The 55,209-nt window shown below is 65.1% G+C and carries 57 protein-coding genes (2 of these 57 running past the window's edge); 30 read left to right on the forward strand and 27 right to left on the reverse strand.

Going from position 1 to position 55,209, the window contains the following annotated elements; all coding sequences use genetic code 11:
* A protein-coding gene (locus EB230_RS14295; RefSeq protein ID WP_172372832.1) for a hypothetical protein crosses the window boundary here: on the forward strand, nt 1-261 show its 3' portion. It extends 2,214 nt beyond the left edge of the window; 261 of the gene's 2,475 nt are visible here — the last part of the coding sequence; its start codon lies beyond the left edge, outside the window; it ends in the stop codon at nt 259-261.
* A gap of 163 nt (nt 262-424) precedes the next feature.
* Here EB230_RS14295 and EB230_RS14300 read toward each other — a convergent pair whose 3' ends face one another.
* A complete protein-coding gene (locus tag EB230_RS14300; protein ID WP_172372834.1) occupies nt 425-2,401 on the reverse strand; it encodes an acyltransferase family protein in 1,977 nt (658 codons plus the stop codon).
* A gap of 238 nt (nt 2,402-2,639) precedes the next feature.
* On the opposite strand from EB230_RS14300, the gene EB230_RS32460 reads away from it, so the two are divergent.
* The gene (locus EB230_RS32460) at nt 2,640-2,735 is read left to right on the forward strand and encodes a putative RiPP precursor (protein ID WP_244494069.1); all 96 of its coding nucleotides are present in this window, start codon (nt 2,640-2,642) and stop codon (nt 2,733-2,735) included.
* A gap of 125 nt (nt 2,736-2,860) precedes the next feature.
* Here the strand turns inward: EB230_RS32460 and EB230_RS14305 are convergent, their stop codons facing one another.
* The 4 genes from EB230_RS14305 to EB230_RS14320 form a co-directional block, all read right to left on the reverse strand.
* Nucleotides 2,861-3,163: a hypothetical protein gene (locus EB230_RS14305; protein WP_065005281.1), complete on the reverse strand. Its 303-nt coding sequence runs from the start codon at nt 3,161-3,163 to the stop codon at nt 2,861-2,863.
* Between the two features lie 383 nt (nt 3,164-3,546).
* Nucleotides 3,547-4,224, reverse strand: coding sequence for a GntR family transcriptional regulator (locus tag EB230_RS14310; protein WP_056571095.1), 678 nt, complete (start codon nt 4,222-4,224; stop codon nt 3,547-3,549).
* Nucleotides 4,225-4,393: 169 nt separating this feature from the next.
* Entirely contained in the window at nt 4,394-5,137 is a 744-nt protein-coding gene (locus tag EB230_RS14315) for a helix-turn-helix transcriptional regulator (protein ID WP_172372836.1), read from the reverse strand.
* 193 nt (nt 5,138-5,330) lie between these two features.
* Nucleotides 5,331-5,522 (reverse strand): hypothetical protein, encoded by a 192-nt coding sequence (locus EB230_RS14320; RefSeq protein WP_155772437.1) that lies wholly within the window; start codon nt 5,520-5,522, stop codon nt 5,331-5,333.
* Nucleotides 5,523-5,691: 169 nt separating this feature from the next.
* Here EB230_RS14320 and EB230_RS14325 point away from each other — a divergent pair, with 169 nt between their 5' ends.
* Complete coding sequence (locus EB230_RS14325; RefSeq protein ID WP_056571097.1) at nt 5,692-5,886, forward strand: hypothetical protein; 195 nt, start codon at nt 5,692-5,694, stop codon at nt 5,884-5,886.
* Nucleotides 5,887-5,920: 34 nt separating this feature from the next.
* Here the strand turns inward: EB230_RS14325 and EB230_RS14330 are convergent, their stop codons facing one another.
* Nucleotides 5,921-6,133: a hypothetical protein gene (locus EB230_RS14330; protein WP_172372838.1), complete on the reverse strand. Its 213-nt coding sequence runs from the start codon at nt 6,131-6,133 to the stop codon at nt 5,921-5,923.
* A gap of 143 nt (nt 6,134-6,276) precedes the next feature.
* On the opposite strand from EB230_RS14330, the gene EB230_RS14335 reads away from it, so the two are divergent.
* Complete coding sequence (locus tag EB230_RS14335) at nt 6,277-6,642, forward strand: low affinity iron permease family protein (RefSeq protein ID WP_056571098.1); 366 nt, start codon at nt 6,277-6,279, stop codon at nt 6,640-6,642.
* Between the two features lie 97 nt (nt 6,643-6,739).
* Here the strand turns inward: EB230_RS14335 and EB230_RS14340 are convergent, their stop codons facing one another.
* The 4 genes from EB230_RS14340 to EB230_RS14355 form a co-directional block, all read right to left on the reverse strand.
* A complete protein-coding gene (locus tag EB230_RS14340; protein WP_056572079.1) occupies nt 6,740-7,084 on the reverse strand; it encodes a low affinity iron permease family protein in 345 nt (114 codons plus the stop codon).
* Nucleotides 7,085-7,229: 145 nt separating this feature from the next.
* On the reverse strand, nt 7,230-9,338 hold the full coding sequence (locus tag EB230_RS14345) for a catalase (RefSeq protein WP_056571100.1): 2,109 nt from the start codon (nt 9,336-9,338) through the stop codon (nt 7,230-7,232).
* Nucleotides 9,339-9,489: 151 nt separating this feature from the next.
* Complete coding sequence (locus tag EB230_RS14350) at nt 9,490-9,705, reverse strand: CsbD family protein (RefSeq protein WP_172372840.1); 216 nt, start codon at nt 9,703-9,705, stop codon at nt 9,490-9,492.
* A 374-nt stretch (nt 9,706-10,079) separates the two neighbouring features.
* Complete coding sequence (locus tag EB230_RS14355) at nt 10,080-11,111, reverse strand: hydroxyacid dehydrogenase (RefSeq protein ID WP_056571104.1); 1,032 nt, start codon at nt 11,109-11,111, stop codon at nt 10,080-10,082.
* A 136-nt stretch (nt 11,112-11,247) separates the two neighbouring features.
* Here EB230_RS14355 and EB230_RS14360 point away from each other — a divergent pair, with 136 nt between their 5' ends.
* On the forward strand, nt 11,248-11,463 hold the full coding sequence (locus tag EB230_RS14360) for a LacI family DNA-binding transcriptional regulator (RefSeq protein ID WP_246738958.1): 216 nt from the start codon (nt 11,248-11,250) through the stop codon (nt 11,461-11,463).
* A gap of 273 nt (nt 11,464-11,736) precedes the next feature.
* On the opposite strand, the gene EB230_RS14365 is transcribed toward EB230_RS14360, so the two are convergent.
* Entirely contained in the window at nt 11,737-12,945 is a 1,209-nt protein-coding gene (locus EB230_RS14365) for an NAD(P)/FAD-dependent oxidoreductase (RefSeq protein WP_056571106.1), read from the reverse strand.
* A gap of 89 nt (nt 12,946-13,034) precedes the next feature.
* Nucleotides 13,035-14,558, reverse strand: coding sequence for a formyl transferase (locus EB230_RS14370; RefSeq protein WP_172372842.1), 1,524 nt, complete (start codon nt 14,556-14,558; stop codon nt 13,035-13,037).
* A 284-nt stretch (nt 14,559-14,842) separates the two neighbouring features.
* Here EB230_RS14370 and EB230_RS14375 point away from each other — a divergent pair, with 284 nt between their 5' ends.
* Together EB230_RS14375 and EB230_RS14380 are read left to right on the forward strand one after the other, a co-directional pair.
* Nucleotides 14,843-16,975 (forward strand): Wzz/FepE/Etk N-terminal domain-containing protein, encoded by a 2,133-nt coding sequence (locus EB230_RS14375; RefSeq protein WP_172372844.1) that lies wholly within the window; start codon nt 14,843-14,845, stop codon nt 16,973-16,975.
* A gap of 1 nt (nt 16,976) precedes the next feature.
* Nucleotides 16,977-18,305 carry a VpsF family polysaccharide biosynthesis protein gene (locus tag EB230_RS14380; RefSeq protein ID WP_172372846.1) on the forward strand — a complete coding sequence of 443 codons (1,329 nt, stop codon included), beginning with the start codon at nt 16,977-16,979 and terminating at the stop codon, nt 18,303-18,305.
* 94 nt (nt 18,306-18,399) lie between these two features.
* On the opposite strand, the gene EB230_RS14385 is transcribed toward EB230_RS14380, so the two are convergent.
* Both EB230_RS14385 and EB230_RS14390 read right to left on the reverse strand, forming a co-directional pair.
* Nucleotides 18,400-19,671 carry a cellulase family glycosylhydrolase gene (locus EB230_RS14385; protein ID WP_056571114.1) on the reverse strand — a complete coding sequence of 424 codons (1,272 nt, stop codon included), beginning with the start codon at nt 19,669-19,671 and terminating at the stop codon, nt 18,400-18,402.
* A complete protein-coding gene (locus EB230_RS14390; RefSeq protein ID WP_172372848.1) occupies nt 19,668-20,837 on the reverse strand; it encodes a DUF1972 domain-containing protein in 1,170 nt (389 codons plus the stop codon). The genes EB230_RS14385 and EB230_RS14390 overlap by 4 nt, the downstream gene beginning before the upstream one ends.
* A gap of 416 nt (nt 20,838-21,253) precedes the next feature.
* On the opposite strand from EB230_RS14390, the gene EB230_RS14395 reads away from it, so the two are divergent.
* Genes EB230_RS14395 through EB230_RS14410 form a run of 4 tightly spaced genes read left to right on the forward strand, consistent with a single transcriptional unit; the run spans nt 21,254 to nt 26,209 of the window.
* Entirely contained in the window at nt 21,254-22,423 is a 1,170-nt protein-coding gene (locus EB230_RS14395; protein ID WP_081294904.1) for a glycosyltransferase family 4 protein, read from the forward strand.
* Nucleotides 22,420-23,721, forward strand: a complete 1,302-nt coding sequence (locus tag EB230_RS14400) for a hypothetical protein (RefSeq protein ID WP_065005284.1) — start codon at nt 22,420-22,422, stop codon at nt 23,719-23,721. The genes EB230_RS14395 and EB230_RS14400 overlap by 4 nt, the downstream gene beginning before the upstream one ends.
* Nucleotides 23,722-23,730: 9 nt before the next feature.
* Nucleotides 23,731-24,954, forward strand: coding sequence for a GNAT family N-acetyltransferase (locus tag EB230_RS14405; protein WP_172372849.1), 1,224 nt, complete (start codon nt 23,731-23,733; stop codon nt 24,952-24,954).
* A 31-nt stretch (nt 24,955-24,985) separates the two neighbouring features.
* Complete coding sequence (locus EB230_RS14410) at nt 24,986-26,209, forward strand: GNAT family N-acetyltransferase (protein WP_246738959.1); 1,224 nt, start codon at nt 24,986-24,988, stop codon at nt 26,207-26,209.
* A gap of 63 nt (nt 26,210-26,272) precedes the next feature.
* On the opposite strand, the gene EB230_RS14415 is transcribed toward EB230_RS14410, so the two are convergent.
* The gene (locus tag EB230_RS14415; protein WP_172372850.1) at nt 26,273-26,587 is read right to left on the reverse strand and encodes an EthD family reductase; all 315 of its coding nucleotides are present in this window, start codon (nt 26,585-26,587) and stop codon (nt 26,273-26,275) included.
* Between the two features lie 198 nt (nt 26,588-26,785).
* Between EB230_RS14415 and EB230_RS14420 the strand changes: the two genes are divergently transcribed.
* The 10 genes from EB230_RS14420 (at nt 26,786) to EB230_RS14465 (ending at nt 38,961) form a co-directional block, all read left to right on the forward strand.
* Nucleotides 26,786-27,010, forward strand: a complete 225-nt coding sequence (locus tag EB230_RS14420; RefSeq protein WP_065005287.1) for a hypothetical protein — start codon at nt 26,786-26,788, stop codon at nt 27,008-27,010.
* 70 nt (nt 27,011-27,080) lie between these two features.
* On the forward strand, nt 27,081-29,582 hold the full coding sequence (ligD, locus tag EB230_RS14425; RefSeq protein WP_172372851.1) for a DNA ligase D: 2,502 nt from the start codon (nt 27,081-27,083) through the stop codon (nt 29,580-29,582).
* Between the two features lie 323 nt (nt 29,583-29,905).
* Nucleotides 29,906-30,811 (forward strand): Ku protein, encoded by a 906-nt coding sequence (locus EB230_RS14430; protein WP_172372852.1) that lies wholly within the window; start codon nt 29,906-29,908, stop codon nt 30,809-30,811.
* The gene (locus EB230_RS14435) at nt 30,808-31,926 is read left to right on the forward strand and encodes a tetratricopeptide repeat protein (protein WP_172372853.1); all 1,119 of its coding nucleotides are present in this window, start codon (nt 30,808-30,810) and stop codon (nt 31,924-31,926) included. Before EB230_RS14430 ends, EB230_RS14435 begins: the two co-directional genes overlap by 4 nt.
* A 216-nt stretch (nt 31,927-32,142) precedes the next feature.
* A complete protein-coding gene (locus tag EB230_RS14440; protein WP_065005290.1) occupies nt 32,143-32,781 on the forward strand; it encodes an alpha/beta fold hydrolase in 639 nt (212 codons plus the stop codon).
* A gap of 392 nt (nt 32,782-33,173) precedes the next feature.
* Entirely contained in the window at nt 33,174-33,944 is a 771-nt protein-coding gene (gene xth / locus EB230_RS14445; protein ID WP_056571137.1) for an exodeoxyribonuclease III, read from the forward strand.
* A 741-nt stretch (nt 33,945-34,685) separates the two neighbouring features.
* A complete protein-coding gene (locus EB230_RS32965; protein WP_172372854.1) occupies nt 34,686-36,305 on the forward strand; it encodes a WD40 repeat domain-containing protein in 1,620 nt (539 codons plus the stop codon).
* A 114-nt stretch (nt 36,306-36,419) separates the two neighbouring features.
* Nucleotides 36,420-36,878, forward strand: coding sequence for a mobile mystery protein A (locus tag EB230_RS14455; protein WP_172375078.1), 459 nt, complete (start codon nt 36,420-36,422; stop codon nt 36,876-36,878).
* Complete coding sequence (locus EB230_RS14460; protein WP_056571144.1) at nt 36,875-37,477, forward strand: mobile mystery protein B; 603 nt, start codon at nt 36,875-36,877, stop codon at nt 37,475-37,477. The genes EB230_RS14455 and EB230_RS14460 overlap by 4 nt, the downstream gene beginning before the upstream one ends.
* A gap of 266 nt (nt 37,478-37,743) precedes the next feature.
* Nucleotides 37,744-38,961 (forward strand): amidohydrolase family protein, encoded by a 1,218-nt coding sequence (locus EB230_RS14465; protein WP_172372855.1) that lies wholly within the window; start codon nt 37,744-37,746, stop codon nt 38,959-38,961.
* A gap of 43 nt (nt 38,962-39,004) precedes the next feature.
* Here the strand turns inward: EB230_RS14465 and EB230_RS14470 are convergent, their stop codons facing one another.
* A complete protein-coding gene (locus tag EB230_RS14470) occupies nt 39,005-39,211 on the reverse strand; it encodes a hypothetical protein (protein WP_056571148.1) in 207 nt (68 codons plus the stop codon).
* 943 nt (nt 39,212-40,154) lie between these two features.
* Between EB230_RS14470 and EB230_RS14475 the strand changes: the two genes are divergently transcribed.
* On the forward strand, nt 40,155-40,454 hold the full coding sequence (locus EB230_RS14475) for a DUF1236 domain-containing protein (RefSeq protein ID WP_056572083.1): 300 nt from the start codon (nt 40,155-40,157) through the stop codon (nt 40,452-40,454).
* 100 nt (nt 40,455-40,554) lie between these two features.
* Here the strand turns inward: EB230_RS14475 and yghU are convergent, their stop codons facing one another.
* Nucleotides 40,555-41,421, reverse strand: a complete 867-nt coding sequence (gene yghU / locus EB230_RS14480) for a glutathione-dependent disulfide-bond oxidoreductase (protein ID WP_056571150.1) — start codon at nt 41,419-41,421, stop codon at nt 40,555-40,557.
* 383 nt (nt 41,422-41,804) lie between these two features.
* On the opposite strand from yghU, the gene EB230_RS14485 reads away from it, so the two are divergent.
* Complete coding sequence (locus tag EB230_RS14485; protein ID WP_056572084.1) at nt 41,805-42,710, forward strand: S1C family serine protease; 906 nt, start codon at nt 41,805-41,807, stop codon at nt 42,708-42,710.
* A 16-nt stretch (nt 42,711-42,726) separates the two neighbouring features.
* On the forward strand, nt 42,727-43,716 hold the full coding sequence (locus EB230_RS14490) for a LysR family transcriptional regulator (protein WP_172372857.1): 990 nt from the start codon (nt 42,727-42,729) through the stop codon (nt 43,714-43,716).
* Here EB230_RS14490 and EB230_RS14495 read toward each other — a convergent pair.
* From EB230_RS14495 to EB230_RS14505, 3 genes are all read right to left on the reverse strand, one after another.
* On the reverse strand, nt 43,713-44,441 hold the full coding sequence (locus EB230_RS14495) for an SDR family oxidoreductase (RefSeq protein WP_172372859.1): 729 nt from the start codon (nt 44,439-44,441) through the stop codon (nt 43,713-43,715). The genes EB230_RS14490 and EB230_RS14495 overlap by 4 nt on opposite strands.
* A gap of 125 nt (nt 44,442-44,566) precedes the next feature.
* Nucleotides 44,567-44,722, reverse strand: a complete 156-nt coding sequence (locus EB230_RS14500) for a hypothetical protein (RefSeq protein ID WP_244494071.1) — start codon at nt 44,720-44,722, stop codon at nt 44,567-44,569.
* Between the two features lie 73 nt (nt 44,723-44,795).
* Nucleotides 44,796-45,140: a VOC family protein gene (locus EB230_RS14505; RefSeq protein WP_065005370.1), complete on the reverse strand. Its 345-nt coding sequence runs from the start codon at nt 45,138-45,140 to the stop codon at nt 44,796-44,798.
* Between the two features lie 195 nt (nt 45,141-45,335).
* On the opposite strand from EB230_RS14505, the gene EB230_RS14510 reads away from it, so the two are divergent.
* A complete protein-coding gene (locus EB230_RS14510; RefSeq protein WP_172372861.1) occupies nt 45,336-45,935 on the forward strand; it encodes a YdeI/OmpD-associated family protein in 600 nt (199 codons plus the stop codon).
* A gap of 2 nt (nt 45,936-45,937) precedes the next feature.
* Here EB230_RS14510 and EB230_RS14515 read toward each other — a convergent pair whose 3' ends face one another.
* Nucleotides 45,938-46,567 (reverse strand): glutathione S-transferase family protein, encoded by a 630-nt coding sequence (locus EB230_RS14515; protein ID WP_172372863.1) that lies wholly within the window; start codon nt 46,565-46,567, stop codon nt 45,938-45,940.
* A gap of 177 nt (nt 46,568-46,744) precedes the next feature.
* Here EB230_RS14515 and EB230_RS14520 point away from each other — a divergent pair, with 177 nt between their 5' ends.
* The 3 genes from EB230_RS14520 (at nt 46,745) to EB230_RS14530 (ending at nt 49,388) form a co-directional block, all read left to right on the forward strand.
* Nucleotides 46,745-47,443 (forward strand): SDR family oxidoreductase, encoded by a 699-nt coding sequence (locus EB230_RS14520; protein WP_172372865.1) that lies wholly within the window; start codon nt 46,745-46,747, stop codon nt 47,441-47,443.
* Nucleotides 47,444-47,468: 25 nt separating this feature from the next.
* A complete protein-coding gene (locus tag EB230_RS14525; RefSeq protein WP_172372868.1) occupies nt 47,469-48,098 on the forward strand; it encodes an NADPH-dependent F420 reductase in 630 nt (209 codons plus the stop codon).
* Between the two features lie 186 nt (nt 48,099-48,284).
* On the forward strand, nt 48,285-49,388 hold the full coding sequence (locus EB230_RS14530) for a transporter substrate-binding domain-containing protein (protein WP_246738960.1): 1,104 nt from the start codon (nt 48,285-48,287) through the stop codon (nt 49,386-49,388).
* A gap of 120 nt (nt 49,389-49,508) precedes the next feature.
* On the opposite strand, the gene EB230_RS14535 is transcribed toward EB230_RS14530, so the two are convergent.
* Together EB230_RS14535 and EB230_RS14540 are read right to left on the reverse strand one after the other, a co-directional pair.
* Entirely contained in the window at nt 49,509-49,850 is a 342-nt protein-coding gene (locus tag EB230_RS14535; RefSeq protein WP_172372870.1) for a hypothetical protein, read from the reverse strand.
* A gap of 26 nt (nt 49,851-49,876) precedes the next feature.
* Nucleotides 49,877-50,188, reverse strand: coding sequence for a hypothetical protein (locus EB230_RS14540; protein WP_056571164.1), 312 nt, complete (start codon nt 50,186-50,188; stop codon nt 49,877-49,879).
* Between the two features lie 383 nt (nt 50,189-50,571).
* Here EB230_RS14540 and EB230_RS14545 point away from each other — a divergent pair, with 383 nt between their 5' ends.
* On the forward strand, nt 50,572-52,194 hold the full coding sequence (locus EB230_RS14545; protein ID WP_172372872.1) for an ABC-F family ATP-binding cassette domain-containing protein: 1,623 nt from the start codon (nt 50,572-50,574) through the stop codon (nt 52,192-52,194).
* 72 nt (nt 52,195-52,266) lie between these two features.
* Here EB230_RS14545 and EB230_RS14550 read toward each other — a convergent pair whose 3' ends face one another.
* Nucleotides 52,267-52,707 carry a hypothetical protein gene (locus EB230_RS14550; protein WP_056571168.1) on the reverse strand — a complete coding sequence of 147 codons (441 nt, stop codon included), beginning with the start codon at nt 52,705-52,707 and terminating at the stop codon, nt 52,267-52,269.
* A 242-nt stretch (nt 52,708-52,949) separates the two neighbouring features.
* Between EB230_RS14550 and EB230_RS14555 the strand changes: the two genes are divergently transcribed.
* Complete coding sequence (locus tag EB230_RS14555) at nt 52,950-53,312, forward strand: hypothetical protein (RefSeq protein ID WP_056572092.1); 363 nt, start codon at nt 52,950-52,952, stop codon at nt 53,310-53,312.
* 46 nt (nt 53,313-53,358) lie between these two features.
* Here the strand turns inward: EB230_RS14555 and EB230_RS14560 are convergent, their stop codons facing one another.
* The 3 genes from EB230_RS14560 to EB230_RS14570 all read right to left on the reverse strand — a co-directional run.
* Nucleotides 53,359-54,006 carry a glutathione S-transferase family protein gene (locus EB230_RS14560; RefSeq protein WP_172372874.1) on the reverse strand — a complete coding sequence of 216 codons (648 nt, stop codon included), beginning with the start codon at nt 54,004-54,006 and terminating at the stop codon, nt 53,359-53,361.
* Nucleotides 54,007-54,094: 88 nt separating this feature from the next.
* Nucleotides 54,095-54,811 carry a hypothetical protein gene (locus tag EB230_RS14565; protein ID WP_172372876.1) on the reverse strand — a complete coding sequence of 239 codons (717 nt, stop codon included), beginning with the start codon at nt 54,809-54,811 and terminating at the stop codon, nt 54,095-54,097.
* Nucleotides 54,812-54,879: 68 nt separating this feature from the next.
* On the reverse strand, nt 54,880-55,209 hold the 3' portion of the coding sequence (locus EB230_RS14570; protein ID WP_246738961.1) for an FAD-dependent monooxygenase. Its footprint extends 1,257 nt past the window's final position; only the last 330 of its 1,587 coding nucleotides appear in the window; the start codon falls outside the window, past its right edge; the stop codon is at nt 54,880-54,882.

Raw genomic sequence — 55,209 nt, forward strand, 5'->3', positions numbered from 1 at the left:
CGCAAGGGGCTCAGCGGTGTCGCACGCGACGTCGTGACAGAGAAATACATCCTCGGTATGCGCATCCTTCTGCTTGGGGCCGAGCACGCGATTAAGAGCATGCAGGCGAGCAAGGAAAAGGACGACGGCATCGGAGAATACCTAGACGAATTCCGCCGAGTGGCGGCAAGAGGCGCAGCTTCGACAGTCTTGGCGCTTGCTGAAAATCTGCCAAAGATTGTCGACGCGTCGTCAATCCAGCAGGGCGAAAACGTCGAGTAGCGTTTCTGGGGCCGACTATCGTCTTAGATCTTGAATCTATATTTGGTTGCCGCGCGGCCCCTCATCTGCCTGCCGGCGTTCGCCGTTCGAAAAGCCAAGCAATTGGCTTTTCGTCCGCTTCGCGGGCCAAGTTTTGCCCCCCGGTGAGCGAAGAAGCTAACCCCTAGAACAGCGCCTTCTCCAGCGGTCCTTCCAGCGTCTCGGCGAAGGCCGTCGCCAGGTGATGCCGGTCGCGGAAGGCCAGTTTGCCGCCGATGAAGACGTGGCACTCGGTCGGGCCGCAGAAGCGGTCGGTGAGGTCGACATAGAGCGTGTCGGGCACGCTTTTCACCACGGCGCGCTCTTGCGCGGCGGTGCCGTCATTGGCGGCCTGGGCCCTCGGCGTGTCGCAGCGCGAGGGAGCCTCGCGCCACCACAGCGCGCGGGCCACGCAGGAATCGGCGAAGCTGTCGCCGATCGGCGTGTCGCGGATGACCGCCGTCTCGACGCCGGCCTGGCTGAAGGCCTGCAAGGTGGAGCGCAGGCCGGCCTGCCAGCGCGCGGTTTCCTGCTTGCGGCCGGCGGCGGTCATGTCGCGCGTCAGATTGCCGATCGAGAATTCCGAGATCACCACCAGGCGCGGCTTGCGGCGGATGATTTCCGCTATCGCCTGTTCGCGCCAGGCGTCGCATTCGGTGTAGTCGCGCTTCAGCACCGTGTTGAAAGTGGAGAGCCGCGAGGCGCGGCAGGAGGATTTTAGATAGGTGACCACCTTGGTGTCGTTGCGGCTCGCGGCCTCGACCAGCGGCGTCGACCAGTGATCGGCATGCGAGTCGCCGAACAGCACGACGGTGTGGGCGGCGTCCGCCGGGCCGAACGTGCAGGGTTTGGGCTTCACCGTGTGGAAATCGAGCAGGCAGTTCTTGTCGGTGGCGCGCGCGATGGAGGGCTGTTCGGCGGCCTGTTCGATGCCGCGCTGGGCGGGGTCGATGTTGCGCGTGGCCAGATGCGCGTTGGCATAGGCCACGGCCACGCCCACGCCGGTCAGCGCCAGGGCGGGGGCGAGCGCTCGAGCGCCGGCCATCAGCCCGCCACCGAGGCGCGCCGGGTTCTCGATCAGGTGGTAGGTGAGGAACGCCAGCGCCAGCGCCAGCGCGGCGCAGCCGAGGCGCTGCGGGGTGGTGAGGTCCGGCGCCAGCATCCCGGCATAGACGATGACAGGCCAATGCCAGAGATAGAGCGAATAGGAGAGCGTGCCGATCCATTGCAGGGGCGGCAGCGAAAGCAGGGAAACGGGCGCCAGCGCCTGCCAGCCGGCCGGGCTGGCTGCCGCCGCGTCGCGTTCTTCGCCGGCGCCGCTCAAGAGCACCAGCACCGTGCCGGCCACCGGGAGAATCGCGTACCAGCCGGGGAAGGGCAGGTCTTCGGTCAAGGTGAGATAGGCCGCCGCGATCAGCGCCAGGCCGATCCAGCCCTGCGCCGCGCGCAGCCATGGCCGGCGCTGCCACAAGGCCGCCGGCACCAGCGTCGCCAGGCCGCCAGCGGCGAACTCCCAGGCGCGCAGCGGCGAGAAGTAGAAGGCCCAGGCCGGCGAAAGGCTGGTGAGCCACAGGCAGGCGGCGAAGGAGGCGAGGCCGGCGACGCCGATCACCACCACCGCCATGCGCTTGCCCCGGTGCAGCCAGGCGGCGAAGAGCAGCAGCGCCGGCCAGACGAGATAGAACTGCTCCTCCACCGACAGCGACCAGAAATGGATGAAGGGGTTGCTCAAGGCATCGGCGGCGAAATAGTCGAACGACCAGCGCAGCAGCCACAGATTGATGGTGTAGGCCGAGGCATACATGGCGCCGCGCGAATAGAGCGCCTGCTCCTGCGGCGCGAGGATGAAATAGCCCGCGCCAAGCGTCGCCAGGATGACGAACAGGGCGGCCGGCAGCAGCCGCCGGGCGCGCCGGGCGTAGAAGCGCCAGAGGTCGAGCCGGCCGGTCCTGGTGATCTCGCCCATCAGATGCGTCGTGATCAGCCAACCGGAAATGACGAAGAAGATGTCGACGCCGGCAAAGCCGCCGGGCAGGGCCGTGAGGCCGAAATGATAGGCAACGACGCCGCCGACGGCCAGCGCGCGCAACCCCTGTATGTCTGGACGGAATGATGCCGCCACGAGGCCTCCTTCTTGCCCCCAAGCCCAACAACCCTGCCCAGCGCCCGCCACTCTCGGCCGGGCAGGCCGTTATCGCAATGCAGCAAGTTTTTCGCAGTGCAACATGGCCAGAAAAAGGAGACGGGAGACTCAAGGCGTGCGAAGGCCGCGCGGTCGATCACGGAACCGTGTCTGGCCATTGCTTGACGCGATGCGGCGGCGATGCGATCCCGGCTCGTCACTTGGGCAAGGGGATATCATGATGAAGAAGACCTACGAAAAGCCGGTGCTCGTGAAGCGCGAGCAACTTTCCCGCGTTACCGCGATCGCCGCGCCATCGGGAACGCCCGTCTAAGCCCGGGTGGGCTTCGCCGCTCGCAGGCGGCGAGGCGCACCGTTGTCGGGTACCTCGACTCTTCGGCAGCCCGCCATCACAAAACAGCCCCGCAACGGGGCTGTTTTTCAATGGAGGGCAAGCTATCAGCTGCCGCCGTTCAATTTCACGCTGCTGCAGAATTCCGGATGGGAATTGGCGGGAGTGGCGTTCTTGGCCTCGTCCGCGCAAGCCGTCTTTATCGACGCCTGGTCGCCCGGCGTCAGCGCCTTCCAGGCCTTGACGAAATCGTCATTGCCGCGCAGCGTCTTCATGCTGGAATCCGTGTAGAAGGGCTGCATCTTGGCCGGGTCGTCGAGAGCGGATGTACCAGTGCTGCCGCCCGCGAAAGCAGAGCCGGCGGCCATTGAAAGCGCCATGGCGCCAAGACAGATGATCTTGATATTCATGATAGGATCCTTCCCTGTTGCTTCGTGACCGTCTAAGCAACGATCAATGTCTTAACGGAAGAATTTTGGTAAAGTTCCGGTTTATGGCGCGAGGCGCGCTTGATTTTGCAAACGTATTCTAAAAATCTTGAAATTTTTCCTGATTTTTGCCGTAAGACTGCATAAAAATACTCTTGCCGCATGACGACAGTGCACTGCCGACGCGAAACGCGGGTGCGCTAGAGGGCCGGCCGCAGCAGCATCAGGCCAATTTCAGAATTTCCCGGCCCCGTGATTGTTCCCTGGCGGACGCTGAAAAAAGGCCCCACCGGCAGGGCTGTTGTTCGGGCCGGTCTGTCGCGCTTTTCCAGGGAAGGCTGTTTCACACTTTTCCCGGAATTGCCCTAGCCGGCGTCGCTGCCCGCCGGTGCCGCTTCGATCTCCTGGAGATAGAACGCCTTGCTCGGCTGCAGATGGTCGACGCAGAGCTGCGCCAGCACCCAATTGTCCCTGCGCTTCAGCGCCTCGATCATCATCAAGTGGTGTTGCCGGGAGATGTCGAGTTTTTCCCGGTCGGCCAGCGAGTTGGCCCGCACCGGCAGGCTGAGGCGCATGTAATGTTCGATCGACGAGACGAGATAGGCGTTGCCGCAGGCCGAGAACATGGTGAGGTGGAAACGGTCATTGGTCTCGTGGATGCCCCTGAGGTGGCCTGCGTCGACATGGCCGCTGTAGATGCGGTGGATCTCGGTCAGTTCGGCAATCAGCGCGTCGCTGGCCGGCAGGGGGATCATCAGTGCCGCCTGGCGCTGCAGCATTTCGCGCACTTCATAGATCTGCCGCACCTCCTCGGGTGAGAGCCGGCGCACCATGGCGCCCTTGTTGCGCTCGCGCGTGACGATGCCCAGCCTCTCCAACTGGTAGAGCGCCTGGCGGATCGAGTGGCGCGAAACCGGGAAGCGCGCCAGGAGCACATCCTCGACCAGGCGCGTGCCGGGCGCCAGCCGGCCGAAGATGATGTCCTCCTCCAGCGCGTGCACGGTGTCGGCTTCCTTGCCGCCATAGTCGAAACTGCTGAGCATCGCGAACCCTTGTTGCTCCGGGCCAATTGACCCGGGACAGCACTCTAGAGCATTTCACCGTTTCGCGGAAACGGCGAACCGCTCTAACTCTTTGTTTTGACGCATTTCCCAAGGGCAAGCTCTACGCGCTTGTCCCGGCAAAACCGCTCACACTTTTCCTGGAATTGCTCTAGCCCTCGCGCGCAAGGCTTGCCACGAGCTGGTCGAGGCGCGGGTCGTCGAGGCTGACGACGCCGGACATGCGTAGCGCCTGCCGCAGGCTGATCCCGCGGACCTCCTGGCGCATGATGACCTTTACGCAGAGCGGTCCAGCTCCGGTCAGGACAAAGGCGTTGCCGACCAGAACCGGCTCCGAGTAAGGCGCCCATTGCACGGCCACGATCGACGGTTCGCGTGTCTGGCGGCGGTTGATGCCGGCGAAATAAATCCAGTTCAGCCGCGACACCGCCACGCCATAGTGCCAGCCCGGCACCCGCGCTCCACCCTGGCGATGGCCTTCGGCCCATCGGGTCACGCGCCTGAAGGTCACGCGCTCGGCCTCGCGCCGCACGAAGGTGACCGACCGCATCACAAGGTCGGGGCGGTCCGGAACCGCGAAATAGGTGAAATAGGTGCCGCCGGCGAGGGCGGGGGACGGGCCGCGCACCATGTTCTCGTAAAGCATCCGGTGGATTGGTGACAGGCCCGCGTCCGCTGGCTCGGGCGCTTCCGGCGCACGGTACAATTCATCCTCGTCGATCCGGAAATAGTCACAGATCAGCTTGGCCGTCGCCCGGTTGGGCACGCTCTTGCCCTGTAAATAGCGGTCGAACTGGGTGCGGTTCATGTTCAGCCCGCGGCATACGGCGGCCACCGACGCATGGCTGCTCGACAGCCGTCGGAGATTCTCGGCAAGATTCCTGCGGATTGGCACGACACGCCTCTCGACAGCCGTTCGGACCACTATTCAAGCAATTGCTTATATTTTATCAATCTCTCACACCATGGCGCTGACGCGAATGGGACCTTTGGCCAATAGGCCCTTGCACTGTTCGACGGCTGCGCTGGTCCGGCAACCGTCCAGGGGCATGGGCTCGCGCCGTGCCCTCGGGGATCGCGCGCGGCACCTATGTCTTTGATGCCGCCGCCCGTTCGAGGACGGCAATGCGCCTGTCGGTCTCCGCCTGCGCGACCTGCATCAGCGTATCGATCTCGATGATGGCTTCGATATGGTGCGCATCGATGACCGCCTTTCGCGCGAGGATCAAAAATCCCCTGACGATCCGCAAGGTCTCGACAACGCTGGGTTGGTTTGACACGGGCAGCCCTCCTCACGCTACAACCACCGAGTGGTTGCAACGTTCCCCATGATGAATTGACTCGCCATTGCCGCATGGAGGCGTAAAGTCCCCCGGTCGTCCGCCTTTCACGGCATCCGGACGCTTGGAAGCCAAATCAGGTGCTACCGCCACCAATGCGGAGGCTAAAATGGCTGACAACCATTCAAGCAAGAATATATCCGCCCTGGACTGCGAGATTCTTCGCGGCGCCTTCAGGAAATCGGTCGTGGAAAATCGCATTGCCGAACAGCAATGGCGAATGCACGCCGAGGAGCTGGTGCGCGAATTGACCGGCATTGACGAGATCGACCCGGACGTTCTGGACTGGATTGTGGCCAAGTAGGCTTTGCCGTCCGCCGAAGAGGACCCGCGCGGCGTCAGTCGGCGTCGATGATTTTTTGTGAAGATTTGGGGGCGGCGTTCCTGGGCTTCGAGCCGGCGGATTGGGCCGGAGTTGGTCCGTCGGAAGAGAGCCGCTGTGTCCGCGGCCGAGCAGTCTTGGCCTCACGCGCCCGACGTTTTCCGGCAATGATGGATTGAGATTCGCGGGTGGCGCGTTCAATCCGGTTTGTCCGGCGGCGGTCGGCCAAGGGAATTCTCCTTCGATGCAGCCAGGTGCGCGTCTTGGGAAGAATGTCCCGGAAGGATGGGACGAAAACGAACTCATTGCCCGGAACCGGGGGTCGACGGGGAAGTTGTGGCGAAGTTCCTCCAACCTTTCGAAAGCTCCCGCATGGAAAAAACGTTCAACCGCATGGCCGGCGCGGTCGCCCGGGCCGCCGGCAGACCTTCGGCCTTCGCCCTGTGCCTGGCATCGGTGTTGATCTGGGCGGCGACCGGTCCGGTCTTCCACTATTCCGAGACCTGGCAGCTCATCATCAACACCGGAACCACGATCATCACGTTCCTGATGGTCTTTCTCATCCAGAACACCCAGAACCGGGATGGCGCGGCCATCCAGGCCAAGCTGGACGAACTCATACGGTCCGGTATGGGCAAGAATGACTTTATCGGGATCGAGCATCTCACGGAGCGGGAGGTGGAGGAATTTCGCTCCGCCTGCGAGCGGGCCAAGACGGCAAAGGCGGAAAGGGGCTAGAGCATTTCACCGTTTCACGGAAACGGCGAACTGCTCTAACTCATTGTTTTAACGCAACTCGGACGGAAAACCGTTTCACACTTTTCCTGGAATTGCTCTAGCCTCCTTGAACCTCGCGTGAGGACGCGGCCGAGGCCCTGTTCTCTATGTCTTTCAGCTCTGCGTCGATGGCTGCGGGCGAAGCATGTTCAAGCCCCACCACCTCGTTGCGGGCGGCGTCCAGGGCGACGATTATCTCGTTGAGTTTCGCCTGCATGGCCGAGGTGTCTCGGTAGTTCTGGATCAGGACCACGCCTGTCAGGCACATCGCTGAAATCGATATGATGTAGGTTCCGAGCGTGGCGCTGGTGAGCAGCGCGCAGACAAGGGCGGCGGCCAGCATCACGTAGAAGCCCGGCGGCTTGGAGAAGAACTCGGCGAGGGCATAGAGAGGTTTGTCCACCCAAATCTCCGCCTGAGGATGCAAGGAGCCCGCCATCCCCGTGGAGGCGGCGGGCTCCTTCCCGATCGGCAACCCGCCGATCGGACCAGCTAATGTAATGTCCGAGAAGGAAGCCGGTTCCAGCTGATGTCACCAAAGACCGGCTTCAGCCCAGCTTCACCTTGGGTTCGCGCGCCCACAAGCGCAGGTCGCCGAGACTGGCGACGAAGCCCGCGACGTCCTTGGCCGATGCAAGCGGGATCACCGCCTCGTCCTCGGCTACGCCCGCCTTCTCCAGCAGAGGTGCCGCCGCTTCGACGAAGCCGATGAACTTGCAGTGCGCGAAGGCGTCGGCGACAAAGTCGCGGGCGGTCGATTCCTTCAACAGGTCGGCCATTGCGGGTTTTGCCGGAAGGAGCGCGATGGCGTCGTAAAGAACCGACGGTGCGCCCGCGATCATCTGCTGCGCGTCGATCCAGCCGCCGTCGCTCGCCTTGGCGCCGCCGACCTTCGGCGCGATGATCTCGAACTTGGCGCCGGCCTTGGTCAGCGCCTGCTTCAAGGCATTCAGCAAACCGGCATCCGTTCCCTCGGTCACCAGGATGCCGAGCTTGCGGCCTTCGAAACGGCCGGGGCCGTTCTTGAGGATGCTGAGCGCGTCCGAGGCGGGAAGATCCCCGCGCGTCGGCACCGCCGCGTCGGCGGGCTTCGGCATGGCTTTCAAGCCGAGCGCATCCGCCACCTTGCCGGCCAGGCCGTCATCGATGTTGAGAAGGTGGGAAACGACGCGCTCGCGGATGACAGGCGTCTGCACCTTGCTCAGTTCGAAGGTCAATGCGGCGGCGATATGGCCTTGCTCCACGGGGTCCTGGCTGATGTAGAACTGGCGCGCCTGGCTGTAATGGTCGGCGAAGGTTTCCGACCGCAGCCGTGCCTTCGGTCCGGCTTCGACCTCGGCAAAGGAACGGAAACCCTTTTGCGGGGATTCGCGCGGGCCTTCATCCCATGAGTTGGGCTGGTAGTTGGCGCGCCCGACCGGGTTGCGCATCGCCATGTGGCCGTCCTGCTGGAAATTGTGGAAGGGGCATTTCGGCGCGTTGATCGGGATGTGGGTGAAATTGGTGCTGCCCAGCCGTTTGATCTGCGTGTCGAGATAGGAGAAATTCCGGCCCTGCAACAACGGATCGTTGGAGAAATCGACGCCGGGCGGCACGTTCTGCGTCATGAACGCGACCTGCTCGGTCTCGGCGAAGAAATTGTCGGGCATGCGATCGAGCACCAGGCGGCCGACCGCGATCGGCGGCAGCACCTCCTCGGGAATGAGTTTCGTCGGATCGAGGATGTCGAAGTCGAAACTGTCGGCGAACGCCTGGTCGAAGAGTTGCAGCTGCAGTTCCCATTCCGGGAAATTGCCGGCATGGATGGCGTCCCACAGGTCGCGGCGATGGAAGTCGGGGTCGGCGCCGTTGATCTTGACCGCCTCGTTCCAGGCGACCGACTGGAGGCCGAGCTTCGGCTTCCAGAGGAATTTCACGAAGGTCGATTCGTCCTTGGCGTTGAGCAGCCTGAAGGTGTGGACGCCGAAGCCTTCCATGAAGCGCAGCGAGCGCGGGATGGCGCGGTCGGACATCACCCACATGATCATGTGCATGCTTTCAGGCGTGAGCGAGATGAAGTCCCAGAAATTGTCGTGCGCCGTCTGTGCCTGCGGGAAATCGCTGTTGGGTTCGGCCTTCGCGGCGTGGATCAGGTCGGGAAACTTGATCGCGTCCTGGATGAAGAACACCGGTATGTTGTTGCCGACAATGTCCCAGTTGCCTTCCCGCGTGTAGAGCTTGACGGCGAAGCCGCGCACGTCGCGGGCAAGGTCGGCCGAACCCTTGTTGCCGGCGACCGTGGAGAAGCGCACGAAAGCCGGTGTCTTCTCGCCGGCGCGCTGGAAGATGTCGGCGCGGGTGTATTTGGCCAGGGATTCATAGGTTTCGAAATAACCGTGGGCGCCATAGCCGCGCGCATGGACGACGCGCTCGGGAATGCGCTCGTGATCGAAATGGAATATCTTTTCGCGGAAATGGAAGTCTTCCAGCACCGTCGGGCCACGGGCGCCGATCTTGAGCGAGTTCTGGTCGTCCGAGACCGGCCCGCCTTGCGCGGTGGTCAGCACCGGCGTCGAGCCGGATGCGGTCTGGTGCAGTTCGCCGCCTTCGCCGCGCTGCGGTTTCTGATCGTGAATGGTCGCGGCCGTTCCGGCCGGCCTGGAGGTTTGCTTGGCCATGACTGAAGTCCTCGAGGGGTCAATGCGCGGGCTGCGCTGGTTCCTCAATCTCGGGCAGGGCAATGTGTTCCCCGCCGATTTCAAATGCCGACGTGAAGAAGGCCGCCGGTTGGCGCGGCGGCCTCCAAACGTCCCAAGAGCAAAGAAGCTCTCAGAGATTCTTGTTGATCGCGGCGGCGGTCTTGTTGGTCGCGTCCTTGACGGCGGACTTGGCGTCGCCGACAGCCTTCTGGACCTTGCCCTTGGCTTCCTGTGCCTCGCCTTCGGCGCGCAGGCGATCATTGCCGACGGCCTTGCCGACACCTTCCTTGGCCTTGCCTACAGCCTGATTGGCGAGACCCGCGGCCTTGTCACTGGTGCTTCCCATGGAATGTTCCTTTTTGCGAATTGTCTGCCTGATCGGCGAGGACCAACGTCGCTTTGTCGGGAAGGTTCCGCATGCCGCGGCGAGCGCGGCAAACGAAAAGGCCCGCCACCGACGCGACAGGTGACGGGCCTTCTGGAGTAGACCGGGCGTCCCACCGCCCGGCCATTTGCAAAACCTGTCAGCGGGGCGATCGTTCCATGGTGACGAAAAGCCCGTCTTCCGCGACGCATGCGGGCGGCCTTGATCGCCAGATAAAAGAAACCCCGCCGGCAGGAGCCTGGCGGGGCTTGATTGGAGGAGTAACGGATCGAATGGGAGACGATCCACCTCTGAAACGTAAACGCCGCGCAAAGGTTCCGCTCTCCGCTCTCCCGTCAGTTCCTGTCCACCGGCTTCGAGCGCATCCTCGACACCGTCTCGCGCTCGGCCCGCTTGGAGCGCAGCGGCGGCAGGCCGCGGTCGATCAGGTCCATGTCCTCCAGCACCATGTCGCCCATGCGCTTGAAGGCGATGTCGAGCGCGCCGGCGCGGTGGGCCGAGCGCAGGAAGCCGGGCAGGGTGCGCACGGGATGGTCCGGCGCCAGCGGTTCTTCCGGAAAGACATCGCTGGCGGCGACGATATGGCCGCTTTTCACCGCCGCCATCAGGGCCGGGAAGTCGACCACCCCGGCGCGGCTGAGCAGGATGAAGGCGGCGCCCTTGCGCATTTTGGCAAAGGCATCGGCACCGAGAAAGCCCTGGTTCTCGGAGGTCACCGAGGCGACGACGAAGACGAAGTCACTGCGCGACAGCACCTCGTCGAGCGAGGCCGGCTCGACGCCATTGTCGATCAGGATCGATGGCGGCAGCCAGGGGTCGAAGACCCGGGTGCGGGTACGAAAGCCCGACAGCAGGCGGTTCAGCGCGCGGCCGAGATCGCCGAAGCCGACGATGCCGACATCGGCGCCCGACAAAAGCCGCGCCGTCAAATTGCCGTCGCCGCCCCACAACTCCTTGCCTTGCCGGAAGGCGAGGTCGGCATCGACGATGCCGCGGGCAAGGTTCAGCGCCATGGCAAGGCCAAGCTCGGCCACCGGATCGGCGAAGACGAGGCCGGTGGTGACGACATGGATGCCGCGCGCGAACAGCGTCTCGTAAGGCATGTTGTCGAGGAGGTTGCTCTCGACGTTGAAGACGCAGCGCAGCGCCTGCATGGCGTCCAGCGTTCCGGGCGCGATCGGCGGCTGGCCGACGATGTAGCGGGCCCGCGCCAGCACATCGGCCGGCAGCCCGGCGACGCCATCGGCCGTGGTTTCGACGACGCGGTATTTCGCCCTGAAGCGCGCCAGCTGCGGCGGCGTGAAGATCAGCTCGAGCGTGCGTGGTTCCGGCGCGCTGATCACCAGCGGCAAATCCTTGTTCGACATGATTCCTCCCGGCGCGGCCCGCGCACTCAAGGCAATAATCACCTCGCGTGAACCGATTTACAACTCGGAAAAATCGACTATTCATGCCCTCGGCGGACAAGAAAATGCGCCCGGCCGCGCCTCGGGAGGAGGAGCCATGGCACACAGGCAGGACCAGCCGCGGCGTCCGTCGATCCACGACGTGGCGAGCCGCGCCGGCGTGTCGGCCGCCACTGTCTCCAAGGTCATGGCCGGCGTCACCACGGTAAAGCCCGAGAACGCGCAACGCGTCCTCGATGCCGTCGAGCAATTGGGCTTCCGCCTGGATCCGCTGGCCTCCGAGGGAGATCGTTCAGGCAGTGCGAGGTTGTGAAAGCCTGTCCTGGCATAATTGACACAGCGTGCCGAAGCATTTCTTATGGCGCGGTATCCAACGCGGAGGGCACTATCCGGTGAAGAAATACGAGAAGCCAAGCTGGCAGAAGCGTGAGCGGCTCTCGGCCGTCACGGCCCAGACGAGCCCATCATCAGGTTTGCTCCCGCCGCCCTGAGCGGGCCGGAACGACGCTTTCGCCCGATGGGGCGAGGTGCAAGGCGCGGTCGCTCGATCGCGCCTTTTGCTTTTTGGCGGGACAGGGGAGGTCCCTCACGCCATGCCGGGCGCCCGCCTTGGTCCCAGATGGCGCACCTTGCGGCCGATGATCATCAGCCGGCGCGCCGTGTTGTTGCGCAGGCGCCGCGCGCGCCATTCCAGCCCTGTTTCGGTGGTGATCCGCTTGGCGTAGATGCTCACCCGCATACCTTCCTCATCCGAAGCCACCTTGACCGGGTCGTCATAAAAAGCGCCGATCTTGTCAGCCGCCATGCCTGGCGTTTCCAGCCAGCGCGGAATGTGAACCGAATGGAGCTGATCGACATCGATCATGACCCGCCCGATGCCGACGCCCGGCGTCGGGCATGTCGTCACGAAGGCATCGCCAATGAAGACGACCCCATCGCGGCGATGGCCTTGCGTCGTGGTCAGATTGACCTGTCTGACCTCGACGGGGCTCGCCACTTCGAAGTTGCCGCACTGCGCTGATATTTCGGGCATCAGCTCGCAGAGCATCTTTTGCGGATCGGCGCGGAAATCCCGCGTCCACTGGTCGGCGACGGTGCGATAGACGAACATGTTGGCCCGCATCCTGTCGCCGATGGGAAAAACGGTGAGATAGGCGACGCGGTCGGAGGCCCGCTTGCCATAGCAGGTGACGGCGCGATAGGCGCAGTCACGCGGCGCGACCGCGAGATCGAATCCCATCGAGAGCGAATGCGCCTTCGACAATTCGATGCGCTCGACGCCGATGGCGCGCCGCACCAATTCGCTGTAGCCGGTGGCCACCACCAGCAGGCGGGCATTGATGACGGTACCGTCGGCCAGCACCAGCCGCTGCCGGTCCGGCCCGGTCGAGACCTCGGTTACCTTGCCGACCGTCAGTGGCACCTGTGGCGGCAAGGCGTCGCGCAGGCCGTTGATCAGCGCGCCGTAGGAAAATGCGTATTCCCACTTCTTTTCACGGGCGAAGAACTGGCCGAGGCGGAAGACATCGACGTCGGTAAACGGGGTGACGAGAGGCATGACCATCTTGTCGAGACCGAGCTTCTCGAACAGCCGCATTTGGTTCGCGCCGATCTTCTCGGCCCGGAACTCGTCGTGATGGACGCGGTGCGGATCGATCAGCGCCACCTTGCGGCCGGCGTTTCCCAACAGCGTTGCCAGGGTGGTGCCGGCCATTCCGGCCCCAATGATCGCTACATCGACTTCAGCCGGGGGAGCCTCGGCGAGGGGTATGTCGACGCCCTCTATGCTAGTCATCTTTCGTCTCCACAATCCCTGGTGGAAATATCTTCCGGGCCCATAGCAACCTCAAGCAACCAGCACGGGTGGCTGGTGGTAACCAGTGTTTAGGTTAATGGTGGGCGCCTCTCCTGTTTCCAGCGCGGCGCGATCGCCGAGCCATCGATGAATTCCAGGCCGCCCGCCTCGTTGAGCGTGTGCAGCTTGCGCCCATTCCATAGCGCGCCTGGGGTTAAGATGGTCTCGACAACCTGCTCCATGCCGTTCACATCAAGGTGAGCGACGCGTGCGATGCCGAGGGCCGCGCCGTAGCTCCTGCGGCAATCCTGCACCGGGCGCAGCAGGTCGTTGCCGCGCTTGACCATGCGGCCGGCCGGGCGCGCCGAGGCGATGTCGACCAGTACGGGATTCCTGGGGTGCGGCGCCCACGGCCCGCGAAAGTCCGGCGCCGACCACAGATGGAGCGCATCGGAGAAGGCGCCGCCGCCGTCGCGGACGGTGGCGAACAGCCACCAGCGGCCGCCATGCTCGACCAGCGTGGCGTCGCTGGCGACGATATCGGACAGGAGCGTCGCTTCCTTGACCCAGCCGCCGGGGAAGGCGGTGGCGCGGTAGAGGTCGACCGTGCGGTTGGCGCAGCTTTCCGGCACCATCCAGACCTCGCCGTCGCGCTCGAAGACGAAGGGGTAGGAGAGGTGGTAGGGCAGGTCGAGCACCGGCTCGGGACGTCCGATCGGCCCCGATGGGCCAAACGGCACGGCGGAGATGATGGCCTTGCCGAGGCGGTGGATATAATCCTCGACGAACAGGGTTACCTGTCCCTGATGGAGGATCGGAAACGGATCGGCGTAGAAGCGGCTGCCGTCGTCGGGCAGCACCTGCCAGCCCGTTGCCGGATGGGCGCGCAGGTCGAACAGGTCGCGGCCGTCGGTCTGGCGCCAGCCGACCTTCCAGTGCGGGGCATTGTAGCAGAGGTGATAGATCTTCTGGACAATGCGCCGCGCCAGCGCCTTGCCCGCCCTGATGCCAAGCCTGGTGGTGGAGGGTATCCGTGGCGAGGCGCCGGCCTGCGCCGGCTCAGGCAGGACGGGCACGGTGCGCGCCGTGCCATTCATTGCCGAGGGGGGCATCGCCGCGACGATCAGGCTTGCCGTGCGCGCCAGCATGTCCTGGAACGAGGCAAGCGCGATGCCGCCATATTCGGTGCCCAGGCGTCCTTCGGCGACGGCGGCGCCGTTCTCCTCGATGCGGGCGATGGGCGTGCGGCCGTCGAGGATCAGCGCCAGCAGGGCCGCTTCGCCGGCGGCGCCGTCATAGGTCACGCGCCAGACCCGCGTTCCTTCCAGGTGGACGTCGCCGCAGAGGTCGATCACCAGGTCGGGGGAGGCGGGCGGCTGCGTCCGATAGGGCGCCAAAGCCGAAAGCGGCAGGCGCTTGGCCAGCCCGTCCGCCGGCAGGCCATGGATGGCCGTCTCAAGCTGAAACAGCGCCGTGGCGCCGCCAGGAATGCCGCCCCCGGCCGGCCTGGCGTCGACGGAAACCTCGACAGGGGCCAGCTCGGCCAGACGCCGCAGGAGCAGCAGGTGAAAAGCACGGACGCGCTCGCCGTCCAGGCGCAGGCTCACCCGCATGTCGCACCCCTGGCATTGCGACGTTGCGCATCTGGCCGGTGTTCGAAAATTGGACACGCGAGAGGCCCGGACGGATGGGTTGAAGTGAAGTGTTGCCCCATTTGCGTCCGTCTCCTGCTCGCCCGCGCCCGCGTCACCACGCTCGTGCCTCTGTTAGGCAAACTCCGTGCCAAAAATCAGAAGAGCTCCCAACATAATTAACAGTGTTTTAACAGTTGGAGGAATAGCTAGGCTGAGGCCGCAATTAATCCTTGCAGGCACATGGAGTGTTGTCGGAGCGACCTTTGCAATCATCCCTGCTCTCGTTGCCGCAACAACACGCTCCAGAGGTGACGCAATACGCCCCGGAGCCGGCGCCGACGGCGTCCTATGCATCCTCGACCGTCGAGCTGGGTGACCTGAAGCGCATATTGGTGCGCCGCCGTTTCCTGATCCTCGCCACCGCCGCGCTGCTGACCCTTGTGACGCTGCTCTACGGCCTGTTCACGCCGGCGCTCTACAGTTCGGTGGCCGAGATCATCATCGATCCGCAAGACCTGCAGGTGGTCACCAACGACGTCAATCCGAGCCGCGTTCCGCCCGATGGCGGCATCACCATGGTGGAAAGCCAGGTCAGCGTCGTCCAGTCGACGGGCGTGCTGCTCAGGGCCATCGAGGCAACCAACCTGACCGAGGATCCGGAATTCAACGGGCAGGGCGGGTTGGTGGGCCGTTTGCTTGGCGGCTTGCTGGGTTCGGGGTCGGCCGAAACCGACAGGACCGGAAAGACGCTCGATGCGCTGCGCGGGCGGCTGGCGGTGAAGCGGGCCGACAAGGTGCTGGTCCTTGATGTGATCGTCACCGCCAAGAGCCCCGACAAGGCCGCGAAGCTCGCCAATGCCATCGCGCAGGCCTACCTCGCCGACCAGGCGAGCGCGCGCGCGAAGATGGCCACCGACGCTTCCGATTCCATCACCGCGCGGCTGGACGAACAGCGCAAGCGCGTCCAGCAGGCCGAGAACGCGGTGGAGGCCTACAAATCCGCCCACAACATGGTGATGGCGGCGGGCAACCTGGTCAGCGACCAGGAGCTGACCGAGATCAACACGCAACTTTCCGCCGCGCAGAGCCGTACCGCGACGCTGAAGGCGCAGGTCGACCAGCTGCGCCGGTCCGGCGGCGCGCCGGACGCGACCTCGGAAGCGATGCGTTCGTCGGTGATATCGAGCCTGCGGGCGCAGGAGGCGACGCTTGTCGACCAGGTCTCGCAGCTTGGCACCGAACTCGGGCCGCGCCACCCCTCGATGATCGCCGCGCAGCAGCAGCTGCGCGACACGCGCGCCCTCATCGCGCGCGAACTCGGCCGCATCAGTGCGGCCGCCGAGACCGACTACGAGCGGGCGCTGGCCAACCAGCAGGCGCTGGAAGCCAAGGTCGCCGGCATGAAGAGCAAGTCGCTCGACACCGACCAGGCCTCGGTCAAGCTGCGCGAATTGCAGCGCGACCTCGAGGCGGTGCGCTCGGTCTACGCCACCTATCTGCAGCGGGCGCAGGAAACGCGCGAGCAGATCAATGTCGACAGCACCAATGCGCGCATCATCTCGCAGGCCATGCCTGCCTTGAAGAAGAGCTGGCCGCCGCTGCCGCTGCTGCTTTTCGGTGCCCTCTTCGGCGGGCTGGGGCTGGGCACAGCGCTGGCGCTGATTGCGGAATATTCCTCGCCGACGGTGCTTTCCAGCGCGCAGATGCAGTCGGCTATCGACGCGCCGGTGTTTGGCGTTCTGCCGGCGAAATCGGCGCGCCGCCGCTGGTGGCCTTTCGGCGGCGCTGCCGCCTCGGCCGGGCAGAAGACGGATGCGGTCGCGGGCCTGGCGCTGCGGCGCCTGTTCGCCTCCAGCCGGCGTCCGCCGAACTGGCCGCTGGTGCCGTCCATCCTGCTGACATCGCCGCCCGAGGACGCGGCGCAGCGGGGCAGGGTGGCGCGCCTGCTAGCCAATGCGGCGGCGGCCAGGGGTAGCCGTGTCCTGTTCATCGACACCAACAATGCCAGCGGCGGCAAGAAGGAGCCGCAACCCGGTCTCCTCGACGTTCTGCGCGGCGAATATGCCTTCGATGCGTTGAGCCAGTACACGGCCGGCAGCAATGTCGCGGTGCTGGGCAGGGGCCGGCAAAAGGCCGTCTTTTCCGAGGCGCAGGGCGTCTACTTCACGCAGCAGATGCTGGCGCAGGCGGGCCGCAATTTCGACCTCGTCGTCGTCGACGGCGGCGCGCTGGCCGACAATCTCAACGCCTCGCCTCTGGTCGCCATGGTCGACGAGATCGTGATGGTCGCGACGCTCAACTCGACGCCGATGCGCGATGTCACGACGGCCTCGCAGGCCATTTCCGTCATGGGGCGGCTGCCGACCGGCGCCTTGCTGGTCGACGAGGCGGCCTGACATGGCTGCGATCCGGACCGCCAACCCGGCAGCCGGCTGGGCCGGTCCGGGTCAGGCCCGCGCCGGCAGCTCCGTCGATTGGCTGACCAGCATCGGCCTGGTCACGGTCGTGGCGCTGCTGTTCGCCATCTCCGGCGGCATGCTGTGGCTGGTGGGCTATAATTACGACGGCCTGACCGGCAACCCCGCGACCAAGATCCATCCTTCGACCTACCTGCTGATACTCGTGTTTGCCTGGCGCGCCTGCACCTTCGGCAATCCGGTCGGCTACATGGTTGCCGTCGCCGACCGGCGGCCGGCCAGCGCGCTGATGGCGGTCATGTCGATCGTGCTCCTGGTCGTCGTCATCGCGCGCCAGCGCCCCGGCATGGCCGGCATGATCGACACGTTCGTGGCGCCGGCGCTGCTGGTGATGATGCTGGCCGAGGAAAACGAGAAGACCTTCGCCCGGATGCAGACCGTGGTTCACGCCATCATGACCGTGAACGCGCTGCTGGCCCTGTTCGAGTTCGCCACCAAGACGCTGATCTTTCCCTATCGGCTCGACGGCGAAGCGTTCATGACCGACCTGCGCTCGACGGCGCTTCAGGGCCATCCGCTGTCCAATGCCACGGTGACCTCCATCTATGTGCTGGCGCTGCTGTCCGGTTCGAAATCGCTGTCCATGCCGCTGCGGCTCGGGATGATCGGCCTGCAATGCGCGGCTCTCGTCGCCTTCGGCGGCCGCTCCGCGATGGTGCTGACCATCGTGCTCGGCGGTTGCTACCTGCTCATCCAGGGCCTGCGCGGCTTGCGCACGGGGCGCGTCAACCTGCTTGGCGCGGCCCTCGGCCTCATCCTTGCCGCGCTGGTCCCGGTGGTCATCGCGGTCGCGGCGTCCTACGGCTTTTTCGACGCGCTGCTCGAGCGCTTCGTGTCGGACTCCGGCAGCGCCAATGCCCGCGTCGAGATGTTCGACCTGTTCAATCATCTGGAATTGCGCGACGTGATCGTGGGGCCAGACATCGACCTCATCGAGAGCCTGCGCCGCATCAGCGGCCTCGAGCAGGGCATCGAGAACCCCATCATCCGCACGGTCCTCTACCAGGGCGCCTTCTTCACCTTGCTGTTGTTCGTCGGCTTCGCGCTCTTCATGCATGAAGTGGCGCGCCGCTGCCATGCCGGCATCTGGCTGCTGATGCTGGGCTGGCTGATCCTGCTCAACACCTCAGAGAGCCTGGCGTCGAAGACGACGCTCATGACCAAATTCGTGGTGATCGCTCTGGTGCTGTATCGGCCGGTGCGGGGTGGGGTGCGGCAAAAGGTGCGCGGGCTGAACCCCCGCAGTTAGCGTCAGGCCTCCGCTTTTCGTCATCCCAGGGTCTGCGCCGCGTCGCTTCGCTCCTTGCTCCGCCCTGGGATGACGAAGATCTGGACGGTCGGCGTTATTGCTCCGCCATCCTCAACCCCAGCGCCTCGACCATCGCCGGGTCCAGCGCGCGGGTTTTGTCGTCCATCATGCCCATGCCGTCGAAGAGGTCCCAGAAGGCCCAGGGAAAGCCGGCGGCCTCGGCGCTTTGCCTGACATCGGAAATGTAGCGGGCGCGGTCGGGGTTGGGTGCCGCCACGTAACGCGCGTCGGTGCGCAGTGCGCCGAATTCGCCCATGATGACGCGCTGCGGCGCAATGCCGTTTCTGTCGGCCCAGTCGCGCGCCTGGCTGAGATATTTGTCGATGAACCAGCGGTCGGGCTGGGCGTCGAAATAGACCTTCAGCACGCGCTCGGTCTCCGCGTAGGCCGCCTTCTTGTCCGCTTCGGAGGTTTCGGTATCCGCCGCCATGCGCGCCCGGACGGAGGCCAGCGTCTGTTCGAGCGAGCCCGCCGAGGCCGGCCACGGCACATTGTTCAGCGCGCGGTAGACGGGCTCGCGCATCCACGGCGCGCCCTGGTGGCTGAACAGATAGGGCTCGTAGAAGTGGAAGGTGAACAGGATCGGCTCGAAGGCCGCCAGCGGCGCCGGATCGAGCGCGGCCAGCCCGCTCACCATCGAGCCGCAGCCGCCGGTGACGACCAGCGGCAAGGCCTGGGATGACGATCTCGCCGCCGTCAGCAGGGATGCCTGAACCTGCGACCAGACGTTGGAATCGCAGGACTGCGCCGGTTCGTTGACCGGCTCCAGCGCGACCATTCCGGGTGTGAACCGGTCCAGCATGCCGGCAAGTTCGCCGACCAGCGCCCGATAGGCCGCGAATTCGGGTGCCGCGGTGCTGGAGACCATGCGGTCGGGGTTCCAGTAATGGGTGGCGCCGTTGGCCTGGACGTTGACGACGATGCCGAGACCGGCGTCGATCGTGGCGGCGACGGCGGCGTCCAGCATATCCAGCAATTTGCCGCGCGTGGTGGCGTCGGCGGCCAGGAACGGGCCGGGATCGACGGGCAGGCGGATGAAATCGAGCCCGGTGGCACGTAGCCGGCGGAGGTCGTCTGGGGTTGGCACCGGCCGCTGCGACTGGAAGGGCGGCCAGTCATAGTCGGTGCGCGGGGCGGGGAATTCACGCGTCAGCGCAAACCAGGGCCAGGCGTTGACGCCGCGGCGGAAACGCCATTCGCCGCTGGCGGCAAGCGCGGACGGCGCGGGAAGCTGCGCCATCGCCGCGGGCACCAGCGCCGTCGACAGCGCGGCGCGCAGCAACCGCCGCCGCGACCAGCCCGTCATACGGCGCCGGGCGAGGGGCGGTCGATTGCCGTTGTCCGCTCCGATGTCACCCCAAGAAGCCGGTAGGCTTCATCCTCATAGGCCAGCAGCACATCCTCCCAGCGGAAGGCTTCGCGGGCGCGCGTCCTGGCGGCTTCACCGCAGGCCTTGACCAGCGCGTCATCCTCCATCGCCTGCCGCATCCGCTCGGCGCAGCTTTGCGTATCGGTGAAGTGGACGGCTGCGGCCCCGGCGACCCACCTGTTGTAGGGATTGTCGTGCGCGATCACCATGTTGCCGGCGGCCAGCGCCTCGACCAGCGACGGGTTTGTGCCGCCGACGGTGTGGCCGTGCATGTAGGCGCGCGCGTGATACCTCAGCGACTTCACCGCCGCCTGGTCGTAGATGGCGCCCGGCAGCACCACCGAGGCGTTCGCGGCCTTGCGGATGGCGACATGATAGGGGTTCTGGTCGGAGAGCGTGCCCAGAACCACCAGCTTCATGTCGCGTTTCTGGCTGCAGAAGGCTTCGACGATGGGCAGGATGTTGTTGTCGGGCTCGATGCGCGCGATCGAGATGAGGTATTTTCCAGGTTCGAGCCCGAGCGCGCGTACCGGCGCCTCGGGCGCCGACGTCACCGGGTCGGCGCCATAGGTGATGGTGGCGATGGCGCTGCGCGGCCGGCGCGTCGCCAGGTGATCGGCGATGACAGGATGGTCGGCGACCAGCCGGTGCGAAGCCCAGGCGCCGATCCATTCATTGAGCCAGAACCAGGTGCGCGCCGCTGGTCCCCATTTCGGGCGGCGCCACTCGATGCCGTCCATATTGGTGATGATCTTGCGCCGCATCAGCCTGAGCCAGGTCAGGAAGACCGCGCCATTATAGCCGAGCACCAGGCAGACGCCGGGCCGGCGCGCGGCGTCGAGCACGCACTGCCAGTCGAATTCCAGCGTCGCGCGCGGTCCTTTCGAGGCGACCTGGATGTGGATCAGGTCGATGCCACGCCAGCTGTCGAGGCGCACCCGCTGGTCGACCCGTTCGACCTCGTCCTGGCAGTAGACGCCGACCTTCCAGCCGCGTGCGACCAGGAAAAGGGCCAATTTCTCGGCGAAGGTCTCGAAGCCGCCATGAGCCGCGGGAATGCCGCGCGTTCCCAGGATCAGGATGGAAGGCTGTTCCGGTTTCATGGCTGCTGGTACTTTCAGGTCCGCTCGATCCGTGATGCGAGGCTGTGTCATCTCAGAACCGCAGCCTAGCGATATCCATGCCAGACCGGGTTCCGGCCATCATCGCACCGGGGTTGTAAAATATTTCTTCCAACCGCCGGAGTTGTTTCACTATCGGTCAACTTTCCGCACGTATGTGTATCGAAACGAGGCAATGCCGGGGCCGGCCGGCCCGCAGATGGGTACATTAGCCCGGTATGATCCTTGCTGATGGACTTCTGCGCGCCGGAATCGGCGGAGGGCGTGCAGCATTGGTGTGGTGATCCCGTTCATGACCACACTCGCAACCAGTGAAGTCCAAAGGGGTGTTTCCGGTCGCCGGTACCGTCAGGCGGCGGGATCGTCACACCACCCCTGACAGAAAGATGCATGTGAAGATGCGGATTGCCTGCATCCACCAGGGCTACGAACTCTACGGCTCCGACCGCAGCTTCGCGGAGAGCGTGGCGGCGCTGCGCGCCGCGTTTCCGTCCGCCGACATCGAAGTGGTCCTGCCGCGCGGCGGGCCGATCCTGCGGATCCTGGAACCTCATGCCAGCCGGATCGTCTTCGAACCGCTCTGGGTGCTGAGGCGTCAGGCGATGCTGCGGCTGGCGACCATCGAGATGGCGCGGCTGCCGGTCGCGCTGTGGCGGGCATGGCGGCGCCTGCGCGATTGCGACCTGGTCTACGTCAACACCTCGATCGTCGCCGACTATGCGCTGGCCTCGCGCCTGCTGCCGACGAAGGCCCTGCTGCACATCCACGAGATTCCCGAAGGCGTGCTGCGCCGGATCCTGGTCGGGTTGATGCACTGGAGCCGTGCCGATCTCATCTTCAACTCGCGCGCCACGCGCGCCGCGTTCGGCGATCCCAAATCCGCGCGCTCATACGTCGTCTACAACGGCGTTGCCGGCCCGGCGGCGGCCGAGGCGATGACCTATGACGGCAAGCGCCCGCTGCGGGTGCTGCTGCTTGGCCGCATCAACCGGATCAAGGGCCAGGAAGTGCTTCTGGAGGCGATCGCCTCGATGCCGGCGGAGCTGAAGTCGAGGATCGAGGTGCGGCTGGTCGGCGGCGCTTTCGAAAGCGTCGAGCGCGAGCGCGCCTTGGCCGAACTGGTCGGGACCATGGGGCTGGCCGATCAGGTCAGCACCTTGCCTTTCATCTCCGACCCTTCCGAGCATTACCGCTGGGCCGATATCGTCACCGTGCCGTCGCGGCGCCCGGAATCGCTCGGCCGCGTCGCCATCGAGGCGATGGCCTATGGCCGGCCGCCTCTGGTGTCGGCGATCGGCGGACTGGTCGAGGTGGTCAGCGACGGCGAGACCGGCTGGCATGTTCCGCCTGACAATGCCCCCGCGCTTGCCGCGAAATTGCAGGAGATCGTCCTTGCCCCTGAAGCCTGGCGCGGGTTCGTCGCCGCCGGGCGCAAGCGCTACGAGACGATGTTCAGCGAGCCGGTCGCGGCCGCGGCGATCGCCGCGATCGCCGCCGACAAGCTGAAGACGGCCATGGCAAGGCCGGGCAAGGCGGCAACCACCCGCCAGGCGGAGACGCAGCCGTGAAGTTCCCCGTCCATCTGGTGCGGCGCCTCGTGCTGATGATCGGCGGCGAGGCAATGCAGAGCGGCTTCCACTTCGCCCTCAACCTCGCGCTGCTGCACATGCTGTCGGCGCAAGGCTACGGCCTTTTCGCCCTCGCCATGGTGATGGGCGGCGTCGGCCTGTCCTACATCAGGTCGCTCACCGCCGTCCCCGCCTCGATATGGATGAGCAAGAGCAGCAACAGGGCCGGCGTCGATGCCCATGACGTGGCCTTCGGAACGGCGGCGCTGGTGGTGGCGCTGCTGATGGCCGCCGGCACGGCTATCCTGATGCATCTCCTGGGCGACCCAAGCGGCATTGCCGCCGGCTGCTTCGTCGGCGCCTGGTCGCTGCGCAGCCATATGCGCACGGCATTCTTCACGCGTCGCCAGCAGGTGGTCGTCTCCATCAGCGACGCCGCCTTCACGATCGCCGGCACCGTGCTCACCGGGCTGGCGATCTGGTTCGCCACGGACGTGCTGCAGACCGTGTTCTACGCCCTTGCGGCGGCAAATCTATTTGGCATCTTCGTCCTGGTCCGGCTGGCTGGCCGCAGGGTTCGCGTCAGTTTCCGCATGCCAACGCGCCGGCGCTACACCAGGCTCTGGCGCCAGCTGTGCTGGTCGGCCTTCAGCGCGACCACCACCAACATCCAGGGTCAAAGCCTGGCGCTGCTGGTCGCGGGCATTGCCGGACCGGCCGCCTACGCGCCGCTGGCGGCGGTCCTCGTGCTGTTCGCTCCGCTGCGCATCATCAGCCTTGCCTTCGTGAACATGACGCAGCCGGAACTCGCGAAGCTGATGCAGGCCAACGAAACGCGCCGCGTCTGGGCGCAGGCGAAGATCTGGTCGCTCGTCATGGGGCTCGGCGGCCTGGCCTATGGATGCGCCATCATGTTCGTCCTGCCGATGATAAAATCCCAGGCTCTGCAGGATGCCTCGGTCGGGTTCATCGGGCTTTTCGTGATCGCGAATTTCGTGCCGATCATGCTCTACATCATGCCCCGCATCGTGCTCGAGATCTTCGGCGATTTCCGGATCGTCGCGTTCATCACGATGGGCGGCGCGATCGTCGGGCTGGCGCTGATCGCGATCCTGCTGGCCGTCGCGTCCCCGCCATGGGCGCTGCTGGGCTCGGCGGTCTCCGAGACCTTCGTGCTCGTGGCATCATGGTATTTCGCGCATCACCGCATGTGGAACATCGAGCATCCGGACCAGCAGCGGTATAGCCGACTGGGCTCCTGGCGACGGGCGGTCACATTCGCCGCGGCAAAGCGATAGGAGAAGGATGTGGCAGAACAGGCAGTGCACATTGCCGCGGTGGCCGACTTGCCCGACGGGCAGGCTTCTCATCCCGCCATCGTCGCGGCGAACGACGCCTACACGGCGCGGTTGCACACCAGCCTCGAAGCGGTCAGGCCGCTCTGGCTGCGCTTCCAGACGGATGGCGTCTGCACCGCCCACCAGCATTTCGCGTGGGTGGAGGGGATCGTGGCGCGGCTGATGCCGGCAGGCGCGGAGCCGCTCATCGTCGAAGTGAACAACGCGGTGACGGGCGCGCCCTTGATGTTGGTGCCGCTGATGCTGCGGCCAGCCTTCCACCATCGGGTGATCGAATGGCTGAGCTGTGGCGTCTGCGACTATTCGGCACCGCTGCTGGCCGATGCGAGCGCGTGGACGGCGCAATCCGCGCAGGCCGCGTGGGCGGCGGTGCGTTCCGTGCTGCCGGCGGCAGACCGCGTCAACATCCTGGGAATTCCGCGGCGGATCGGCGGCGTCGCCAACCCGCTGGCGCTGCTTCCGGCAACGCGCGATTCCCTCCAGACCACCTTCGGCCTGGCCATCGACGGCGAGCCGGAAACCGTCCTCAAGCGCCTGTGCAGGCCATCCTTCGTCAAGGAATTCGGCAAGGACTGGCGCCGGCTCGAACGGCTCGGCGGCGTGGAGCTTGTCGAGGCCGGCACGCAGGCCGAGGTCGAGCAGCTCTTCGGCGAACTGATCCGCATGCGGCTCAGCCGCTTTCGCGAGCTTGGCCGGTTCGACTTGCTGACGCAGGAGGCGGTTGTCGATTTCTACCGCAACGCCGCCCTGCAGGGTCTGCCGGACGGATCGGTGCGGCTCTTCGGGCTGCGCGTCGGCGATGCCCTGATAGCCGTCCAATATGCGGTGGTCCATCAAGGGACTGTTCATGCTCTGCTGATAGCTATGGACCAGAGCGTGGTGCCCAATGTCTCGCCGGGCCTCCTGATCATGGGCCGGCTGATAGGCTGGGCGCGCGAGCGGCGGTTCGATTATTTCGACCTGTCGGTCGGCGACCAGAGCTACAAGGAACGCATGGGCGCCAAGGCTTCGGTGCTGGCCGAACTACGCCATGGGTTGACGGTGCGGGGCCGTGTCGCGAGCGCCGCCATCGAACTGCGCAACCGGACCGAGGCCTTCGTGCGTTCCAACCCCCGGCTGCGCAGCGCGGCCCAAGGGATGATGCGGGGTTTGCGGCGTCTTCGCGGAGGATGACGAGGGCGGGCCTGAACGACGGGAGAAGGACGTGGCAGGCCAGGCAATGCGAATAGAAGCGGTAGCGGATGCAGCGGGCCAACCGGCTTCCCCCGATGTCGTCGGTCTGGGCGCCATCGCGCACTATACGGCGTGTCTGCACACCAGCTTCGACAGCGTAAGGCCGCTGTGGCAGCGCCTTGAGGCGACCGGCCTCTGCACCGGCCATCAGGGCCTCGCCTGGGTGGAAGGGATCGCCAAACGGCTGATGCCCGCAAACGCCGAGCTGCTGGTGGTCGAGGTCAGCGACGCCGTCACGGGCGCGCCGGTCATGTTGCTGCCACTGATGCGGCGCCGGGCGCTTGGACACCATGTCATCGAATGGCTGAGCTGCGGCGTGTGCGATTACTCAGCGCCGCTGCTGGCCGATGCGAGACCCTGGACCAGACAAGGTGCCGATGCGGCATGGGCAGCGGTCCGTGCCGTGCTGCCACCGGCGGACCGCATCCACATCGCGGGCATTCCGCGACAGATCCATGGCGTCGCCAATCCGCTGGCGCTGCTTTCGGCGACGCGCGACTCCATCCAGATCGCCTCGGGCCTGGCCATGCATGGCGAGCCGGCGACGCTGATCAAGCGCATCTGCAAACCGTCCTTCGCCAAGAATTTCCACAAGCACTGCCGCCGCTTCGAACAGATGGGCAGGCTCGACCTGGCCGAGGCCGAGACACCGGATATGGTGGAAAAGCAGTTCGCGACGCTGCTGGAACTCAGGCTCAATCGCTTCCGCGAGCTCGGGCGTTTCGACCTGCTGACGCAGGCACCGGTCGTCGAGTTCTATCGCAACGCCGCCCTGCAAGGCCTGTCCGACGGCTCGGTGCGGCTGTTCGGGCTGCGTGTCGGGCAAACCTATCTCGCCGTCATCTACGTGCTGGTCATGAAGGGCACCTTGCATGCGCTCCTGCTCGGGATCGACCACGACGCGGTGCCCAACGCCTCGCCGGGCCTGACGACAATCGGCAAGCTGATGATGTGGGGGGTGACGCAAGGGCTCGGCCATTTCGACCTGTCGGTCGGCAGCCAGGGCTACAAGCAGCATATCGGCGCTTCAAGCTCGGTACTGGCGGAGTTGTGCGAGCCGATCACGCTGCGGGGCAGCGGGGCGACCGCCTATATCAAGCTGCGCAACAGGATCGAGCTTTTCGTGCGCTCCAAGCCGGAACTGTACAAGGCCGTGCAGGGTGTGATGCGCCGGTTGCGGCGATTGAAGACTTGACGAACGGCTCCCGAAGCGGCTTCGGGAGCAGGAATTGATGGCCGTGCGCGATGAGGTGATGGTTCAGAGCGGCTCGGTGTCGAAGAGCAGCATCGTCACCAGATCGTCATCGCTGGCGAATTTTCGCCGGTCCTCCGCGCAGGCCCGGCCGATCTCGCTGGCAAAGGCCGTGCGAATGGCCTCCGGACTGTCGAAATAGAGGATGGCGACCCTGTAGGGCGTCTCGCCCGGAAGGACATTGATGATCGGCGAGCGGCTGATCTCGTAGCGCCGCAGTCCGGGCAATTGCTTGGCCAGCGGCACGTGAATGTCGTGATAATGGCGCTCGAAGGCGACGGGATCGGCGGGGGTTTTGTAGATGACGAGCATCTTGGCCATGGTGGTGCTCCCTGTTTGAGGTGATCGCGCCGCGTCGGCGCCGCACCAATGTCGTTCGCCGGGAGCGGATTTCGACAGGCATGCCGGATTTTCGCAGGACCGGCGGCATGTCTCCGCGCCCGAAATTGACAGGACTGCTTGTCTCCGTCATCCTTGAGCCCAGTCGCCCGATGTGTGAAGGCGACCGAGGGCAGCGTCATGTTCAGTCCCGTAACCAGCCAGAATGCCAAGCGCGCCGCGGTGCGCAAGGCACTCGACGCCCACAAGGTCTATATCACCGCACAGAGCTTTTCGGACGGTGCCTACAAGGCACGGGTGCTGGTCGACGGCGAGGCCTACTGGGTGGATGAGTTCCGGCTGAGCCAACTGCAGCAGGGCCTATCGCCGGCCGAGCTCGAACTGACGCCGGCCACCGACGATTGAGAGCGTGATTTCCATCGGTTCCGGAACGCGGCGGTTGCTCCCGCTCGCCAAACGCCTTGGGCGCTGACCCATGCCGGCTCCCGCCAAACTCAAGACCTATCGCGGCAAGCGCGAATTCTCCAGGACGCCAGAGCCGGCGGGCGGGCTCATTACCGGCGGCGGCAACCGCTTCGTCGTCCACAAGCACCACGCCACGGCGGACCACTATGACCTGCGCCTGCAGGTCGGCGATGTGCTGAAGAGTTGGGCGGTGCCACGCGGGCCTTCGCTCAACCCGGCCGACAAGAGGCTGGCGGTGGAGACCGAGGACCATCCGCTCGAATATATCGATTTCGAGGGCGTCATCCCCGAGGGCGAGTATGGCGGCGGGCCGATGATCGTTTGGGACGCCGGCACATGGGCGCCGATGGACGATGTGGAGAAGAGCCTGAGGACCGGCGCCTTCAAGTTCCGGTTGGCCGGCGACAAGCTCAATGGCGGCTGGATGCTGACGCGCCTGAAGCCCAAGCCCGGCGAGGACGCGGAGAAGAAAAACTGGCTGCTGTTCAAGGAGCGCGACCTTGCCGCCGACACGGCGCTGAACATCCTCGAAGCGCGGCCGGAAAGTGTGAAATCGGGATTGCGCATCGAGGAGCTGGCGGCGGCGGCGAAGCCGGCCGCGAAGTCCGCGCCCAAGCCGGGTTCCCTGAAACCAAGCACGCTGCCTGGCGCCGTCAAGGCACCGGCGCTCAGCCGCATCGAGCCGCAGCTGGCGACGCAGGTGCCAAAGCCGCCGGGCGGCGAAAGCGTTGCCGAGAACACGAACGAGCCCTGGCTGCACGAGATCAAGTTCGACGGTTACCGCACCATGGCGCATGTTTCCGACGGGCAGGTGCGGTTGATCACCCGTGGCGGCATAGACTGGACAAGACGCTATGGCGACCTGCCGCACGCCTTCGCCAAATTGCCGTGCCGCGAGGCGATCATCGATGGCGAGATCGTCGTGCTGGATGGCCGGGGCATCAGCCGCTTCGCGCTGCTGCAGGACGCGCTGGCCGAAGGCGCCGGCAGCAAGCTGCATTTCTATGCCTTCGATCTCCTGCATCTCGACGGCTGGGACCTGACGAAGGTGCCGCTCATCCGGCGCAAGGCGCTGTTGGGCGAGTTGCTCGCCGGTCTCGGCGCCAATTCCGCCATCCAGTTCTCCGACCATGTCGAAGGCTCGGGGCAGGGGCTTTACGACCAGGCGACGGAGCTCGGGCTGGAAGGCGTCGTGTCCAAGCGCGCCAATGCCATCTACCAGAGCGGCCGCACCAAGAGCTGGACCAAATGCAAGGCGCTGCAGAAGGACGATTTCGTCATCGCGGGCTACACGACCTCGCAAGCGGCGGAAGGGCTGGCCGCACTTGGCATGGCCGAGTGGGAGGACGGCGAACTGCACTATCGCGGCAAGGTCGGCACCGGCTTCGACCGCGATACGGCGGAGGATTTGCTGGCCCGGCTGGAGCCGCTGACGTCAGGCGCGTCCGCGCCCGAAGGCGTGCCGCGCGAAATCATGCGCGAGATGCATTGGGTGAAGCCGCTGTTTTCGGCGCGCATCCACTATGCCAACCGCACGGCGGACAATTCGTTGCGCCATGGCGTGTTTCGCGGCCTCAGGGATGTCGGCCTGTCGACGCCGGTCTCGGCCAAGCGCAAGCGGCTGATATCCGAGGCGGACCTCGCCACCATCTGGGTGACCAATCCGGAGCGGCGGCTGTTCGGCAAGACCGGGCCGACCAAGCTCGACATCGCCGTCTATTACGCGCTGGTGGGCGATTTCATGCTGCCGCATATCCTCGGCCGGCCGGTGTCGCTGGTGCGCTGCCCGACCGGCCTGCCCAAGGATTGCTTCTTCCAGCGCCACGCCTTCACCGGCATGCCGCCCTCGGTGGTGACGTTCCAGTCGACCAATTCCGAAGGCGAAACCAAATCCTATCTCTCGGTCGAAGGCGCCAAGGGCTATCTGGCGCTGGCGCAGTTCGGCGTCGTGGAGTTCCACACCTGGGGCACGCACCGCGCCAGTCTCGACAAGCCCGACCAGATCGTCTTCGACCTCGACCCGGGCGAGGGGATTTCGTGGCGCGAGGTGGTGGAGGCGGCCGTCCACATCAAGGGCGAGCTCGAGGGGCTGGGGCTGGTGCCTTTCGCCAAGACGTCCGGCGGCAGCGGCATCCACATCACCGTGCCGGTTACGCCAAGGCAGAACTGGAAGAAACTGCACCAGGCGACCAGCGCGATCGCCACGCATCTGACGGCAACCGCGCCCGACACCTTCACCACCACCATGGGCAAGGAAAACCGCAAGAAGCGCATCTTCATCGACTACCACCGCAACGCGCGCGGCCACACCTCCGCCGCGCCCTATTCGCTGCGCGCCCGCACCAATCTGCCGGCCTCGACGCCGGTGAGCTGGAGCGACCTGGAAGCGATCGATGCTCCGCAGGATCTGAACTATTCGTCGCTGCCGGGCTTGCTGGAGACGTCGGGCGATCCGTGGGCTGAGATCGACGAGTTTGCGCGGGATTTGCCGACACTGCGTTCGTCATCCTAGGGTCTGCGCCGCGTCGCTTCGCTCCTTGCTTCGCCCTAGGATGACGAAGCCTCGAGGCGTTCGGCCAATCACCAGCGCCTAAACCGCCATCGACGCTTCCGACAATTTGAATTATTCTCTCCCCACGACCTGAAAAGACGCAGCGGAAGATTTCGTCAGGGATTTGCCGGTATTGTGCGGGGTCGGTGTAGGATTTCCACGGCGCCAATCGTCTTTCGGACGAAAGCGCTGCGGAGAGCATGATCCCAAAAAGCGGGAACCGGTTTTTGGACAAGATCATGCTCAGTCGAAAATGTCAGTGCATGGCCGCGTAGGAGTGTATCATGGCGCCCAGGGCAAGTTGGAAAGGTTACCTCAAGCTCAGCCTCGTCAGCTGTCCGGTGCGGTTATACCCCGCGACCAGCGCGAGCGAACGCATCTCGTTCAACCAGCTGCACAAGAAGACCCACAACCGCATCAACATGAAGCCCGTCGATCCCGAACTCGGGTTGGTCGAGCGCTCGGATCTGGTCAAGGGTTACGAGTACGAAGACAAGCAGTACATCATCATCGATGATGCCGACCTCGACGCGGTGCGCATCGAATCCAATCACACGATGAACATCGAGGCCTTCGTCGACGAGGGCGAGGTCGACGTCATCTACCAGGACGCGCCCTACTACCTGGCGCCGGATGGGGCGATGGCGGAGGAGACGTTCGCCGTGCTGCGCGAGGCGATGCGCAAATCCGGCAAGCTGGCGATCGCGCGGCTGGTGCTGTCCAGCCGCGAACGGGTGGTGACGATCGGCGCACGCGAGAACGGCATGTTGGTGTGCACCTTGAGAAACCCGAACGAAGTGCGTGGCACGGCTGAATATTTCGGCAACATTCCGGCCGGCAAACCGGACCCGGAAATGCTTGAACTCGCCGAAGCGCTGATCAAGCAGAAGGAAACCACCTTCGATCCGAAGAATTACGAGGACCGCTATGAGATCGCGCTGATGGCGATGATCCGCGAGAAGCTCAAGGGCCACAAGCCGATCATCGCGGCGGCGCCCGAGCGCGGCAATGTCATCAACCTGATGGATGCGCTGAAGGCCAGCCTGTCGCAGTCGAAGCCGCCGGCCAAGTCGAAGAGCAAGGCCGACGAGGCGGCGAAGCCTGCCGCCAAGAAGGCGGCAGCGGGCGGGCTTCCTGAAAATCCGCTGAAGGCCAGTCTGCTGAAGGCGGTCGGCAAGAGCAAGAAATGACGGCACCGGCCGTCGCGGGCGGCGTCTTCGGCACGATCGGCGCGCTGGCGGCGTTTCCGCTCAGGCTCGCCGCCCGTGAGGTCGAGCGCCGGCATGGCCAGCTCAGGCGCGGCATCACCCGGCGCACCACGCATGTCGTGTTCGGCCGTACGCTTCTCGCCAAGGCTGGCCTCACGAAAAACGGCGATGCCGGGATCGAGCGCCGCGTCGCCGCCGAACGTGCGGCAGGGCGCATCCTGATCAGCGAGAACGGCTTCTTGCGCCTGCTCGGCTTGATGATGGCGCCGGAAGCATCGTCGCTGTCCCGGCAGTCGCTGATCGACCAGTCTCGGCTGTCCGGCGCCGACCTCGATCTGCTGTCGCTCTTCGATGCGTTCGAGCACGATGCGGAGCCCTATTCCTTCCGCGACCTGATCCTGGCGCGCAAATATGCCGGGCTGGTGGCCAGCGGCGCGACTTGGGGAGCGATCGCGCGCTCCGTGCACCGCTCCGGCCCGGTGGCTTCGCTCACCGCCAAGTCGCTCGCTGTCGGCTCGCAGCATGGCCGCGCCGACGGGATCTATCTCGAGGGCGGCCAGAGCGAACTCGACGGGCAGTTGCTGTTTGACCTAGGCAGCGCGCCGCAAGGCGACGACACGCTGGAAGACCTGTTCGCCGAGGCAGAAGCGGTGGAGGAGGGGGGCGACCATGAAGGTGCCGCCGCGCTCTACCAGCGTTGCCTCGCCATCGACCCGAATGACGCCATCGCCGCCTTCAACCGCGCCAACTGCCTGCGCGCCGCCGGCCAAGCGGCCGATGCCGCGCATGATTATGCCAGGGCGATAAAACTCGACCCCGCTTTCGTCGAAGCCTGGTTCAACCTCGCCGGACTGATGAGCGAGCAAGGCCGCGACGCCTCGGCGCGACGGCACCTGCAGAAGGCGATCGCTCTCGACAAGGCCTATGCCGACCCGGTGTTCAACCTGGCACGGCTGGAATTCGACGCCGGCAATCTGCCTGAGGCGCGGCGGCTGTGGGTGCGGTACCTGGAACTCGACTCGGAGTCCGAATGGGCGGGGGTGGCGGCCAAGGGCGTGCAGTTCGTGGATATGCAGTTGGCGCGGACGGCGGGTTGAGGGCCTTTCCTTCTCCCCTTGTGGGAGAAGGTGGATCGGCGCGCCAGCGCCGAGACGGATGAGGGGGGCTGGAAGGAATGAGAGGTTGACGAGCTTGTTGTTTGCAGAGGCGTTGATGACCGTGTGCGCCAAGCTGGAACACCCCTCATCCAACCGAGCTTCGCTCGGTCACCTTCTCCCAAAAGGGGAGCAGGGGTCGTCAACGCCGGAGTTTCCATGACCAGCTTCCTCTTCGACGGCTTCGACACCGCCCCCGCCACCATCCTGCTCGCCCACGGCGCCGGCGCATCGATGGATTCGCCCTCCATGACCGCCACCGCCAAGGCCCTGGCCGCCGCGGGCTTCCAGGTGGCGCGCTTCGAATTCCACTATATGGCGGCGCGCCGCTACGGCCAGCGCAAGCCGCCGCCGCGCGCCGAGACGGTGAACCCGGAATACGTCAAGGCGATCGCCGACTTGCGCGCCAGGGGCGTGACCGGGAAGCTGATCATCGGCGGCAAGTCGATGGGCGGGCGCGTCGCTTCCATGGTCGCGGACGAGATGTTCGCCAAGGGCGAGATTTCGGGGCTGGTCTGCCTCGGCTATCCCTTCCATCCGCCTGGTAAACCTGATCAGTTGCGCACGAAGCATCTGATAGGCCTGAAGACGCCGACGCTGATCTTCCAGGGCACGCGCGACGAGTTCGGCACGCGCGACGAGGTGGCCGGTTATGGGCTGTCCGATGCGATCGAGGTGGTGTGGCTGGAAGATGGCGACCATGATCTCAAGCCGCGCAAGAGCATTTCCGGATTTTCGGCGGCGGATCATCTGAAGACGCTGGCGGAGACGGTGAGGGCGTGGGCGGGCAGGCTTTAGGGCGCGTACGCCTCGCACCCTTTTCGACAGTCGGCGCCGCCCCTCATCTGGCTGCCGCCATCTTCTCCCCGTAAACGGGGCGAAGGGCGCTCTCGTCGCCGGTTTTCGCCAATCGCCAACGTTTCAGAAATGGCGTGGCGATGCGGCCAGCCTCTTTCTCCCCGTTTACGGGGAAAAATGCCCGGCAGGGCAATGAGGGGCAGCGCCACCATCTGCAATTGGCGGAGGCCTAGGGCATTTCACCGTTTCACGGAAACGGCGAACTGCTCTAACTCATTGTTTTAACGCAACTCCGGACGGAAAGCCGTTTCACACTTTTCCTGGAATTGCTCTAGGAACCCGTTTCGTCAGCCCCTTGCGACCGTCTTCCGTTTCCTGCTTTCATGCACTGAATGAAAATCGCCACCTTCAACATCAACAACATCAACAGCCGGCTGGAAAACCTTCTGGCGTGGCTGGCGGCCGCAAAACCCGATGTCGTCTGCCTGCAGGAACTCAAGGCGCGCGATATGCAGTTTCCGCGCACCGCGCTCGCCGATGCCGGCTACGGCGCGGTGTGGAAGGGGGAGCCGACCTGGAATGGCGTCGCTATCCTCGCGCGCGGCGCGGAACCGGTGCTGACCCGCGACGCCTTGCCCGGCGACGATACCGACAAACAGAGCCGCTACATCGAGGCAGCGGTGAACGGCATCGTCATCGCCTGCCTCTACGCGCCGAACGGCAATCCGCAGCCGGGGCCGAAATTCCAGTACAAGCTCGCCTGGCACAAGCGCCTGGAAGCGCATGCCGAACAGCTTCTCGACACCGGCCTGCCTGTCGTGCTGGCCGGCGACTACAACATCGTGCCCGAGCCGCGCGACATCTACACCACGCGCTCCTATGACGACAACGCGCTCGTGCAACCGGAGAGCCGGGCAGCGTTCGCTGCCCTCATCGAGCAGGGCTGGGTCGACGCGCTGCGAAAAGTCTATCCGAAGGAGACGCTCTATACTTTCTGGGATTACCGCCGTAACCGCTGGCAGCGCGATGCGGGTTTGCGGCTCGACCACATCCTTTTGTCAAAAACGCTCGCCCGCCGGCTGAAGGGCGCAGGCATCGACCGCGACGTGCGCGGACAGGACGGCGCCAGCGACCATGCGCCTGTCTGGGTGGAGCTGAAGTGAGCGGCCGCGCGACAATCGTCACACGAACAAGCAATGCCAACGCGTAGACCGCTTCAGCGGCCTATCCGTGCTCGCCGTCAATCCAGCCCCAGCGGCGTTGGTCGATCAGGTTCCGAGGCTCAATCTATTAGGACCGGCGGAGCCGAGGCGGTAGCCGTGACCGATTTCAGATTGCCCCTTTTGACCAGGACGGGCCGTTCATAGGTTTTCTTCATGTTTCAAGCTCTCGACAATGGCGATGGCGTAAAATCATTTAAAGCGTCATATCAACACCGTTGACAGCCAGGCCATGCCGGAAAATCCGGCGAAGGCGCGATATTCTTATTGCGGCGAGGGTGTCGAGGGCACCGCAGCGACGATGGATTTCAGATTGCCCTTCTTGACCAATACGGGCCGTTCATAAATCTTCTTCATAACGCAAGCTCTCCACTATATCCCACGAGGACAGTGACACAACGCCGCCTGGTGTCAATATTTCGCCGGGGATAGTCCAACGCGTATCAGTGATGACTGTGGCAAATTAACACCGGTTCTTTTTGTGGCGATTGATCAAGAACACATTTTTGCGCCGCGACGCAGGCGGTCGTGATCAGCTTCGAACTGATCTCTTGATCGAGGTCACTAGCCGATCTTCTTCGGGATTTCAGACGCATCCATCCGTCGCATGCGGGCACCGATGCGTTTTGCGATAGACGGTTGACGCTGGTAGTCTGGCCCGAGAGCCAGGCGAGGGGAAGCGCGATGAACAGATTGGCTGACAGGTTGGCTGCGCTTGTCCTTGCCGCGCTTGCGATCGCCTGCCTGGCGCCGGTCTCTCCGCTGCTCGGCGCTGTTGCCTCGCATGGCTTTTCCGGGCCGGGCGCGGATTTGCCCCGGTTGGCGGCTTTCTCCGTGGCGGCACTTGCCTGCCTGCTCGGCGCGGTGCTGTTCTGGGCCGGTCTGTTGCCGGGGCGGCCGGCGCATCTGGGCGGGACACCGCTGTTCGGCCGCGCGGCCGAGGTGCGGGAGACCGGCAGGCCCGGCCTGCGCAAGATCTTTTTCGCCTTGCCGTTGATCGTGCTGGCGGCGCTGGCCGCCGACCGGTTCGGCCCGTGGCATGATGGCGGCGGCGAGGTTGCCAGCCAGCCGAGCGAACCGCCAAATGAACCGAAGACGGCTGAACCCAAGCCCAGTGAGCCCAAGCCAGATCAACCCAAACTTGCCGAGCCCAAACCCGGCGAACCAAAAGGCCAGGACGTGGCCGCCGCGCCACCGGCAGCGGAGCCGGCACCCGCGCCTGCACCGCAACCAGCTCCGCCGCCGGTAGCCGCCAACCCGCCGCCGGCACCGGTGCCGCCAGCGCCGCCCGTGGCCGTACCGCCACCCGCTCCCGTCGCGCCGGCGCCGCCGGAGGTCGCGGTCATTCCGCCGCCCACAGTGGCGCCGTTGCCGCCACCGCCGCCGGCGGTCCCAACGCAGCCCGACGGCCATCGCGACGCGGTCGTGTGGCTGGCGGTGGCGCCCGACGGCCAATCGATCATGAGCGCCAGCACCGACCATCTGATCAAGCTGTGGGACATTGGCGGCAAGCACCTGATCCGCAACCTCGGCGTCCACAAGGACATGGCGCGCACGGCGCTCTACATGCCCGACGGCGTCAGCGCGCTGACGGGGGGCGACGACGGCGAGATCGTGCTGCGCAAACTCGCCGATGGCGCCGTGCTGCATGTCTTCCAGGCCGGCCAGAATGGCGGCGTCAACAAGCTGGCGATCAGCCCGGACGGCAAGCGCGCCGTCAGCGGACACGATACCGGAAACGTCATCGTCTGGGATCTCGTCGACGATTCGGTGTTGCATGTGCTGACCGGACACGACTGGTCGATCAGCGCGGTGGCCGTCTCGCCCGACGGCAAGCAGGCGCTCAGCGGCAGCATCGACGGCACGCTGAAACTCTGGGACGTCGAAAGCGGCAAGCAGCTGCGCAGCTGGCATGGCCACGAGCAAGGCACCTATGGCGCCGTGTTCACCGCCGACGGGCACCATCTGATCACCGGCAGCGGCGACCTGACGATCAAGGTCTGGGATCTCGACAGCGGCCGCGAGGTGAAGCGCTTCGAGGGCCATGAGGGCACGGTCTACACGCTGGCGCTGTCGGCGGACGGCAAGCGCTTGCTGTCGGGTTCGCTCGACGGCACGGCGCGGCTGTGGGACATGGAAACCGGCAACCAGATCGCGATGTTCGACAGCCAGACCGGCCCGATCTACGCGGTGGCTTTCGCCCCCGACGGCACGGTGCTGACCGGCGGCTACGACCGCACCATCAGGGATTGGCCAGCGGCCGGCGGCGACGGCGTGGTGCTGTTTGCCGGTGCGCCGCAGTGAATGCCGAAAAGCGTCAGCCTCGTTGATATGTCAACACATAAATTGACATTATCGTATTCTTTGTATATGTATATATTTACAGATTGTCCTTTTCTGACAATATATGAGTTTACAATGAGCGTTAAGCAGGCCGTTCGCCGACAATACCAGGCCGTTGTGGATCTCACCCAAGGCGGCAACATCCAGGTCCCTTCGGAGGGCTGGATAAGGACGGTGCGAAAGGCGCTCGGCATGTCCGGTGCCCAACTGGCGAGGCGGATGGGCGTAACCCGCGCCCGTATTGCCCAGGTGGAACAAGCCGAACTGGAAGGCGGCGTCACCCTGAAGTCGATGCAGGCCACGGCCGAGGCGATGGGGTGCCGCTTCGTCTATGCTTTCGTGCCGCCCGAGACCATCGAGAACCTCATCATCGCGCAGGCGCGGAAGAAGGCGCAGGCGATTGTCGCGACGGCGGGCAAACATATGGCGCTGGAAGACCAGACCGTGACCGACGGCCGGACTCGGCAAGAAATGACCCGGCTGATGAACGAGCTGATCCATGAAATGCCGTCCGATTTCTGGCAGGACAAATGATTGCACCGGACTATCCCGACGGCGCGACGCCACTTGATCTCAACGAGCTCGCCGGACTGAAGCACAGGCACATCACCACTCAGGCCGAGCTTGATGAACTGGAGCAGGCCAACATCACCTCCGGCCTGCTGTGGCTTTCCAGGACACGGAGGAAGGACGTGCTCACTCCCGGTTTTGCCGTCGAGCTTCATCGGCGGCTGTTCGGCGACGTGTGGACCTGGGCTGGAACATTCAGGACGACGGGCAAGAACATCGGCGTCGATCCGGTGCAGATCGGGGTGCAGTTGCGTGCGGCGCTGGATGATGCGCTGTACTGGGTGGATCGTGACACCTACGCGCCGCTGGAAGCAGCCATTCGGCTTCACCACCGGATGGTGTTCATTCATCCGTTTGCAAACGGCAATGGGCGCCATGCCCGCATCCTGGCTGATGCCATGCTTGAGAAGCTGTACGGCGTCGGGCCGGTCGACTGGACCGCCGGGGCCGATCTTCTGAAAATGAACGAAAGGCGGGCGGCTTACATCTCGGCATTGAAGGCAGCCGACCGGCACGACATCGGTCCATTGCTGGCTTTTGCCAGGCTGACGGGAAAGCCTTGATGTGACCAAGGGTCTGCCGTGGCCGACGCGGGCGGGGGGGCGCATTGTTGGGGTGTGCTTGGGCGCCCGCGTCAACCAGGGCGGCTCGTACCACCGCGACAGCATCATTGCATATCGCGGGCCCGCCGAAACTTCCGCGAAAGCGGAATAGGCAGGAGCTAGGATCTGATAGCCGGTTCGCCGGGGCTGTTGCGTGAAACAGTTTCTCGACTCTGCCGCATTGACCCGCGGCGGGCGGGCGGCGAGGACTGGCGCTTTCAACAGGAATGGCACCGGTGAGCGAACAGACGATCTTCCGCAACGCGAAACTGGCCGATGGGTCGCTGGCGGATCTCTGCGTTACCGACGGCCGCTTCAACGCCATCGCGCCCGCCGGCAACGCGCCGCTGGCCGGTCCTGCAGCCATCATGGTGGACCTTGGCGGCCAGCTTGTCGTGCCGGCCTTCGTCGAGGGACATATCCATCTCGACACATCGTTCCATGGCGACGCCTGGCGGCCGCATATTCCTTGCACCAACGGTTTCGACGTGCGCGAGCGCGTTGCCTTCCAAGCGCAAAACCTTGCCGCCGCCGCGCCGATGGCCGAGCGCGCCAAGAACCAGCTCGAACTGTGTATCGGACATGGCAGCCTGGCCATGCGCAGCCATGTCATGGTCGATGGCTCGGTCGGGCTCAGCCATGTCGAGACCGTCCTTGCCGTGCGCGAGACATACCGCGACCTCATCGACATCCAGCTCGTCGCCTTCCCGCAAAGCGGCATTCTGTCCTCGCCCGGCACGGCGGAGCTTCTGGACGAGGCGCTGAAGCTCGGCTGCGACCTCATCGGCGGGCTCGACCCCGCCAGTTTCGACCGCGATGTGAAGGGTCATCTCGATGCGGTGTTCGGGCTGGCGCAAAAGCATGGCGCCGGCGTCGATATCCATCTGCATGATGGCGGCACGCTCGGTCTGTTCCAGGTCGAGGAGATCGCGGCGCGGACCAAGGCGCTCGGCATGGCAGGCCATGTCACGGTCAGCCATGCCTATGGCCTTGGCGATATTCCGGCCGACGCGCTGGCGAAGGCCGGCGAGATGCTGGCCGCCGCCGGCGTGGCGATCATGACCAACGCGCCCGGCAACCATGCCTTTCCGCCGGTGGCGGCCCTGCGGCAGGCGGGGGTCACCGTGTTCGGCGGCTCCGACAACATCCGCGATTCCTGGTGGCCCTATGGCGATGGCGACATGCTTTCGCGCGCCAACATGATCGGCTACCGCTCCGGCTTCTACGAGGACCGCGAACTGGCCGACGCCTTCGATGTGGTGACCCATGCCGGCGCCAAGGCGCTCAGGCTGGCGGATTACGGCATCATGGTTGGCGCCAAGGCCGATTTTGTCGCCATGCGGGCGCTGCATGTGCCCGAGGCGGTGGTGGCCGTGCCGAAGGACCGCACGGTCTATCGTCGCGGCAAGGTGGTGGCCGGGGACGGGACGATACTAGCGCGCTGAGGCGGCGTTCCAAGGCGCTGGAACGCTCCGGAGCGCGGATCGGTCAATTAGCCGCTTCGCGATCAGCTTGCTGAAACGATCGCGCCGGCACCGAAGACAGGGCGTGTGAGTCCGAGGACGCATCGCCGAAATAGAGCGCGCCGCCAAGGACGAGGAACACAATCCCCACCACCACCAGCCCGACCATCAACACGGCGATGGCCGTACCGGGGCCGTGGCCTGTCCTGGTGATGATGGACCGATGTGACATCACTCTTCCTCCGAAATGATCAGGTCTGGGCCTTAGGTCTGGGACCTTGCGGCAAACGACGGCGGGGGCGGGATGTTCCCGATGAAGAGTGTCACCGGCCCTTTGCGTTTCCTTGCAGGACCAAGGTCTTAGGTGGCTGCAGCAAAGGTCCGGGAGGCCCTGTTCAGTTCCGGCAATGTCCATTGGACGTTCCGTTATTTTAGCTAAAAGAGATATATTCAGGCGGCCACTCAGGCGGCCATGTTGCCGCCAGATATGCCCGTCCGGCGTGGCCGTGGCCTGGTGTTTCGGCTGCCTGGAAGGCCTACCAGCCCATCCATTCGCGCGTGCGCCAGGCAAGGCCGGCAAAGGGCGCCATCAACGCGATAACGACAAACATCAGCGTGAAGGGATGCTTGGTCACGGGAGGGCGGGGAGCCATGGCGCCATATCCTTGCTGGGATTTCATCGAATGCGTGCACAACGTCGCCGGGGCGTCCTGGTTGCATCGAGGGCAAGGCCATGCCGCCGTGGCTGGAACCGGATGCCGGCGCAGGCGTTTTCCAGATGTGACCGGTGAGGCTGCCACCTCCGCCGGCATCGTCTGAGGCTCGCTCTGCTCCCGGCAGGGCGGGCCTTTTTCGTCGCATCGCGCAACCGCATGCGGAACGACATCGCACGCTTCACGTTAGCTATCGCTAAGGCAATCGCGGAATCGTGCTTACGGAAGAAGCGCTATACGCATCTTTCCGGACCAAGTGTACCTTTGATTGATTTCATTAAATTTGAGAATTAATTTCCAGTTATTGCGTCATAATCCGAGCGATACCGCTCATGCGTAAAATCAACCAAGATTGTCTTTGTTGGGCGTGCCGCATTTATTCCACAAAGCGCGATGGAACCTCATGGTGCCGGCCGAGTTTTCCTTCCGGGTGGCAATTGGACATATACAATGGAGGTTACCATGAAACATTATCTTTCGAGTGCGGCAGCCGCGATCGTCCTGATGGGCGGCATGGGTGTGGCCATGGCGGACACAATCGTCGTCCAACCCGAGCAGGAGACGGTGGTTCGCGAATACGTCAAGAAGCAGCCGCTGGCGTCGGTGAATCTGCTCGGCGTCGAGCTCAAGCTCGGCTCCGCGGTGCCGGACAAGGTCGAGTTGCGCGAGGTGCCGAATGTCAAGTACCGCGTCGCCGTGATCAACGACCAGACTGTCCTGGTCGATCCCGATACGCGTCAGATCGTCGAAGTGCTGCACTGATCCATGGCTCGGCCATAGTGGGTGCGACACCAGTCCAGCCTTGGGAAAAGCCCGCCACGGTTCGTGGCGGGCTTTCTTGTGAAGTGGCCCTTGCCGCCGTCTATTCGGCGGCCAGCTTATCCTGCGTCTTGGTGTCGAAGTCGCCGGCGTCGTGGCGCTCGTGCAGCTGCAGGGCCGGCTCGCCGAAGGCGCGGTTGACCATGCGGCCGCGCTTGACCGCGGGGCGGGCATCGATCGCCTTCGCCCAGCGCTGCACATGGCTGTAGTCCTGCACCGACAGGAACTCGCCGGAATCATTGTACATGCGGCCAAGCGCCAGCCCGCCATACCAGGGCCACACCGCCATGTCGGCGATAGAGTAATCCTTGCCGCCGAGATATTCGGTCTCGGCCAGCCGGCGGTCGAGCACGTCCATCTGCCGCTTCACCTCCATCGAGAAACGGTCGATGGCATATTCGAATTTCTGCGGCGCATAGGCGTAGAAGTGGCCGAAGCCGCCGCCAAGATACGGCGCCGAGCCCATCTGCCAGAACAGCCAGGACAAGACTTCGGCGCGCGCCGGCTGCTCTGTGGGCAGGAATTCGCCGAACTTTTCGGCGAGATAGACCAGGATCGATCCGGATTCGAAGATGCGCACCGGCGTGGCGCCGCTGCGGTCCATCAGAGCCGGGATCTTGGAGTTGGGGTTGACCTCGACAAAGCCGCTGCCGAACTGGTCGCCATCGTTGATCCTGATGAGCCAGGCATCGTATTCGGCGCCCTTGTGGCCAAGCGCCAGCAGCTCCTCCAGCATGACGGTCACCTTGACGCCGTTCGGCGTCGCCAGCGAGTACAGCTGCAGCGGGTGCTTGCCGACGGGCAATTCCTTGTCATGCGTCGGCCCGGCGATCGGCCGGTTGATGCTGGCAAAGGCGCCGCCATTTGCCTTGTTCCAGGTCCATACTTTCGGCGGGGTGTACTCTGTCATGTCGGCCTCGAATGGTGGGGGAGGGAAGAAAGGATTGCGCAGATCCATCTACAGCTAGGGCTGCAGGGCGGGAAGTTCAACTTGCGTTGAACTATTGTCAATGTCAGCGCTGCCCCTCATTGTCCCACCGGACATTTCTCCCCGTACAGTGACGGGGAAAAGACGCTCTCATTGGCTCTTTCGCCAATCACCAATGTCGCAAGAAGAGCGCCGAGGCCAGCGCGGCTTTCCCTTCTCCCCGTCACTATACGGGGAGAAGGTGCCGGCAGGCGGATGAGGGGCGGCGCCGACTTCTACAATTGAACCCTCTACCCTTGCGCGATCTCCCCCAGCGCATACCTATAGACGAAGCCGCCAAGGCATTTGCATCGCAGGACAAAATCATGGCCATCAATCCCAATCCGCGCTCCGTCGTTGCCGTGCGCGCCACCGTTCCGGACGATGCCTTCACGGCCGGCGCGCTGGGCACGCTCAGGGAGGGCAGCGGCGTCGTCATCAGGGATGACGGGCTGGTGCTGACCATCGGCTATCTCATCACCGAGGCCGAGGAGGTCTGGCTGACCGCGCATGACGGCCGTGTCATCCCGGCGCACGCGCTGGCCTATGACCAGGAATCGGGCTTCGGCCTGGTCCAGGCGCTGGCGCCGACCGGCCTGCCGGCCGTGCCGCTGGGCGATGCCGGCAAGGCCAGGATCGGCGACGCGGTGGTGCTTGCCGACGGCATCGGCCGGGCGGTCGAGGCCAAGATCGTCACCAAGCAGGAATTCGCCGGCTATTGGGAGTATCTGCTGGACGAGGCGATCTTCATCGCGCCCGCGCATCCGTCCTGGGGCGGCGCGCCGCTGTTCGGCGCCGATGGCGCACTGCTCGGCATCGGCTCGCTGCGCCTGCAGATGAGCCGCGCCGGCGAGGTCGCCGATATCAACATGGTGGTGCCGATCGATCTGTTGCCGCCGATCCTCGACGATCTGCTGACGCGCGGACAGGTGGCCAGGCCGCCGCGTCCATGGCTTGGCGCCCTGTCGGCCGAAAGCGACGGCAAGGTGGTGGTGATGAGCGTGACCGAGGGCGGCCCGGCGGCAAAAGCCGGCCTGCGCCAGGGCGACGTCATCTCCGAGGTCCGCGACGGCGCCGTCGATGGGCTCGCCGATTTCTATCGCAAGCTATGGGACAGCGGCTCGGCCGGTGCCGAAATCCCGATGCGCGTGGTGCGCGACGGCCGCGAGACCTGGCTGCGCGTCAAATCCGCGGACCGGGGCAGTTTTTTGAAGAAGCCGCAGTTGCAGTAGGCGCGTCGGCCGGGCGATGCATCCAAGACTGCTCAGGACCTTTCTCACGGTGGCGCGCGGCCGCAACATCACGCGCGCGGCCGAGGCGGTTCATCTCGCGCAATCGAGTGTCAGCGACCAGATCCAGACCCTCGAGGCCGAGCTTGGCGCTGCCTTGTTCACGCGCTCGAAGTCGGGCCTGGACCTGACGCCGGCGGGACTGGCGCTGAAGCCGATCGCCGAGGAACTGCTGCGGCTCGACGGCGAGGCGCGCGCGGCGGTGCTGCTGGCCGCCGGGCAGACAAGCGGGGCGCTGACCATCGGCGCGCTGGAAACGATCGCCTCGGCCCGTCTGGCGCCCTGGCTGCCGGGGTTCCAGGCCAGCCATCCCGAGATCACCGTGCGGATGAAGGTGGCCGACAGCGGCACGCTGCGGCACCTGCTGGAGGACGGCGATATCGATGTCGCCTTTTGCTTCGAGCGTCGCGACGGCGGGGGCGCTGCCGCCGATGAACGCCTGGCCAGCCGCACGATCGGGGCCGAACCCCTGGTGCTGGTCGCACCTCCGGGGCAGGCCACCGCGCCATGCGTGCTGCAAGACCTTGCCGCGCTGCGTTTCGTGGCGACGGAGCCTGGGTGCGTCTACCGTCATATGGTCGACACTGCTTTCGCCGAGGCGGGCATGGCGGCGCCGAGGCTTGCCGCCGAAGTCGGCAGCATCGGCGCCATCGTCCGGCTGGTGGCGGCCGGCACCGGCCTGGGCCTCGTTCCACGCCTTGCCGTCAGCGACGCGCTTGCGCGTGGCGATCTTGTCGAACTGCCATGGCCCGGCCGGATGCGGGCGGCGCCGCTGGCGATGATCTGGCGGCGCCGGCGCGTCCAGCCGCCGGCGCTCGGGCAATTGCTCGCCGCGGCGCGCGACATGCTGGCGCCAGAACGCTCCGGGGCTCGTTCAGGTCTTGAATCGGCCGATGGATCCAAGGTCTTGTTTCCAAACAATTCCCTGACGACGGGCGCCGCCAGCTAAACCAGCCGGTGCCCGCCCTCGACATGCAGCGTCGTTCCGGTGGTAAAGCCATTGCCGATCAGGAATACGATGGCGTCGGCGATGTCGTCCGGTCGGCCGACCCTGCCGACGGGCAGCCGCTCGGCCATCGCGGCAAGCGTCTCGGCCTTGCGGTCGCCGGCGACCTGCGCCCAGATCTCGGTATCGACCCAGCCGGGCGAAACGGCGTTGACGCGGATCGGCGCGAGTTCGACGGCAAGCGCCCGCACCAACCCTTCGAGCGCGGCGTTGATCGCGGCGACGACCGAGCCGCGCGCCGCCGGCCGGTAGGCAGCGATGCCGGAAACGAAGCTCATCGAGCCGGCTCCGGCCAGCCGTGGCGCGCCGTGCTTGGCGAGCAGCAATGGGCCATAGACCTTGCTCTCGACCACGCGTTGCGCCGCCTTGAGGTCAAGTTCCGGCAGCAACCTGTAGGCGCCCTGAATGTCGGCCGCCGTGCTGACAATGTGGTCGAGCCCGCCGATGCGCGCGAAGAGATCGGCGACCTGGTCTTCCCGGGCGATGTCGACCACGGACACATCGAGGTTCGTTGGGTTGCCAAGCGCTTCGCGCGCCTGTTGCAGCCTCCGCTCACCACGTCCGGCGATGGTGACCGTCGCACCGGCCTCGACGCAACGCCGGGCCAGCGCCAGGCCCATGCCGGAACCGCCGCCGACGATCAGGATCTTCTGGTTCGAAATGCTCATTTCGCTCTGCCTTTGCTGGATTGGACACAGGCAGGGATTGGCAGTTCGGCGCGGGCCAAGGGAAACGGAAGAAACCGATGGCGCCATCGGAAATGCCGATGATGCCGGGCAGAGGGACGTCTCGTTCAACGCGGGCTGTCCCAGACGGCGAACAGCAGCGCCTTCAACTGGGCGAGGCGCTCCGGCCCGGTGCGCCACTCTTCCTCGATGTCGCGCAATATGTCGACCATCTTCCAGAAAGCGGTGGCCGCCTTCGCCGTCGGAGCGGACGAGATAACCATAGTCTTCGAGGCTGCCGGTTAATCGCCTGCTTGTGCTGGCGAAATGCCGTCCCGCGCGAGCCGTTTGGCTCTCCTACTCGCGTTCCGCGCTCGCGAACACCACCAGGTTCCCGTCTGGATCGCGCATGCGCATGATCCAGAAATGGTCGGCCTCCTCGATCGGGCCGGGTTGGAGGCCGGCCGCCACCAGCCGCTGCCGTTCGGGGGCCAGGGGCAGGACGCCGAGCGTCAACGTCGAGGTGCCGGCCTTGTCCTTGTCCTCGAACAGCTGCAGCTCGGCGCTCTCGGTGAAGTGCCATTCGGCCAGCCCCGGCATCGGCCGGCGCAGCGGCGGCTTGCCGAAGAGCTTTTCGTACCAGCCGATGCTCGCTTCGAGATCGGAACAGCTGACATGGGCGAAAATGGTCTCTATCGCCATCGGGACCTCCATCGGGCGGTTGCACTGAAGCCGCAACGCGGCGATGGATGGGCCGTTCCGTTGCTTCGCGTCGGCGTGCCCCACTGCTGCCTAAAACTGACAGTGGACTGCGCCATGATGCGGGCAATCGCACCATGACGGAGGCAATATGAAAGTGGCGCCAGCGACAATGATACCGAACCGGCGGGCTGGCTGATGGCGCCGGTCAAGGTCGATCCCGCCAAGGTCCGGGAATTCCCCGACGCGGCCAGTTTCCACGCCTGGCTCGGCCAGCACCACGCCACGGAAACCGAAGTGTGGATCAAGATGCACAAGGTCGGCTCGGGGCTGAAGTCGATCACGCCCAAGGAGGCCATCGACGTCGTGCTGTGCTTCGGCTGGATCGACGCCGTGCGCAAGGGGCTGGACGAGAACAGTTTCCTGCAGCGCTGCACGCCGCGCGGCAGGAAGAGCATCTGGAGCAAGATCAACATCGACAATGTCGCGCGGCTGGTCGAGGAGGGCCGCATGACCGGGCATGGGCTGAGCCAGGTCGAGGCCGCCAAGGCCGACGGGCGCTGGGCGCGCGCCTATGGCAGCGGCAAGGAGATGAAAATCCCCGACGATCTGCAAGCGGCAATCGATGCCGAGCCGGCTGCGAAGGCGATGCTGGAAAAACTCAGCGCGCAGAACCGCTTCTCGCTCGCCTTCCGCACCCACAACATGAAGACCGAGGCGGGACGCCGGAAGAAGATTGAGACGTTTGTCGAGATGCTGAAGCGCGGCGAGACGATCCATCCGCAGGGGAAGAAATAGGCTCAGGCGCCCGCGTGCGGATCGATGCCGTAAAGGTGGACGGGGAAGCCGGGACCGATGGCGTCGCGCACGCGGTCGGTCCAGGCGAGGAATGCCGGGTAGTCCGCAAGAGAAAACCCGCAATCCTCCGCGCGGTGGCTGTAGGCATAGATAGCGATGTCGGCGATGGTGAGGTCGTTTCCGGTGAGGAATGGCGTCTCGCCAAGGCCGCGGTTCAGGGCGGCGAGGGTGCGCGCGCCTGCCTCGCGCTTGCCGGCAACCATGGCCTGGTTGCGCTCGAGCCGCCCGGTCAAGGTCCAGAAACGCAGCGAGCCGATGACGGGCTCGACATTGTATTGCTCGAAGAACAGCCACTGCATGATCTTGGCGCGTTGATAGCGATCCGAAGGCAGCAAGGGGGTGCCTTCGGCGAGGTAGGTGAGGATCGCGTTGGATTCGGCGATGGCGCTGCCGTCCTCGAGCTCAAGCACGGGAACCGCGCCGGCCGGGTTGAGCGCCAGGAAAGCATCGGTGTGGCTTTCGCCCTCGAAAATCGAGACGATGCGCGTGTTGTGAGGGATCTTCAGCAGCCCGAGCAGAACCCTGACTTTCCAGCCATTTTGCGATGGCAGATAATCGTGAAGCGTGAGCATGATCGGTCCTCGTGACGGATCGACGATCGCATGGCGCGATGCCGGCCGACACCCGATTCCTGCGCAATCAACTCATGCATCCGGCCGCATAATGACTGCGATCTCCACCATCTAATAAATCAATGCCGGCCATGCCATCTTCCTCGAGACGATCGACAAAGCAGAGGCATCCCCCCGATGAACGGACACCACGGCAAAATCGCCCTCATCACCGGCGCCAATCGCGGCATCGGGCTGGAGACCGGCCGCCAACTGGCGGAACTCGGCTTCACCGTGCTGCTCGGCGTGCGCGATCTCGCCAAGGGCGAGGCGGCGGCGAAAGAGATCGATGGCGATGCGCAGGCGATCGCGCTTGATGTCGCGGCGCCGGAGGCAGCAATGCGGGCCGTCATGGATGTCGAACGCCGCTTCGGCCGGCTCGACGTGCTGATCAACAATGCCGCCATCCACTACGACACCGGCACGCGCGCCTTGCGGCCCGACTGGACCGTGATCCGCGAGGCGTTCGAGACCAATGTCTTCGGCGCCTGGCGGGTGGCGGCCGCCTTCGCGCCGCTGCTTGGGGCGGGCGGTCATGGCCGGCTGGTCAATGTGTCGTCCGAAGGCGGTTCGCTGGCCTCGATGGGGGCAGGGGCGCCGGCCTATTCGACATCGAAGGCGGCGCTCAATGCGCTGACCCGCGTGCTGGCGGCTGAACTGCGTGGCTCCGGCGTGCTGGTCAATGCCATCTGCCCTGGTTGGGTCGCCACCGATATGGGCGGGCCGGGCGGTCGTCCGGTAGCGCAAGGCGCGGCCGGAATCGTCTGGGCCGCGATCCTGCCCGATGATGGCCCGACCGGCGGTTTCTTCCGCGACGGCAAAAGACTGCCGTGGTGAGGGCGATTTCAGACAGGAGGCGACGATGAGAATAGGAATTCTGGGCGCCGGCATGATCGGCGGCACGCTCGGACGGCTGTGGGTCGAGGCCGGACACAGCGTGGCCTTCGGCGTCAGGCATCCCGAACGGCTGCGCAAGATGCTTGGCGAATTCGGCGGCAGCGCCACCGCCGGACCGGTCCTTGACGCCGTCACCGGCGCGGACGCCGTGCTGGCCGCCATTCCGTTTCGGGCATGGCCCGATGTCGCGGCCGAGATCGAGGCGGCACTCGGCGACAAGGTGCTGCTCGACGCCACCGTGCCGGATCCGCCGCGCGACGGCGCCTTCGGCGACGCCGCGCTTGCCCGCGAGGACGGCGTGGCTCTTGCCGTGGCGCCGCTGGTGCCGCGCGCGCGGCTTGTTCGCGTCTTCAGCACCGTCATGTGGACGACGCTGCGATCGCAGGCGCATCGCGCCGGCGACAGGATCGGCATTCCGCTCGCCGGCGATGATGCCGGGGCCGTTGCCACCACGGCGCGGCTGGTGGGCGATGCCGGCTTCGATCCGGTCGTGGCCGGACCGCTGTCGCAGGCCCGCCGCTTCGATCCCGGTACTGTCGTCTTCGACAGCGGCATGAGCGGTCCGCAGGTTCGGGCCGCACTTGGCATTGCCTGATGACGGTTCAACAGGTGAATCGCGAAATCGCGCTAACTGCCTGTTTTTGCTTCAATCGGCGCGGGGCTGCCGTGCCTCGCTTCCTGGTTGGCGCCAACATCGCGGGTGGACGAAGGGCTGCATGACCGCTACCTTTTCGAACGCCGCGACGATCGCGCGGCGGAACCGGTCGCGGAGTCCTTGCCGTTGAGAAGATTTGCTTCGTGGGCGATGACGTTGTTCCTCGTCGCCGCCGTCGCGTGTGCCGCAACCGGCGCCACCGCGCAGACCGATCAGTCCTCGTCCCTGTCCGCCAAGGAGATAGCGGTCGGGATCAAGGCCGCGCCGCCCTTCGCCTTCAAGCTGCAGGACGGCACCTGGTCGGGGTTGAGCATCGATCTCTGGCAGAAAATAGCCGGGCGGCTCAACCTTCGCTTCCGCTATGTCGAAGTGCCAAGCGTGCAGGACCAGATCGACGGCGTCGTCAGCGGCAAGTTCGATGCGGCGATGGCCGCGATCACGGTCACCGCCGACCGCGAAAAGGTCGTCGATTTCACGCAGCCCTTTTTCTCGACCGGGCTCGGCATCGCCACGCCGCTCAACAGCCAGCCCTCCTGGCGGCCGGTGTTGCGCGCGCTGACCTCGTTCGGATTCCTGCAGGCGGTGCTGGGGCTGATCGTCATATCGGTGGTGGTCGGCGTGCTGATCTGGATGTTCGAACGCCGCCACAATGATGATTTCGGCGGCGGCGTCGCCAGGGGCCTGTTTTCCAGCATGTGGTGGTCGACCATCGCCGCGACACAGGCCAGCACCGGCGATTTCGGGCCGCGGACCGTGCCGGGACGCGTGCTCGCCGCGATCTGGATGATGGGCTCTATCATCGCGATCGCGGTGTTCACCGCCGGCGTCACATCGGTGCTGACGGTGACGCAGATGGAAGGCATGGTGCAGGGCGAAAGCGATCTCGCCAAGGTCAGGGTCGGCGCCGTGCGGAATTCGTCGACGGCGTCCTATCTGGATTCGACCCATACCCGTCATCAGGACTTCGCCACGGTCGAGCAGGGCCTCGACACGCTGCGCGCCGGCAAGATCGATGCGCTGGTCCACGACAAGCCGCTGCTTGGCTGGCTGGTCGGGCAGAACTACGCGACCAACCTGCAGGTTCTCGACGCGAGCTTCGACCAGCAGCAATACGCCATCGCGCTGCCGCTCGGCAGCCCGCTGCGCAAACCTCTCGATGTCGCCCTGCTGCAGACGATGGAGAGCGACTGGTGGAAGCAGGCCGTTTTCCAGTATCTGGGCGAGAAATAGCGCATGCAAGGGGCAGCGCGCGCATCCTGACGCGCAAGAAAAAGCCGCCCCCGCTTCATGCGAGTGGCGGCTTTTTCCCGGGAGGAAGTCAGGGGGAAGTCAGGGGGAAGTCAGGGCAGCTCAAGCAGCCTTGGCGTGCTTGTGGCCGTGCTTCTTGTGGGTACGGATGTGGTGATGCTTCCTGGCGGCGTGCCGGTGGCCGTGCTTCTTGCCCGCGTGCCGGTGAGCGTGCTTGCGCACATGCCTGTGGTGCTTCCTGTGGTGCCGGTGACGCTTGTGCGCGGCCGCCTTGACCGGCGTCTTCGCCGCCTCCACGGCAGGAGCGGTCGCGGGGGCGGTCGTCGTCGCCGGAGCAGTCGTCGTCGTGGTGGTCGTGGCCGCCGCGTTGGCGGTGCCGACAACAGGCATTGCCAGACCGAGAGCGATGGCCAGGCCGAGCGCGGAGAGGAGGGGCTTGTTCATGATGGGCTTTCCTTCGAGGGTTGCTGTCACTGGTTGAGGTCGATCGGTGTCACGCCCAGCAGCTTCAAGGCGTTGGCGTAGGTCCGGATGCCTTGCGCCTGCTTGCGCTCGGCGCAGAACCGGTTCGCTTTTTCCTTGAGGGCCGTTGCCTCCGCGATCTCACTCACGCTGGCACCGGGTTCGGCTTTGGTCTGGATGGCTCCGTCGAGTTGGAGGCCGAGCCGGCTGCAATATTCGCTCCGGGTAACCGCCGCCTCCGCGCCCGACGATGCGACCGCGAGCATGGCAAGTGAAATGCCTGAAACGGCACCCATCCATCCGGTCGAACGTCGTTGCATTGTCGGGACCATCCCTTTGCGTTGGTGTGGCGGTCTCTGTCCGGCCGCCGCGAGGATGGTTATCGCAGATGATGTTTTCCTCAGTTTTTCCCGGATGTTGAATCTTGTTTCTGAAGTGTGTCTGACGGGTTTTTCTTTCTCCCCTTGTGGGAGAAGGTGGATCGGCGCGTAGCGCTGAGACGGTTGAGGGGTGGGTGACGGAGTGCCGTCGGCGCCAAGCTGGAGCACCCTCATCCGACCTCGCTTTCGCGAGGCCACCTTCTCCCGCAGGGGGAGAAGGATGAGTGTCGTGCCCGCTGCGGCGGTAGCGCCTCTTCCTTTGACGCGCGCCATCGCGTATGGCCCCGGGAAAATCCTCCAAGTTCCAATTCCCCGGAAACCGCATGATCAGACTTGAAAGCATCAGCAAGCAGAACGGCCGTCAGCTCGTCTTCATCGAGGCGTCGGCCGCGCTGCAGAAGGGCGAGAAGGTCGGCCTTGTCGGGCCGAACGGCGCCGGCAAGACGACCTTGTTTCGGATGATCACCGGCCAGGAGCAGCCCGACGAGGGCCAGGTGCAGGTCGATCGCGGCGTCACCATCGGCTATTTCAGCCAGGATGTCGGCGACATGTCGGGCCACAGCGCTGTCGCCGAAGTGATGAACGGCGCCGGCCCGGTGAGCGAGGTGGCGGCCGAGATGGCGGAACTCGAGGCCGCCATGGCCGATCCCGACCAGGCCGACCGCATGGACGAGATCATCGAGAAATATGGCGAGGCGCAGCATCGCTTCGAGGAACTCGACGGCTATGCGCTCGACGGCCGGGCGCGCGAGGTGCTGGATGGCCTCGGTTTTAGCCAAGAGATGATGGACGGCGATGTCGGCAAGCTCTCCGGCGGCTGGAAGATGCGCGTGGCGCTGGCGCGCATCCTTCTGATGCGGCCCGACGTCATGCTGCTCGACGAGCCGTCCAACCATCTCGACCTGGAAAGCCTGATCTGGCTGGAGCAGTTCCTCAAGGGCTATGACGGCGCGCTGTTGATGACCTCGCACGACCGCGAGTTCATGAACCGCATCGTCAACAAGATCGTCGAGATCGACGCCGGTTCGCTGACAGCCTATTCCGGCAACTATGAATTCTACCAGCAGCAGCGGGCGATCGCCGACAAGCAGCAGCAGGCGCAGTTCGAGCGCCAGCAGGCGATGCTGGCCAAGGAGATCGCCTTCATAGAGCGCTTCAAGGCGCGCGCCTCGCATGCGGCGCAGGTGCAGAGCCGGGTGAAGAAGCTCGACAAGATCGACCGCGTCGAGCCGCCCAAGCGCCGCCAGGTGGTGAATTTCGAATTCCAGCCGGCGCCGCGCTGCGGCGAGGATGTCGTGACCTTGAAGAATGTTCACAAGGCCTATGGCAGCCGCACCATCTATGAGGGGCTCGACTTCCAGGTCCGCCGCCGCGAACGCTGGTGCATCATGGGCGTCAACGGTGCCGGCAAGTCGACGCTGCTCAAGCTGGTGGCCGGCGCTTCCGACCCGGACACCGGGACGGTGGCGCGGGGACCGAGCGTGAAAATGGGCTATTTCGCCCAGCACGCCATGGAGCTGCTTGAGGGCGAACGCACCGTGTTCCAGACGCTGGAAGACAATTTCCCGCAGGCCGGCCAGGCGCCGCTTCGCGCGCTTGCCGGCTGCTTCGGCTTTTCAGGCGACGAGATCGAGAAGAAATGCCGGGTGCTGTCGGGCGGCGAGAAGGCGCGGCTGGTGATGGCGCTGATGCTGTTCGACCCGCCCAACCTCCTGGTGCTGGACGAGCCGACCAACCACCTCGATATCACCACCAAGCAGATGCTGATCGAGGCGCTCTCGCAATATGAAGGCACGATGCTGTTCGTCTCGCACGACCGGCACTTCCTGGCCGCGCTCTCCAACCGCGTGCTGGAACTGACGCCCGAAGGCATCCACACCTATGGCGGCGGCTATACGGAATATGTCGAGCGCACCGGGCAGGAAGCACCGGGCTTGCGAAGCTGACAAAAAGGGCGGCCGTCGAGCCGACGCCGCCCTTGGAACCAGCTTGCTGTTAAAAGGGCGGAATGAGCGCCCTTACCGCAGCGAGATGGCCATGCCGCTGAGATCGGCGTTGACCTGCAGCCCGACCTGCTTGCCGGTGAGTTCGAGCTGGGCGCCCTTGTCATTGGTCATGACGATCACCTGGGCACCCTTGCCGAGCGTGCCGCCGCCACCCGCCGCGCCATAGACCCCCGTCACGTCGCGCGCGCGCCTGATATGGCGCACAGTGCCGTGGAAATAGGTCTTGGAAACGCCGAAGGCGAGGCCGCCCGAGACGCCGCCGATCGAGATCGGATAGGTCTTGCCGTGGAAGGTGAACGTGCCTTCGCCGCCGGAGCCGCCGACGAAGAAGGCGGCCTTGTAGACGGCAAAGCGGATCGTGCCGCTGTCGGCATGCGCGGCGCTGGCGACGCTGGCTGCCGCCGTGGCGATGGCGGCAATTGCGACGGACCGAAATCCGGACGAAATCTTCATGATGAAAGCTCCTTAAAATCGCCGCTTGCCCAACCGGCCGGGCGCGTCAGCGCTGTGTCAAAGTTACAACTGAACAGTCTCGCCGGTCATTTGGTTCCAGGCACGCGGCCCGAATCTGGCCGTGGGAAGATCGACATGAAGCGAGGCCTATGGCAAGCGCTGGGGCGGGACATCGCGTATACGTGATGGCGCGGCCGGAAATGTCCGTGGAAAGCGGAACGGCAACAGCAGAGGCTTCCGGCATGAGACTTGCGATACGCATTGCAATGTCCGCACTGGCCGCGACGGTGGCTGGATGCGCGACTTCTCCCGTCGACTATGGCGCGTCGCTTTCGCCGCGAGACCCGAAATGGGCATCGCCGGGATGCCAGCAGGCCCGCGCGGCGGCCGCGGACTATGCGGTTCGCGAAAAGCAGCACCCGGGCTGGGAATTCGTGGCGCTTGGCCCGTACGGCTTGGGCATCATCGCGGCAACCACGGAGGCCGAGCACAAGCAGCGAAAGCTGTTCGCCCGCAACGTGCACCTGCAATGCTCGAGCCTGCCCTTGCCGAAGGAATTGCAGGGTGATCCGAGCCCGGCGACCGCACAGGCGAAATATCCGTAACCGTGCCTGCCTGGGCAACCGGTCAGGCTGAAGGCGCCGTGGTGTGTCAGCTGGCCGATGGGGCGTTTATCGCAAATTGCGCGGCGAAGGCCCTGGCATAGGCAGGCCGCGCTTCTCCGCGCGCGACATAGGCGGCAAGGTTTTGATATTCGTCCAGAATGCCTGACATTCTGAGGCGCAGCAGCACCGATACCATCAACAGATCGCCGGCGCTGAACGCACCGTCGAGCCAGTCCGCGGCGCTAAGATAGGCCGAGAGCTTGTCCAGCATTGCCCGAACACGGTCTTTCACCAGTGGCAGGCGCTGCTGAGCCCAGGGCCTGTCGGCTTCGAATATCCTGGCGTTCGTCAAATCGAGGACCGGCGGCTCGACGGTGTTGAGGGCGGCAAACATCCAGGTGATGGCGCGGGCGCGGGCATCGCGATCCCCGGGCAGCAGGCCCGCATGCTGCTCGGCAAGATGAAAGACGATCGAGCCGGTCTCGAACAGGCACAGAGATCCTTCCTCATAGGTGGGGATCTGGCCGAAGGGATGGATGGCCAGATGGCCAGGCGCCTTCATTCCGGCAAAGGAGACGAGACGAACCTCATAGGGCTGCTCCACTTCCTCGAGCGCCCAGCGGACGCGCGTATCGCGCGCCAGTCCCCTGCCGCCATCGGGCGATCGTTCAAAGGCGGTGATGGTGGGGATCATTGGAAGGCTCCGAAGGGTTGGTGTCCAGGTCTGCGGCTGCACACAGAGGACGAACGACCGGGGCTGTTCCCGACAAGTGCCTTGTTTCTTAGCGCAGCAGGCCTTCCGCCTCGAACGTATCCCAGCTTTCCAATTTTGGCTGCGGAGCGCCTTCCTTTCCCGAAGTCCTGGCGCTGCGAGCCTTGCGCTCGCGCTTTCCCGCGCGCGTCAGGGCGGCCTTGCCGGCGCCGCGCCGTCTGTTTTCGGACGCTTCCCGCGCATCTTCCTCCCGCCAGGCGCTGGCCAGGTCGCGATCGAGAATGTCCTCGATGTGGCGTGGATCGAAAACGTGGAAGGTCACCGCCTTGGATCGCCCGCGCATCTTGACGGTGCGGGTGCCGATGCTCTTCAGGCGACCGTCCTTCAGCCATTTATGGCGCTCGCGGGCGGAGATGGCGAGGATGTCCTCTGCCTCGCGCGGCAGCACGGCCAGTGCTTCGATGCCCTCCAGCGTCCTGGATATGGTTTCAGAGGCTGCCTGGAACGCATCCGCGTCGGTTTTCAACATGCGCAATATGATGCGGCCTGTCTCAGCCTTGGCAAACGTCCTCACTGCCCACGGCAGGCGGGCTCGAACTTCGCGTTCGATCCCCTTCAGTCGGAAGGAGGAGCCAAGCGTCGCCGATGGCGGCAGCGGCCACTCGGCGACCACTGACGCCTTGGCGGTGCTCGCGCCTTGCTCGGATGTGCGACCGGGCGCGGCGGCAATCGCCGCGACGATGCCGCTCAGGACCTTCCGCAGGGAGTCGCGCTTCTTGGCTGCCATGCTTCATGTTCGCTCATCAGGGGCCTTTGTGGAACGACAGTTCGCACAGCAGACAACCGAAACCATGCTCAAACGGTTCCTCCAGCATATGTGGGCTCCTGGTCGCCTTCGCCAAACCATCGTGACGCAGCCTGGGCGGCGCGCTCGAGGTCAGGGTCAGGGGCATCATCAGCAGCCCAGGCGACGAAGCCATCGGGGCGCACGAGCAGGGCGCCCAGGCCCAGCCGCTCGATGGCATCCACGGCGACATAGCTGATCCGCCCGTTCCAGCGGTTCGCCAGCGCTTGCAGGGCAGGGTGGGCATCGAAGTCCAGCAGCAGGCCTTGCCCGCTCCTGAGGCGCTCGCCGAGCCTCGTCCCGTCGGCCAGCTCGAAATCGGGCGCGCTGCGGCCCACCAG

Source organism: Mesorhizobium sp. NZP2234, assembly GCF_013170765.1.
Lineage (GTDB): Bacteria > Pseudomonadota > Alphaproteobacteria > Rhizobiales > Rhizobiaceae > Mesorhizobium > Mesorhizobium loti_D.

Excerpts from the sequence above, each read along its gene's own strand:
- EB230_RS32460 (WP_244494069.1), top strand. The coding sequence starts at position 2,640 with ATGATGAAGAAGACCTACGAAAAGCCGGTGCTCGTGAAGCGCGAGCAA.
- EB230_RS14305 (WP_065005281.1), bottom strand. The coding sequence starts at position 3,163 with ATGAATATCAAGATCATCTGTCTTGGCGCCATGGCGCTTTCAATGGCC.
- EB230_RS14310 (WP_056571095.1), bottom strand. The coding sequence starts at position 4,224 with ATGCTCAGCAGTTTCGACTATGGCGGCAAGGAAGCCGACACCGTGCAC.
- EB230_RS14325 (WP_056571097.1), top strand. The coding sequence starts at position 5,692 with ATGGCTGACAACCATTCAAGCAAGAATATATCCGCCCTGGACTGCGAG.
- EB230_RS14335 (WP_056571098.1), top strand. The coding sequence starts at position 6,277 with ATGGAAAAAACGTTCAACCGCATGGCCGGCGCGGTCGCCCGGGCCGCC.
- EB230_RS14345 (WP_056571100.1), bottom strand. The coding sequence starts at position 9,338 with ATGGCCAAGCAAACCTCCAGGCCGGCCGGAACGGCCGCGACCATTCAC.
- EB230_RS14350 (WP_172372840.1), bottom strand. The coding sequence starts at position 9,705 with ATGGGAAGCACCAGTGACAAGGCCGCGGGTCTCGCCAATCAGGCTGTA.
- EB230_RS14355 (WP_056571104.1), bottom strand. The coding sequence starts at position 11,111 with ATGTCGAACAAGGATTTGCCGCTGGTGATCAGCGCGCCGGAACCACGC.
- EB230_RS14360 (WP_246738958.1), top strand. The coding sequence starts at position 11,248 with ATGGCACACAGGCAGGACCAGCCGCGGCGTCCGTCGATCCACGACGTG.
- EB230_RS14365 (WP_056571106.1), bottom strand. The coding sequence starts at position 12,945 with ATGACTAGCATAGAGGGCGTCGACATACCCCTCGCCGAGGCTCCCCCG.
- EB230_RS14370 (WP_172372842.1), bottom strand. The coding sequence starts at position 14,558 with ATGCGGGTGAGCCTGCGCCTGGACGGCGAGCGCGTCCGTGCTTTTCAC.
- EB230_RS14380 (WP_172372846.1), top strand. The coding sequence starts at position 16,977 with ATGGCTGCGATCCGGACCGCCAACCCGGCAGCCGGCTGGGCCGGTCCG.
- EB230_RS14385 (WP_056571114.1), bottom strand. The coding sequence starts at position 19,671 with ATGACGGGCTGGTCGCGGCGGCGGTTGCTGCGCGCCGCGCTGTCGACG.
- EB230_RS14390 (WP_172372848.1), bottom strand. The coding sequence starts at position 20,837 with ATGAAACCGGAACAGCCTTCCATCCTGATCCTGGGAACGCGCGGCATT.
- EB230_RS14395 (WP_081294904.1), top strand. The coding sequence starts at position 21,254 with ATGCGGATTGCCTGCATCCACCAGGGCTACGAACTCTACGGCTCCGAC.
- EB230_RS14415 (WP_172372850.1), bottom strand. The coding sequence starts at position 26,587 with ATGGCCAAGATGCTCGTCATCTACAAAACCCCCGCCGATCCCGTCGCC.
- EB230_RS14420 (WP_065005287.1), top strand. The coding sequence starts at position 26,786 with ATGTTCAGTCCCGTAACCAGCCAGAATGCCAAGCGCGCCGCGGTGCGC.
- ligD (WP_172372851.1), top strand. The coding sequence starts at position 27,081 with ATGCCGGCTCCCGCCAAACTCAAGACCTATCGCGGCAAGCGCGAATTC.
- EB230_RS14430 (WP_172372852.1), top strand. The coding sequence starts at position 29,906 with ATGGCGCCCAGGGCAAGTTGGAAAGGTTACCTCAAGCTCAGCCTCGTC.
- EB230_RS14435 (WP_172372853.1), top strand. The coding sequence starts at position 30,808 with ATGACGGCACCGGCCGTCGCGGGCGGCGTCTTCGGCACGATCGGCGCG.
- EB230_RS14440 (WP_065005290.1), top strand. The coding sequence starts at position 32,143 with ATGACCAGCTTCCTCTTCGACGGCTTCGACACCGCCCCCGCCACCATC.
- xth (WP_056571137.1), top strand. The coding sequence starts at position 33,174 with ATGAAAATCGCCACCTTCAACATCAACAACATCAACAGCCGGCTGGAA.
- EB230_RS32965 (WP_172372854.1), top strand. The coding sequence starts at position 34,686 with ATGAACAGATTGGCTGACAGGTTGGCTGCGCTTGTCCTTGCCGCGCTT.
- EB230_RS14455 (WP_172375078.1), top strand. The coding sequence starts at position 36,420 with ATGAGCGTTAAGCAGGCCGTTCGCCGACAATACCAGGCCGTTGTGGAT.
- EB230_RS14460 (WP_056571144.1), top strand. The coding sequence starts at position 36,875 with ATGATTGCACCGGACTATCCCGACGGCGCGACGCCACTTGATCTCAAC.
- EB230_RS14465 (WP_172372855.1), top strand. The coding sequence starts at position 37,744 with ATGGCACCGGTGAGCGAACAGACGATCTTCCGCAACGCGAAACTGGCC.
- EB230_RS14470 (WP_056571148.1), bottom strand. The coding sequence starts at position 39,211 with ATGTCACATCGGTCCATCATCACCAGGACAGGCCACGGCCCCGGTACG.
- EB230_RS14475 (WP_056572083.1), top strand. The coding sequence starts at position 40,155 with ATGAAACATTATCTTTCGAGTGCGGCAGCCGCGATCGTCCTGATGGGC.
- yghU (WP_056571150.1), bottom strand. The coding sequence starts at position 41,421 with ATGACAGAGTACACCCCGCCGAAAGTATGGACCTGGAACAAGGCAAAT.
- EB230_RS14485 (WP_056572084.1), top strand. The coding sequence starts at position 41,805 with ATGGCCATCAATCCCAATCCGCGCTCCGTCGTTGCCGTGCGCGCCACC.
- EB230_RS14490 (WP_172372857.1), top strand. The coding sequence starts at position 42,727 with ATGCATCCAAGACTGCTCAGGACCTTTCTCACGGTGGCGCGCGGCCGC.
- EB230_RS14495 (WP_172372859.1), bottom strand. The coding sequence starts at position 44,441 with ATGAGCATTTCGAACCAGAAGATCCTGATCGTCGGCGGCGGTTCCGGC.
- EB230_RS14500 (WP_244494071.1), bottom strand. The coding sequence starts at position 44,722 with ATGGTTATCTCGTCCGCTCCGACGGCGAAGGCGGCCACCGCTTTCTGG.
- EB230_RS14505 (WP_065005370.1), bottom strand. The coding sequence starts at position 45,140 with ATGGCGATAGAGACCATTTTCGCCCATGTCAGCTGTTCCGATCTCGAA.
- EB230_RS14510 (WP_172372861.1), top strand. The coding sequence starts at position 45,336 with ATGGCGCCGGTCAAGGTCGATCCCGCCAAGGTCCGGGAATTCCCCGAC.
- EB230_RS14515 (WP_172372863.1), bottom strand. The coding sequence starts at position 46,567 with ATGCTCACGCTTCACGATTATCTGCCATCGCAAAATGGCTGGAAAGTC.
- EB230_RS14520 (WP_172372865.1), top strand. The coding sequence starts at position 46,745 with ATGAACGGACACCACGGCAAAATCGCCCTCATCACCGGCGCCAATCGC.
- EB230_RS14525 (WP_172372868.1), top strand. The coding sequence starts at position 47,469 with ATGAGAATAGGAATTCTGGGCGCCGGCATGATCGGCGGCACGCTCGGA.
- EB230_RS14535 (WP_172372870.1), bottom strand. The coding sequence starts at position 49,850 with ATGAACAAGCCCCTCCTCTCCGCGCTCGGCCTGGCCATCGCTCTCGGT.
- EB230_RS14540 (WP_056571164.1), bottom strand. The coding sequence starts at position 50,188 with ATGCAACGACGTTCGACCGGATGGATGGGTGCCGTTTCAGGCATTTCA.
- EB230_RS14545 (WP_172372872.1), top strand. The coding sequence starts at position 50,572 with ATGATCAGACTTGAAAGCATCAGCAAGCAGAACGGCCGTCAGCTCGTC.
- EB230_RS14550 (WP_056571168.1), bottom strand. The coding sequence starts at position 52,707 with ATGAAGATTTCGTCCGGATTTCGGTCCGTCGCAATTGCCGCCATCGCC.
- EB230_RS14555 (WP_056572092.1), top strand. The coding sequence starts at position 52,950 with ATGAGACTTGCGATACGCATTGCAATGTCCGCACTGGCCGCGACGGTG.
- EB230_RS14560 (WP_172372874.1), bottom strand. The coding sequence starts at position 54,006 with ATGATCCCCACCATCACCGCCTTTGAACGATCGCCCGATGGCGGCAGG.
- EB230_RS14565 (WP_172372876.1), bottom strand. The coding sequence starts at position 54,811 with ATGGCAGCCAAGAAGCGCGACTCCCTGCGGAAGGTCCTGAGCGGCATC.